Below are 57,671 nucleotides of genomic sequence, written 5' to 3'. Positions count from 1 at the left end.
ACAACAATTAACTTAAGAGATGCATGTGTAACTTTATCAATGGCTTTCTCTACATAAGAAGCCAGCCAGATCGCAATCAGAATCGGAATAACCGATGATGCATATGTCGCTGCTACAACTGGCAAACCGATGAATGATACATTTTCTCCTGGTGCAAGCAAAGCTGTAATGGTCGGGTGCATAACCGATGCACCAATTGCCGCACCGATGTACATGTTGCTGCCGAGTTTACGAGCGGTACTAATCCCGAGAATGATCGGCAGGAAGTAAAACGCACCGTCACCGATTGCCGACAGAATGATATACGTAGAACTTGTAGCATCAATCCAGCCAAAGGTCAGGAGCAATGCCACAATACCTTTGAGCATCCCCGCACCGGTGATCGCTGGTAGGATTGGTGTAAACACGCCTGAGATGAAGTCAAATACAGCACTCAGCGGATTTTTCTTTTTACTTGTTCCACTTGAAGCAGCTGGTTTGGCATCAGGGGATTTGGACATGTTGCCTACAAGTGCATTATACACAACAGGCACATCGTTCCCGATAATGACCTGGAACTGTCCGCCATTCTCCATAACGCCCATAACGCCAGGTGTATTTTTCAGCGTCGCTTTGTCCGCTTTTTTGTTGTCATTCAGGTTAAACCGGAGTCTTGTCATGCAGTGTGTGACTTGATCGATGTTCTCTTCGCCACCAACAAGCTTCAGAATATCCTTGGACAATTGTTGTTTATCCATTGTGTTTTGCTCCTTTTATGTGTAATGAAGGTTAAAAAAAAACCTAAACACTGAATAATGACAAAGCAGTTTCAGCTTATCATTATTCAACGTTTAGGTTTTGCCTTTTTTGCAGTAACAATCCCAATTATTCAATTGTTTGTTCAGTTCTGACAACTCGTTCAATATGAATGGTCAGATATAGGATTTCTTCCTTGGATAAGACCCGGCTATAGATCTTGCGAGTATAGTCGTTAATCTTACAAGCACATGCATGTGCCTCAGGATATTGTTTGCTCACCAGGTCATGAAGCGGATTATCTGCTTCCTTATCTTCAATCGCTGTACCGTGTAGTACGCGTTGAGCAAAGAACTTCAAATGGGTCAGGAATCGATAATAACTCAGCGAATCCTCATCTAGCTCAATGACAAAGCTGCGTCGTACAATGTTGAGTATATCTTTTACGATATTCGTAATGCTGATGGTTTCTCTCATCTCACCGTTCATCTGGGCATTGACTAGATGCATTGCGATGAATGCGCATTCGTCTTCAGGAAGCAGGACACCCAATGTTTCTTCAATAATCTGAAGTGCCTTGAGCCCAATGGCATATTCCTTGCGGTACATGCGCTTGATCTCCCAGAATAATGCATTACGAATCTGCAAGCCTTGACGATGCCGGTCAATGGCAAAATGAATATGATCCGTAAGTGAAATGTAGATGCTCTCATGAAGCTTCTCACCCAACACGGTCTCGGCGTAACGAATAATCTCATCCGAGCATTCAACATATTCAACTGGAATATCAGACAGAAGCGTTTTCAGTTTCTGCGATACTTCCTTGCTTTCCAATGAGAATATTTTTTCGACCAGACTGTCGTCTATCGTTTCACCAGTATGCTTTTTGAAGGCTATGCCCCGTCCCATGACGACCAGTTCGTTTCCTCCTGGATCAATCACAGTAACTACATTGTTGTTCAGCACCTTCTCAATTTTCATTTCTTCACATCACCTTGCACCGTCAAAGTAGTAAAAGGCAAAACCAAAGCTGGTCATGATACACATGCCCCGCTTCTGGTTTTGCCTGATTGAACAGTAACAATCCAGTATTCATTAGCCTTAGGCCCATCTTACCATATAATTATCCATCTGACAATGTTTTTGTGAAAGCGGTTAATGTGCTTGAATATGACACAAGAAGATACTGCCCACATATGTCTTTGGAACTAGAAATTAATGGTTTTCGGATTTTAGACTTGCGCCGTTTGTACCAATAACTTCTTTGTACCAATGGAATGATTTTTTCTTGTAACGATCAAGGGTACCTGATCCGTCATTGTTACGATCCACATAGATAAAGCCATAGCGTTTCTTCATCTCTGCTGTGGATGCACTCACCAGATCGATGCAGCCCCATGAGGTATAACCCATGACTTCGACTCCATCTTCAATCGCTTCGCCTACTTGTACCAAGTGATCATTCAGGTATTGAATCCGGTAATCATCATTCACCGTTTTATTGCCATTTGCGTCAGTGATCAGCTCATCGGCTGCACCCAAACCATTTTCGACAATAAACAATGGTTTTTGATAACGATCCCAGTATTTATTGAGCGTTACGCGCAGGCCTTGCGGGTCAATCTGCCAGCCCCATTCACTTGCTTTGAGGTAAGGGTTCTGTACACCTGCAAACAGATTCCCTTTGCCTTCAATACGTTTCTGTGGGTCACCTGTCTCACAAATACTTACATAGTAACTGAACGAGATGAAGTCCACCGTATGTTTCAGAATTTCAGCATCGCCATCTTCAAACTTGATGTTGATATTATTCGCTTTGAAGTAACGATTGATGTATTTCGGATAATAGCCACGTGCATGAATATCGGCAAAGATGTCATTCCGCTGTTCTGCATGCATTGCAGCTACCACATCATCCGGATTTGGTGTCAATGGATAGGTTGGCATACTGAGTACCATACAGCCAATTTTCGCTTCAGGCATAATCTCATGACCCAGTTTTACTGCCAGCGCACTTGCCACCAGCTCATGGTGGATTGCTTGGTACAGATCCTGTTTGGACAGTTCCGCTTTTGGTGTAAAGATGCCGCCACTCATGAATGGTTCTTCCAGAATGGAGTTAATTTCATTAAACGTCAGCCAGTATTTTACTTTGCCTTTGAAACGGTTAAACAAGACGGTTACATAACGCTCGTAGAAATCAATCATTTTCCGGTTAACCCAGCCGTCATACGTTTTGGACAAATGCAGCGGTGTCTCATAATGAGAAATCGTTACGAGGGGTTCAATCCCGTATTTGTGGCACTCGTCAAACAGGTCATCATAGAACTGCAGACCTTTTTCGTTTGGCTCCAATTCATCACCTTTAGGGAAAATACGGGACCAGGCAATGGATGTACGGAATACTTTGAAGCCCATTTCAGCAAACAACTTAACATCCTCTTTGTAACGATTGTAGAAATCGATACCGATCAATTTCAGGTTATCCTCTGTCGGTCCTTCCGTTCTTGGCGTCGTAATCCCATGGGGCATTACATCCTGAACAGACAGGCCTTTGCCATCTGTATTGTAGGCTCCTTCGAGCTGATTGGCTGCGACTGCGCCGCCCCATAGAAAATCCTTCGGAAATGGTGTTGTCATATCTGTCATTCCTCTCTGGTTACGTTGTACTCATTCTTTGTTAAAACTGTTGACCCTATGCCCGTGAACACATCAAAAAGCGGACATTGCGCAACTAAAAGGGCTTCAGATCAGCCTGCTTTCTGTTGGGTTTTGCCCGCTTTATGCGGTAACAATCCTCGAATAGCCTAATTACTTACAGCGATCCGGGTTTAAGATACAGGAATCAGATCAAATTATAGTTGCTCACCATTGCTGGCAATTACGTTTTTGTACCAGTCAAATGAATCTTTCTTCGAACGTTTGAGTGTTCCGTTACCTTCGTCGTCCAAATCCACGTAGATGAAACCATAACGTTTGGACATTTCAGACGTGGACATGCTCACGAGGTCAATCGGGCCCCATGCTGTAAATCCAATCAGATCCACACCGTCTTTGATCGCTTCTTTCATTTGTTCGATGTGTTTCTTCAGGTAATCCACACGATAGGAGTCATGAATTGAACCGTCTTCTTCAACACGGTCATATGCACCCAGGCCATTTTCTACGATGAACAATGGTTTCTGGTAGCGATCCCAGAAGTTATTCAACGTTACGCGCAGACCGATCGGATCGATCTCCCAGCCCCAGTCGGAAGCTTCCAGATAAGGGTTTTTCACACCGCCAGTCAGGTTACCTGTTGTTTCTTCTTTGTCTGCGGATGCAGATTTGGTTACGGACATGTAGTAACTGAAGGAAATGAAATCAACGGTATTATTGAGCAAGATCTCATCATCGCCTGCTTCTTTCTGAATCACAATGTTGTTTTCTTCAAAATAACGAGCCATGTAGTTCGGGTATTGACCACGAGCATGCATATCCGTAAAGAAGAGGTTAATCTGATTCTCATGTTGCGCCAGACGAACATCTACCGGATTACAAGTCGCCGGGTACGTTTCCATACGAGCAAGCATACAGCCCACTTGGGAACCAGGAATAATCTCATGTGCAAGCTTGGTTACCAGTGCACTTGCTACAAATTGGTGATGCAGCGCTTGATATGTCGTTTGCAGTTGGTTGTCTACTTTATCGATCAGGATACCGCCGCCTGTGTACGGGCTAAACAGCATCACGTTGATTTCGTTAAACGTCAACCAGTATTTCACTTTATTTTTATAACGGTTGAACACAGTCTCTGCATATCTCACATAGTGCCCAATCAGTTCACGACCTGCCCAACCATTGTATTTCTGTGTCAGACCCAGCGGAGTTTCATAGTGAGACAAGGTTACCAGCGGTTCAATGCCGTATTTCAACAGTTCGTCGAAGACATCGTCATAGAATTTCAAGCCAGCTTCGTTCGGCTCTTGGTCGTAACCATTCGGGAAAATACGTGCCCAGTGAATGGACAAACGGAACACTTTGAAGCCCATTTCAGCAAATAATGCGATATCTTCTTTATAGTGATGATAGAAATCAATACCAAAACGTTTAGGGAAACGTTCTTCAATTTTGCCGGAAAGAATCTCTTCAATTCGTGTAGAGGAGATTTCCATGGCATGTCCGCCTGTACGCTTCTCTTTGGGAACATGCGCAATCATATCCGCAGTAGAGAGACCTTTGCCGTCCTTATCGAATGCACCTTCTAATTGGTTGGCAGCTGTAGCGCCTCCCCACAGGAAGTTTTCGGGGAATCCTTTTTTTGCCGTGGTCATAACGAACAACCTCTTTTCGAATTTTATTTGGGTTTTTCCCGAATACAGCGGCTGTATTTCAGGCCAAAAAACAAGAAAAACCTAAACTCAAGGTAAAATAGCTCGCAAAAAAAGAGCCTTCATTTCACCATCAGTTTAGGTTTTGCCTGTCTGCACAGTTACAATCCATCAAAAGATGTTATTGCGTATTCGGTTGTTTTTCTCTTGTAATGTAAGCGTAACATATCTTTTTTGCAAAATCAACTTTCCGCTTAATGCACTCGCTGACCACCTTTGGACGTTATCGAGGCATTCGCATAATTGCTGCTCTTAGGGCATTTGTATCCCCGCTTTCGAGGTAGCTGGCAGGACTTTCGTCTCCCAATGCAGGAACTTTCATGTCTATCCATCTTAGCGCATATTCACCCATTTCACATAATATAACCTTGCTAATATCTGCCGGAATCCCCCGCTGCTCTGCACATTCAGCCCATTTTGGTTCCACATGTAAATATGATTTTTCAAAGAGTTGCACAAATGAGTCCCAACTGCCTTGATTGAACTCCGCCAGATATAAATCTTTCATACTCATGTAAATTTCCTCCCTGAAATAGACATCGTAACCCCCAAGTCCTACGAAAAGCAATTCATCCTTAAGCCGCTTGAAACCGATTTTGAAAAAGGTAGACTTAATTTTAAATGTTTTTCGGGAAGATGGATAGCCAAGGAGGAACACAACAATGACTGAAGAAGCAAACACATCCGGTTGGGATGCCATTGATACAGCAGTTGGCAAGTTATATGGAGATCAGGAACCACTTCACTATGGTACAGCCATTCCTTATATGCTCGGTGGGCCTGATCCACTGAATGGAATTAGCGTATACAAAGTGGATGCCCCCATTCCTCACTGGCATTTCATTACATATGGTTTTTCAGAACTGTATGAGAAGGAATCGGACGATCTCGAGCATAGCGGTTATGGATTTGAAATGACGTTTCGGCTTACCCGGAGTGAGGGTGAGTCCACACCCCCGTCTTGGGCTCTGAATCTATTACAGAACGTTGGACGATACGTTTTTACTAGTGGGAACGTATTTCATGCGGGAGATTACATGGATGCAAATGGCCCTATCTGTCTCGGCTCAGATACGTTACTTACCGCACTATCTTTTATAGAAGATCCTGATCTGACAGCGATATCCACACCCAATGGAATGGTAAAATTCATTCAGATGGTGGGAATCACCGGTCTGGAACTCGAAACGATGCAAACATGGAATACCCGCGGCTTGTTAGCAGCCTTGGTTGAATTCATGCCAAAATACGTTACGGATCTCACGAGAAATTCATATTTGGATATCCCCTCAGTGATTCAGGCTGTTGAGCGCGGAATTGAAGAGGAAGGTTCCAGTACAGCATTTTTATTCATACAACAACTGGCCTGGACATCTCCACGCAAGAGAATACTGCAAAAAAGTGTACCCGCTGAACTCCAGATCGGAGCAAAACAGGCTCAAATTATCGGAAAAATACTACACAGCCGCTTTTCAAAAGGTGCTCCACTATCCTTAATCGGATCAGGAGTGAACATTACGTTTGAAGCCGGAAGGACACCCTCATTTTCTGAGGATGGCAACCAGATTACGGTGATCGTGAATGAACAAGCCGTAATGGATTTGTTAACCAACCTTCGCCCTGTCGAGCAAACATTTGAAATTGCTTCACTGCCCGGCATTCTCTTTCGAATTGCCCGCACTGAAATTACCGATCAGGATGGTCATGTGATCGAAACCATCGGTTGATCACAAGGAGGTAACCATATGTCAAGCACATCTTCCTTACGGAGGAGCTGGTCCAAGAACGAAATTTACGCTCCCGGTATGGCACATATTCAATATTTAACGAAAACCAATCTGGACAGAATTCGCAAAATTAATCATTTCCTGATTAACGCCTTCCAGCAGAGTCTCTCGGATATCAAAGAAAACCTATCCAGCACGTATCTCTTCCTGCTCACCGACGCGCATGGAGTTCTGCTTGCCATGGATCACAGCCCTGATTTGGAAAAGGTGGTGAAACAGTCACCCATCCGTCCGGGTATGATCTTTACAGCAAGAAGCTGTGGCGTCAATGCCATATCCGAATCAATGGACAAACAAGGGGCTGTTCAGCTGTCCCCTGAGCAGCATGAAAACCCGCTTTTTCAGAGCTGGCATTGCTACGCTGCACCTTTGTCTGTAGGTCTTCAACATGTTGGCTACCTAGACGTCTCCACCATTAATGCAGACATCCAGAGTGAGCTGATTGCAATCGCCAAGCTGATCCCGGCCCATATGCAAAATCGGTATCAATCTAACCTTGCCTCGTCGGTAACAGAGCAGCCATCGATTGAATTCACCAAGCGACAGTTAACCATTCTGAAAATGATCTCTAGCGGACTGACGGTTAAAGCAATTGCTTTGAAATTAAAAATAAAGGAATGCACCGTAAATCATCATAAAAAAGTGATTTTTAACAAATTAGGTGTACAATCCAGCACGGAAGCTGTTTCAATTGCCAGCCGTCTGTCTTATTTATAAAGGTACCCCTATAGATTCCTATAGGTGGTCAACACGAACATCTGTGCTAAGATTTTTAGGTACACATGAATTAGAGAGAGAAAAGAACACACACACATTTTCAGGAGGGTAATATGTCTAATCCAAAAAAAGCTTCATTGTTTGCCATGTTAATTATGATTCTGTTGGTTGCTGCAGCCTGCGGCGACAAAGCGGATAACAACGCCAAATCGAAGGAATCCACTGCAACAGAAACCACTGCCAGCACAGATACAGACACAGCCAAGACAGAAGATACGGAGAACACGGAGAGCTCCGAAGCATCCACTTCCGAGTCCAAGGAAACAGATAACTCCAAAGACGTTGAATTGGGAACTACGGAAAAAGGCTCTTACAACAATGACTATTTCGGTGTTTCGTTGAAATTCCCCGAAGCTTGGGAGTTCCAGGATGCCGCAGGCATGAACGAGCTGACTAACGCTTCCTCCGAAGTTATTGCTGGAGACGATGAAACGAAGAAAAAACAAATTGAACTATCTCAGGCCAAAACACTGAACCTGTTGATGGCTTCACAATATCCATTGGACGGAAGTCAAGTTGGCCCTTCCGCAATGGCGATTGCTGAAAAAGTAAGCCTGCTGCAAGGAATTCGCACCGGTAAAGATTATCTGAAAGCAACGAAGAAATTCATGGAGGACAGCCAGTTCCCTTATGAATACAAGGAATTCACAACCGAAACCATCGGTGGCAAAGAGATGGATCTGATGCAAATTACGATGGATGCGGGCAATGGTTCAACCATTACACAAGATTACTACAGCACCATTATTGAAGGTTATGCATTCAACTTCATCTTCACCTATTTGGATGATACTACAAAGGCTGAGATCGACAACATCAAGAAATCGGTTCAGTTCAAATAATACACTCACTGTCACAGTACCTACTGTGCATGAATAGAACCCCGCGCGATGACCTTCTACAGATCATTGCCGGGGTTCTTTTTCGAATAAAAATGAATGTTTCACCTTATCCGGAAATGGCCACCCAATGTCCCTCTTTTACTTCCACCCACCGGGACTGTTCCAGATTATAGCGATCTTCCACTTCCACCGTCTCTCTTGGGGCTTCGTTTACAGCATGACGTTTTTTCTTCGCTTCCACAGCCGGGTCCGGAACCGGAATAGCCGATAACAAGGCCTTTGTGTACGCATGCTGAGGGTTCGAATATAGTTCTTCACTTTCTGCTAACTCCACAATCTTCCCATTATACATGACAGCTACACGATCACTGATATGTTTAACCATGGACAAATCATGTGCAATGAACAGGTATGTCAGACCGAGTCGCTGCTGCAATTCTTCAAGCAGCTGTACGATCTGAGCCTGAATGGACACATCCAACGCAGACAAAGGCTCGTCACATACAATAAATTCAGGTTCCACGGCCAGCGCACGAGCGATTCCGATCCGCTGCCGTTGACCACCCGAAAATTCATGAGGGTATCGCTGGGCATGAGCCGGATCGAGACCCACCATCTCCAGCAATTCCTCCACACGTTTTTCCCGCTCAGCGGGGCTGCCGGCAAGATGGTGAATATCCAAGGCTTCCCCAATAATGTCCATAATTCTAAATTTCGGATTAAGCGAGGCATACGGATCCTGGAAAATAATTTGCATATGTCTCCTCATCGTTTTCATCTCTGAGGCAGAGAGGCGGTTGAGCGGCACTCCCTTAAACAGCACATCCCCACCTGTAGGTTCATGCAGTCGTAGAATCGCTCGGCCTGTAGTCGATTTCCCACTGCCTGATTCGCCTACGACCCCCAGTGTCTCCCCCTGGCGAATCTCGAAACTGATATCGTTCACAGCTTTTAAAGTGTTGCCTTTACCCAAATTAAAATGCTGTCTGAGGGACTTCACTTCCAGTAAAGGCTGATCATCTTTCAGATCGCGTGGCACCAACGAGACGAGTTTTGGCTTTTTCTTCTCATCCAGTCGAGGTAATGCATTCAACAGCCTGGACGTGTACGGATGCTTCGGATTTGCAAAAATCTCTGTAGTTGTGCCGGATTCCACAATCTGCCCGTCTTTCATGACCACGACCCGATCACACATGCCTGCCACTACTCCGAGATCATGGGTAATCAGAATAATAGAAGTTCCCAGCTGGGCCTGCATATCTTTCATCAAATTAAGGATTTGGGCCTGAATAGTAACATCAAGCGCAGTTGTAGGTTCATCCGCAATCAACAATTCAGGACGGCAAGCAAGAGCAATAGCGATCATCACCCGCTGACGCATACCTCCGGAGAATTCATGTGGGTACTGGTTGAAACGTATTTCACTCCGGGTAATACCAACGAGCTCCAGCATGGCAATCGCCTGCTTCTTCGCTTCTCCTCTGGAAAGCTTCTGATGTTTAATCAGACTTTCGGTGATTTGTTTTCCGATTTTTACGGTCGGATTAAGAGAGCTCATAGGGTCCTGAAAGATCATGCCGATGTCACGGCCACGGATACTCTCCATCTCTTTTTGCGTTTTATGGACCAGATCTACCCCTTTAAACAGGATCTCACCCTTTTTCATCTGCGAAGGAGGAGAGGCAAGCAGCCGCATAATGGAACGTGCCGTTACACTCTTTCCACTGCCGGACTCCCCTACGATGCCAAGTGTTTCCCCTTTCCGCACTTCAAAACTGACTTCTTTCACCGCCTGAAATTCACTCTCTCCGGAATGAAAAGAAACGGACAACTCATTTACTTTCAACAAAGGTTGCATGTGATCACCAGCCCTCATCCATATTTTCACATGTGCTCATATGTATACTCTTCCATACCTTGACAATTAAATAGACTCTAAATAATATATACTATATCAATCGGAATAATGCAATTTAAAATGAGATGAAAGGAGGCTCGCATGGTTTGAATCTTGCAAAAGGCAGCAAAATGTCACAGCTTGTTTACACCCTGGGATTTAATTATGGCAAAATGCTGCTTCATCCCTCCTATCGATATGTTCTATTTATTCTCGGACTGCCCGTTAATTTGGTTGTACTTCTGATCTGGCAATCCAGACGAAAAAGGGATGACTGGGCCGTGGTTCAACAAGCTGTTGAGCGCGATATGCTCTCCACTTCTTACCGGGATAAACTTCGAATGGACGTTGAAGAACAGTTGAGGCGTAAACACCGTTTCTTTCGGCAGCAAGTTAGTGAGGCAGAGTTTAAGCGTCAGACCGAGAAGTGGCTGGAGGAATCCGTTCAGAAGGAGTTAAAGGAACGAACGTTCAGCAAGCTTCAGGAACAGGGAAAACAGCGACTGACGATGGCTGATACATTCCAATCGATGATTGATAAACCTTGGTTCCTTGCGATATCAGTTATTCCGGGCTGTCTGATGTACGCCATGATGTTTTTGTATGGCAATCCTTATCTAAAGTACATATTCGAAAGAATTCTGATGACGGTATTCGTCATTCTGGGCGTAGCTACACTTGTATTCACCATCTTGTACCTGTCCCCATTCAATCCGGCGGCCAACATTCTCGGAGAGACAGCGACACAAGAACAGATTGCAGCTTTTAACCATGTCTATGGCCTGGATCAGCCCTATCTTGTCCAGCTCTGGAACAATATCAAGGGCATAGCGCTATTTGATCTCGGCAAGTCTTTTTCAGGGAATGAAGATGTCACGGCTACAATCGCCAGAAAGTTTCCAATCACGTTAACACTGGCCGTTATCTCCTTGCTGCTTGCCCTTGTCATTGCATTGCCAATCGGCATCATCTCGGCGATCAAGCCCAATTCACTGTTTGATTACACATTCATGTTTATTGCATTGATTGGATTATCGATTCCGAATTTCTGGCAAGGACTGATTTTCATCCTGAATTTTTCGATCAAGCTGCAGTGGCTTCCCGCTACCTTCAATCCACAGAACTGGCTATCTATTATTATGCCAACGATTGTACTGGGAACCGGATTAACCGCTGCGGTGGCCCGTATGACTCGGTCTTCCACACTGGAAGTTATTCATGAGGATTACGTGATGACTGCTCGTGCCAAAGGATTAAGTGAACGACAGGTTCTGCTGAAACATGCTGTGCGCAATGCGCTAATTCCAATCGTAACCGTTGTAGGTCTTCAATTCGGAGGCATGCTTGGCGGGGCGGCTGTAACGGAGAAAGTATTTAATATCAGCGGACTTGGCAGCTACATTGTGGATAAACAGTTTATCCCTGATATTCCGAGCATTATGGGCGGGGTCATATACACAGCGATTACAATCTCCATCATCAATGTTGTGGTAGATCTGTTGTACGCTTTTGTCGATCCCAGGGTTCGTTCCAAGATGAAACAATATTAAAGCAGGTGCACTATGACAAAATCGGGTTCACTTACACAAGAAATGAGTTTTCGGCTTAAGTCTTCACAGGAGTACAGTCAGGCAAGCTTCGCCTGGGTCACTTCCCTTCTCTTGTCAGTGTTACTGTTGTTCAACAGTTATGACTGGGGCCTTCAGGAGTTCAGACCATTTCTGCTGACTGCGCTCGGAATCTACCTATTTTTCACGCTAGTCCAGACTGTGCTGACGCTCCGGATTCGGAGAGACCTGATTCAGAAGGGGACAATCTCTGTCCTGACTCGCCGACTCGCTTGGGTCCAACTGTTGGGTATCATTTCAGGCAATATCTTTATCGTGACGGCCGCCTTTCATCTGATCAAGAAAACAAAGAGCATTGAGTATACATTTGCGGTGTATATGCTGCTGACCCAGCTGTTCGTTATTGGGGTCTCGGCACTCAATATGTTTAAACCATATGTTGCGGATACGTTTTTGCCAGCCATGACTGTGCTCATACTTGTGCTTGTCATTGATCTAGTGGTGCTGTTTATCGTATCCCGGTATACCTCAGCCTCGATCATCCCACGCTGGATGCTGGGCGTGAGTGTGATCCTGATTCTGACTTCGGTCACAGGGAATGTGTTTGCACTGCTGCTGGGTATTTCCATCATTGGACGAATCCGCAGACAGGGTAAACAAAAATCCAACTTCTGGAATGATCTGTGGGAGCGTCTTGCTCCGAATGTCACGGCAATGTCCGGTTTGTTTTTTATCATTTTCCTGTTCTCGATATCGATTTGCAGCTTCTTTACTTTTGATTACAGCATGGCTGTAGAAAATAACTACTCGGCCTTACTTCAGTCTCCATCGCTCGCTTATCCCTTGGGAACAGATGACTTTGGACGATGTTTATTTTCCCGGATTGTATTCGGTGCCCGTATATCATTAATCGTTGGCTTCATGTCAACCCTGATTCCGGTACTGATAGGCGGTATTCTCGGAGCCTTCTCGGGATTCTATGGAAGACACACGGACAATATCATCATGCGACTGCTGGATATTCTCTATGCCATTCCGGGTATTCTGCTCGCCATCGCCATCATTGCGGCGTTCGGGGCTAATACGGTCAATCTTATTCTCGCACTCAGCTTGGGCTCAATCCCAACTTATGCACGAACCATGAGAGCTAGTGTACTCTATGTATCTACATTTGAATTTGTTGAAGCTGCACGTGCACTGGGTTACAACAATCGCTCCATTATTTTCAAACATATTATTCCGAACTCGCTCGCACCCATGATTATCAAGTCTACACTTACGATTGGCGGAGCGGTCATTGCCACCAGCAGTCTGAGTTATTTGGGGCTCGGCGTGGAGCCGCATATTCCCGAGTGGGGCAACATTCTCAAGCTGGGCAGCACGTATCTGGAAACCCATTCGTATCTGGCCATCTATCCAGGTCTCGCGATCATTCTGCTCGTGCTCTCGTTCAACTTTCTGGGTGACGGACTGCGCGATGCGCTTGATCCGAAGCTGGAAAAGGCTTAACGCTTCTACAATATTCAACTCAATTTGAATTCCATTGATTATGAACTTATCTGGAGGTATTTTCATGAAAAAACGTATGCTGATAGCACTACTATTAACTTTTGTCCTTGTGGTCTCCGGTTGCAGTGTGAAGACCAAGACGGAATCCCAGTCAGAAACCGCACCGTCAGATACAACAGAAAACACGCAAAACCAAAAACCGGTAGACATCGAATTACTGGCTCAGAGCTCTTCTGAAAATGACGTGAACATTATCCGGGACCAACTCACCAAGAATGGCTTCAATGTTAAGCTGAACCTGCAGCCGGATTACGGCAGCTACAAATCCCAACAGGATGCCGGCAATTATGACATTGCACTGTCCAGTTGGACAACGGTAACCGGGAATCCGGATTACGCAGTTCGTTCACTCTTCAAGACAGGCGGAGATTACAGCATTCTGGCTGATGAAGAAATAGATAAGCTTATTGACCAGGCTGCTACCCAGACACCGGACGAATACAAGGATACGTATAAACAATTGGAGGACCGCTTGGTAACCGATCAAGCCTATATCGCTCCGCTGTACATTTCCCTGAAAAGTCAGGCTGTGAACAAAGACATTCTCAATGTAGACACCGTTCGCTTGTCCAAATCCCGCGCCATGGCATGGGAACCGATTGAATTCAAAGACAGCTCCAAAAATACAAAAGAACCATTAATTCTGACACAAACCGCTTCTGTCCTGACTTCCCTTGACCCGATCAAAGGAAATGACGGTTCCATCAACCAACTGAACACCAACATGTATGTACGTCTCGTTAACCTGACTGATGACGATCAACTTACACCAGAGGGCTCCCTCTCCCACAATTTCAGCATTGCTGAGGGGAACTCGGAGTATTACTTCATTCTCAGAGACGATATCAACTTTGCCAAGATTGATAATAAAAAAGCGGTAGATACGGGAGAACGTGTCGGTGCAGATGACGTCATCTTCTCTCTCGATCGCGCCAAAAACAAAGATTCCGTACCGGATCACCGGACGTACAGCCTGCACGAACATATCAAGGAAGCCGAGTTGGTAACCGATCTGGGCGCCTTGGAATCCGTTCAGCAATCCAGTGGCAGTGGTACGGTTAAAGAAGCATTGGAACAAGGGCTTGGCACCAAAATTACGGAACTGGTCACGGACAAAAACAAAGCCGATAACGCTGCCGGGAAGTATCAGGTTGTGAAACTCACAACCACGGAACCTTTCCCGCAAGTATTGAACTATCTGGCCCACCAATCTGCTGGCATTGTGTCCAAAAAGCAGGTTGAGAGCATCAATACGTATGATGTAGCTTCGTTTGACGTGAATAAAGACATTCCTTACGGCGATCAGAATACCGTGACTGAAGGTGCTGCGTACAACAACACCCTGTATGCCAGCGGCCCATATATCTTGGCATATAAAAATGATTACGAAGGTGTATTCTATCAGAATCCCGGCTACCGTAAAGGCTCCGAATATGCACCCAAAATCTCTCAGGTGAATGTTCGTTTCATCGCCGATGCTGACAGTGCGTTGTCTGCTCTTCGCAGCAGTGAAATCCACCTGTACTACGGAGTATCCGAAACAAAGTATGACATCATCAAAAATGACAGCAAATTGCAATTGCAGAGCATTCCGAGCAATGCGGTTTCCTATCTGTTGTTCAACACAGCCAATCGGGAAGTTGCCAAGAGCAGTGACCTGAGAAAATCCGTGCTCTATTCCATTAATCAGGATGACATTTTGCAGTTCTACAAAAACAACAAACTTAAGGCATACTCTACAGTAAGTCCACTCGTGCAGACCGGGAATGAATTGAAGTCTGATCCGGCAAAAGTGAAAGAATTTTTGAGCGCCTACCAGGCTTCCAAGTAACAACAAAGATAAACGGCTGTCAACTGGATCACTCCAAGATCCGGATGACAGCCGTTTTATTTTATAGAAAGAATATATTATGATGAGCAGTCTGCCTGGTACCTTCGCTGTACACCAGGCAACAGAGTGACGATCTGGATCCCCACTCCCCAGGCAAAATAGGCCAGATGGATGACAGATACATGCTGGATCCAGTATACCTGTATCATAATCCAGATGATCAGAGCAAATCCCGTATATAAGGAGAACGTCCATCCCCAGTATTTATTCGAGTAGAGATTCAGTTTCTCACCTATTTCCGAGTGAGTGCGACGAAGGAGTGAAATGGCAATGATCATCGGCATAACACCAAGAACCAACAATAGTATAATTCCCGGAATCAGAAAACTGCCAAACGGGGAATGCTCCAATAATGAATCCGGCATATTGACGAGTTTTCCCGAAGGATCGATAATGAGTGCTCCCCCTCCAACCATCGCACCAATGCCCAGTAACCCCTGCATCATAATGAGCGCCCACGATCTTTCAGGTACACATTCACGCTTCATTCCATCATCACTAGTCCTCATCCCTCACCCTCCAGACATGATACAGAGATTTACTGATCGTTCTATTCCATTTTCACATATGGAGAGGGCTGAATCCTGTGCTCTTTCTCACTAAAATCGCCCCAAAAAATTCGATAATGGTAAAACTTGATAAAAGAACGTACGTTCGGTATAATAGAGATATACTTAATGAGCGAGAGGCAGATATGGACGACAAATTTATTAAGGAACTACGCGAGATTAGTCGGGACGACAGACGAAGATCCGAATTTATGATCCAAGGCATGAAGGAAACACTGCAGGGAAGAAAAGAAGAAAGTATCTTCAAGCGTTGGGTTCGGCGTAAGAAGACAGAGAAAAAAATTTCACAACGATTCAATCAAGATCCCTCTTCGGATCAAAAGTAACCACATAAAAAGGAGGCGGATTACGCCTCCTTTATTATTTATATGAATGCCTATTCGTCTAGACGTTGTATGGATCAGGATACTTCTTCTTGTCCACATTATCTACCCTGGAGCAAGAAAATTGAATTATGCAAAATAAAAACAATACTCTATTTCGCACCAGCCCGGACCAAAATCTCTTCGATTTCCTTGAAGCCTTTATTCTTAGTATGAATGAGCGGTGACACTCCATCACGATCCGAAAGGTTTACGTCTGCTCCATGATCAATGAGTAAGTGAATTGTCTGCTGCTGTCTTTTATTACCATCGTTCAGAATGATCGCTTCCAGCAGTGCTGTCCATCCCAATTGATTAATATGGTCCACATTCACTGAAGTTTCGGTCAGCAGTTCTCGTACCACATCCACGTATCCATGTTCCGAAGCTGGAATCAGTGCAGTTCCTCCATATCGATTCGTTATCGCTGGATCGGCTCCCGCCTCAATCGTCAGCTTCAAAATATCCAAGTACCCTTCAGCGCCAGCGTACAAAAACGGGTTATTCTTCATATCATCCTGTACATTAACATCTGCACCCGCTCCAATCAACATTGTGGCTGATGCCAGATCATTGTTGTATGTTGCAATCATAACAGGAGTTCTTCCGCTCTGATCCTGAGCATTGATATTGGCGCCCTCTTGAATCCATTTTTCAATACTTTCGGTGTCTCTCCCCTCTGCTGCCTTCAACAACAGCTCATCCGGTGAATCCGATAACTTCTCCTCCACCTTCGAGTCGTTTCTCACTTCAGGCACGCAGCCCTGAACGACGAACATACTGCTTATTAGGATTATTATCATCAGCGACTTATTCATACTGCCTCCCTTACTACAGTGTCACTGTTACCGAAGAAGCGACACTCCAATCCCCAACTGGACTTATTGTATAGGTCGTGCCTGGGATTAACTTGTTATCATTAACAAGGTCGAATATGCCCGTGGCGCCTTTCCGACTTGAATATTTATATGTCGCTGTCAGAACGTCACCGTTAGGTGATGTTAATGTTACACTTCGACCTGAGAACAGTTCATCTCCAGGATCTTGCGCCAGCGTAACTTCAACTGAAGTTTCACTCACAGCTTGGGCACTCGCAACCTCCAACGAATCAAACGACCTTGCGGTGAATGAAGCGTTATTGATGTTCGCCCAGTCAGAAGAAACCGTATATGTCACACCGGATTGCAATGTTTGTCCTTCAGGCAAACGGAACTTCGGTTCTTGTTTGCCATCTGTCGATTGCGTGAACGGAACATATTTGGCAACGATTGGCTCGCCACCTTCTGGCGTAATCACGACTTGTCTTGCCTGCATGGAGGAGATAATTTGATACGTTTTGCCTCCTGCTTGTTCTTGGTCATTCAACACAAACGCATTAGCCCCTCGACCACCGCTGTAAGCTGAAATGATATAGCCATAATCCACTACACCGTTCTCTTGCAGTGCTTCAATCTCGAACGTATCATTCGTTATTTGACTAGCCGTCGTCATGTTTAGTTTCGTGCCACTGCCTTCAAAGGAACCAGCATCGTGGCCTTTATAAGTGAGACTGTATACTTCACCTGCATGTTGAACGGACGTTGGAACGATGTAGGTTGCGATGGACCTTGTTTTCAGACGAGGCATGTTGGTCAATGTCAACCCACCACTGAGCGCAAAATCGGTTTGTGCCTTAGCAAATACTTCATCCGCTGCTGTCAGAGGCTTGTCGAACGTCACAATTAACGTAATGGCATTGAGCGATCTAACGCTCTGTATTTGAGCCTGCTCCGAAGGAATAGCCTGGTGGGCCGTGTGCAACAGTACCGCTGCTTCCCCGCGTGTGGTCGAACCGTTCTCGGAATAGAACGTGCTCATCCAATGGTGGACGGATTTCACGTCACGCTGCATCGCTTTGGATACGACCTGTTCGAGTTCTGCATCCGTCACTTGACTGTGTGGATTGAATTGTCCGTTATTCGCCTGCATGATACCAAGTTCAACGAGCTTTGATGCATACGGTGCATACCACGCGTCAGGATTAACGTCCGTTAATTCAACGCTTTCTCCTTTCTTCTCCTCCAGATTAAACGTTTTGAATACCAGTGATGCTAATTCTGCGCGGGTAATGGCTCTATGTTCACCCATGGATTGATCGGCATAACCGTTCATGATCCCCAAGCTGTTCAGTTCCTTGATGGCGACCTCAATCTGCTGGTTGGTAAGCTGTGTCGCTGTAGCTGCAACGTTAGTAACGTATGTAGCTGCATGTACGTAATTGGTAGTTAGCGGGAATACTGCTGTGCCTAATGCAGTTATCGTTAAAAATGTAGCCATTTTTCGGGTTATAGGATTCATATTTGAATTCCTCCTCTATAAGTTGAAGTTGCCTGTATCTATAGAATAGAGGACAAAAAGAAACTCCCAAGGACAAAAATATTAACAAACTATAAACTCAATCTAATTTTTCTCGAAACTTATACGGTGAACCGGTAACCCGCACCCCAGACAGTCTCAATATATTCGGGATTTTTGGGATCTGCCTCCAGCTTCCCACGCAGTTTACGAATATGGACGGTAACCGTCGCAATATCTCCGCTGGAATCCATGCTCCAGATCCGCTCGAACAGATCGGATTTGCTGAATACACGGTTCGGATGACTCGCAAGAAATACGAGTAGATCGAATTCCTTCGTTGTAATTGCTACCTCTTCGCCATTAGCAAAAACGCGGCGCGCTCCCTTATCGATATGAAGCCCACGAATGTGGATTTCATCTTGTTCGGCTGGTTTGCTTTTGCCAAGCAGTCTCTCATATCGGGTCAAATGAGCTTTCGCTCTTGCAACCAACTCACTTGGGCTGAACGGCTTCGTAATAAAATCATCAACACCCAAATTGAACGTTCTAATCTTATCGATCTCCTCCTTCTTCGCGGAGACGACAAGGATCGGCACCTCTTTCACCTCACGAATTCGCCTGCAACATTCAAAGCCATCCAGTCCCGGAAGCATCAGATCAACAATAATTAGATTGTAACTCCCCTCCAGAGCAAGCTTTAGCCCTTCATCTCCGTTATGGCAGAGCTCTACAGAAAACCCGTTGAGTTCGAAATAGTCCCGTTCCAATTCGGCAATCGTTGTTTCGTCCTCAATAATCAAAATGTTTGTCATTACCGGAAAGCTCCTCCTCTTCATTCAACCGTTTTAGTTTGATATAAATGACCGTGCCGTCATTGGGTTTACTTTTCGCCCAGATAAAGCCTCCGTGTCCATCAATGATTTGGCGGGCAATCGCCAGTCCCAATCCACTTCCGCCTGTTGAGGAATTGCGAGATTGCTCTGCCCGATAAAAGCGTTCAAATATATAAGGCAGCGCCTCTTCCGGTATTCCTCTGCCATTATCCTTAAAGGCTATCGTAGTCCATTCGTCATCTGCTTCAAGTGTAATCCCGAATCGTTTTTGTTCATTCTCCATATATTTGAGGGCATTATCCACTACATTGACAACGGTGCGTTTTAATTTATCCAGATCTACAGATGCCATGACCGGTCCAGATGCCCGATTATCCCAATCCAAAGCCACCCCTTTGTCCTCCAGATCGTATCTGAGCTCTTCAATGCTGTCTTCCAGGAAATCAACAAGGTCTACCACTTTAAACAGGAAAGGTTCCTGATTCAAGTCGAGCTTTGAATACAGAAACAGTTCATCCACCAGCTTATCCATGCTAACTGCTTTGGAGTGAATGATATTGACGTATGTCTCCATTTTTTCCGGAGTGTTGGCCACTCCGTCACGAATCCCCTCAATATAACCTTTAATATTGGTGATCGGTGTGCGAAGGTCATGCGAAATATTGGAGATGAGCTCTCTGCGATTCGCTTCGTCTTGCTGTCGCAACTCATTGGAGCGCTGCAATTGAGTCCGCATGCTCTCGAACGCTTCGCTGAGTTGTCCAACTTCATCATTGGAGCTAAGTTGAAGCTTGAAGGACAGATTCCCATCTTTAATATGTTCGGCTGAGCTCCGCAGTTGATTCAATGGCTTAATAAAGCTGCGAGTGATCCAGCGGAATAAGAGCAGGTTCGCGATAATGAGAACGCCGATGAGCAGAAGTGACATTACAGGTAGCAGCTTGCGAGTAAGCTCTGCAAATGGGCTTCTCTCACGAATAACGAAGATACTTCCTCTTTCTCCATCTGAATATTGAAAATCAAATTTCGCATATGCATAGAATCGCTCACTAATATTAAAGGTGCTGCGAATCTGATAATTGTTGAGATCATAGGCAGGCAGTGCTTGTCTCAGTTCCGGCTGATTGAAGGTCAACGATTCGAATATCTGGCTATTCTCTCGTCTGACGTATAGCCCAGACTTCTCGGCTCGAAGCTTCATGTCGTACTCGCGCAGCAAAACCTTGTTCTGCAGCTCGTCCGGATCATTTTTGGCCAGAAACTTCATCTCTTGAAAGATCGATTCTCCCTGTTCCGTGAGTGGATTCACCTGATAATGTACTTTGTAAATATCGCGAAAACCCTGCAGATCGCCTGTTGCAGCAATCGTATACAGACTAGCCGTAAGCAGGATGAACAGCAGACTTATGACGAGCATACCCGTGAAGGACAGCAACATTTTTATTCGAATGGACATGGTATCCCCTTCTTAATCATGCTATTGGGTTAGTTAGTGCACATGTTAACACAAGATTGATCCAAATGCCCATAGGAGTATTCCATATCAGCAGTTCTAGCTGAACAGAAGAAAAACCCACGGTCGTAGAAATGACCTGGGTTTCTCAACAATCAGAGGAGGAATACACCTCCCTAGTTATTTACTTATGCGAATCATTCGGAAAGAACTGTGTGTGAGTCCTTTGCATTATACCTATGTTCAACTTTGTTTTACGGTAAAATGGCAAACGAGCGTACTGGAAAGCCGGACGCCTTTTCGGCCTTAGGTACGATATTGAAGATCACCGCACCTTTGGCTGGTACCTGATCCAGATTCGTTAACAGCTCTACCTGATATGTATCCTGAGCAAGTACATAATACTCTGCCAGAAGTGCTCCGTTCTTTTGATAGTCTACAGCTGAATCGGTGTCGAAGGTCTCATGGCCGATCGCCTGTATTTTTCTTTCCTCGAATAAAAACATTAGCGCACTGACTGACCATCCGGGTGCATGACTGTGTCCCTCTGCATCCTTGTTGTCGAATGCTTCGTGACTGGGCCAGCGTTTGCTCCAATCAGTACGTAGTGCTACAAAGCTGCCAGCTTCAATAACGCCATGCTCTTTTTCAAACTCAAGAATATGCTCTACATCCAGCGTGAAATCCGGATTGCTCTCTACAGCCACAGATTGATCAATGACCACCAGCGGTAGCACAAGCTCCTTCAACCCCAGTTCATCGAGATACCGGGTATCCCGCACAAAGTGAATTGGCGCATCAAGATGCGTACCATATTGACCGGGAAACCTGAAACTCTGGGCAAAGAAACCTTGATCGTGATTAAACAACGTATCGAATGCTGCAGCATCAAAAGCTGAGAAATGCGGAGATTCCGGTCCAAACGTATGGGTCAGATCCACCCACTTCTTTTCTTTTAATAATTGAATCGCTTGAATGAGCTCATTGGACATCCGAATCACCTCATACATAGAATGGAATAAATTGTTACTATTATATCTTATTCCACTCCTTGCGAACATATCGAAATGTCAGCTATTTGATAGAATTCATTAACTCGAAGAAGTATTTCGCTTCATGAGTCTGATATAGATTGAACCACGAATCTAAAGTCTCCGGTGTAAATACATCTAGTACCTTCAATACATGCATCGCAAATTCCAACGGAGCTATACCCGATGCAGTAACTAAATTGCCATCCGTTACGGCCGGTACCATTTCATAGTATTTTTCTCCAATGTAATGAGGACAAATCATTTTCAAATATTCCAGATCGTTGCTTGTATGCCTTCTGGAGTCTAGCAATCCCACCCTCGCAAGTCCAACGGTTGCACCACATATTGCCGCAACAACATGACCTTTTTCCAAAGATGTCGAAGCTTTTTTCAATATAGGCTCGTGAATGGATTCCATCCAAGTATTCCCGCCTGGAAGAATCAATACATCCGTACTTTCTAACTTACACTCATCAACTGAAATGCGAGGTAATATTTCCAATCCCCCCATGGTAGTCACCGGACTTTTATCAACGCCAACAGCAACCACCTCTATCGCCGCCAGCCCTTTCTTAAAATACCTTCCCGAGTTTAGTTCAGCAATTAAATAACCTACCTCCCAGTCTGACATCGTATCAAATACATAAAGATATGCTTTTTTTGTATGCATAGTGCACTTCCCTTCTAGTGGATACCCCTATTATAAAAAAACTTCACTGACATCTTCCGTCAGTAAAGTTTTTTTGAATTTGAAATATTCAGCGGTAATTCTCATCTATTCTACTCGAATGACCAGTTTCCCGCGTGTGTGATGGGTTTCGCTTTTTTCGTGCGCTTCACGCAGCCCTTGTTCACTTAAGGCGTATGTCTCATCAATGATAGGTCTCAGCTTGCCCTCAGCAGCGAGCTCAGCCAACTGATCGAGTTGGTCCCCTTTGGGTTCCATCATGAACACGTTGGCCGTTACACCAGCTTCCTTAGCCAGCGTTTCATCCGGCTGTTCCACAAGCGATACCAGATGTCCACCGGCCTTCAATACCTTGAAGCTATCACGCTGAATGTCGCCACCCATCGTGTCCAGCACGACATCATACCCGGAGAGAATCTCCGAGAAGTCTTCTTTTAAATAATTGATAAAATGGTCCACTCCCAGCGAACGAAGCAATTCCTCATTCGATTCACTCGCCGTGGAAGCCACTTCAGCGCCAAGATATTTGGCAATCTGAATAGCAAAGGTTCCTACACCACCTGCTCCGGCGTGAATGAGAACCTTCTGCCCTTTGGCAAGCCGTCCATGGTCAACAAGTGCCTGCCAGGCCGTCATGGCGGCTAGAGGTATGGCAGCTGCTTCCTCAAAGCTCAGATTTTCCGGGATACGGGCAATGATGTCCGCATCCACGGCCACATATTCTGCATAGGTCCCGAAATGACGAGGACGGGCAAATACGCGATCTCCCGCTCTGAACCTTGCCACATTCGAACCCGCTTCAGTCACCGTACCGGCAACATCCCCGCCCAATATTAGTGGGAAAGAATCCGCTGCCTCTTTCATATGGCCTTGTCTGACTTTAAAATCCACCGGGTTCACAGAAGTAGCATGAATGCGGATTAGCACCTGATTCACTCCACATGCCGGCTTGGGCATTTCCTTTTCCTTCAATTGTTCTGCTCCGCCGAACTTTTCAATCACAATTGCTTTCATTAGAGATCCCAGCCTTTCCATAGCATTATCGTTATACTCTCCTTCTTCATTACCCTTCCCGGACGTTCATTTGACCTATATTCATGAATTCGCAGCAGGTTTGGGTTCACAAGCCCGATTAGGAATCGTGATATAATGTAGAACAGTTGAACCTAAATAACTGAACAAGCGAGGTAGAAATGTGGAAATTGAAGTAAGTACGTTACATGCATTTTCGGATAAGCCTTTAGGCGGAAATCCCGCAGGAGTTGTTTTACAAGCAGGACACTTGTCCGACTCCCAGATGCAGGAGATTGCCAGACAAGTTGGATTCTCAGAGACCGCGTTTGTTATGCCATCGGACCAGGCTGATTTCAAAGTTCGTTACTTCACCCCTAGTGATGAAGTTGATCTATGCGGACATGCAACGATTGCCTTATTTTATTTAATGAAAGCACAGCATATCGTTGATGTAGGTGTATACACGCTGGAGACGTTAGCCGGAATACTTGAAGTAGATGTCCAGAACAATGGTGAAGTCTATCTGTCTCAGACGCTTCCGGAGTTTGGAGAGATCGTTGACCGACAAGGCATTGCAGATTCTCTGGGTATTTCCACACATGATTTACATGCTGAGTTACCAGTACAGATCGTATCTACCGGATTGCGCGATATCTTGATTGCGGTTAACCATGTTGATGTTCTGTCAAAAATCATTCCTGATTTTAAGCTTATCGCTGAAATTAGCAAAGCTAACCATGTCGTAGGTTATCACGTATTTGCACTCGAACCAGATAAAGAGCTCACTCTGGCAGAATGCCGGAATTTTGCTCCCCTTTACGATATCCCGGAAGAGAGCGCAACTGGTACATCTAACGGTGCTTTACTCTGTTATTTGCATAAATACAACCAACTATCAGATTCCCACGATACAACCTATACGATTAGACAAGGATACACCATGAACCGCCCCTCGGAGATTCGTGCCAGATTAACGCTGGGCATTTCCAATGAAATCACAAAGATTCAAGTGGGTGGGGTCGCGGTTCATATAGAGAACATTCGAATCCAACTTTCATGAATCCCCGATAAAATAAACGCCACACTAAGGAGAGAATTTACTCCAAGCAGTGTGGCGTGTACGGTTTAGCAGTGGATTAGGATTCAATACGTGCTTGCATCTGTGTATTAACCTACGCTGTAAAGGCGTGGCAAACAGATGCACAATTCATCCCGTCTCTTTCCCCCTCATTCTTTTCCTCAAGCGAGCGTATTGACTGTAGATCCAAGGTGATTCTTTCGTCAGGATCGGACCAAGCACTGCCAGAATCAACACATATAACACGGCAAAAGACTGAATGGATGCCATCAGGCCTCCTGCCTTGCCGATGTTCGCCATAATGATAGAGAACTCTCCACGGGATACGAGCGTGAATCCCACATTGAGAGAAGCCTTGGGAGTCATCCCAGAGAGTCTGCCAGCGATCATGCCCGCACCATAGTTGCTGGCAATGGTCAGAATAACGGCAATCACGGTCATTCCAACGGCCCCGCCAAGGGTCGAGGGTTCAATAGTCAGGCCAAAGCTGAAAAAGAAGATGGCCCCAAAGAAATCTTTGAACGGCATAATCTGATGCTCAATTCGGCTGGCATGTCTGGATTCCCCCAGAACAAGCCCCATCATCAGAGCTCCAATCGCCTCGGCTACATGCAACGTTTCCGAGAAACCTGCCACCAAAAAGAGCAGCGTCATAACCGTAAGCAGAAATAACTCCGATGACTTGATGTTGAGTGCCTTATCAATATATTTGATGCATTTCCTGCCTATGATCAGAAATAGCACAATAAAGAGCAGCGCAGACAGGGATACGAGCAAGACGCTGAGGAATGAGGTAGCCCCACTAAGTACAAGCCCCGTCAGAATCGATATATGGATGGCGATGAATAGATCATCAAACATAATCATGCCCATAATAATCTCCGTCTCCGGGTTCGCCGTGCGCTTCAGATCCACGAGTACTTTAGCCACAATAGCTGTGGAAGAACTCGTCATAATACCACAGACAACTAATGTTTCTTTGAGTGGCAGTTCCATGAACCATCCCAGCAGCAGACCGGAAGCAAAGTTAAGGCCAACGTAGAACATACCTCCGGTTAAAATGGCTTTGCCTGACTTCATCAGGCGGGAGACCGAAAATTCCAATCCCAGATAAAAGAGCAAAAACAGGATACCCAGCCTGCCCATAAATTCAATAAATTCCGAGCTTTCGATAAAACGCAAATCCACAATGCCGATCTGTGGTGCATGCGGTCCAACAGCCATACCAATCAGAATATAGAAAGGAATGACCGAAAATCGTAATCTTGCAGATATTAGCCCCGTAAGTGTAATCAGCGCAACGGCAATTCCCACTTCGAATATGAGCATATCCATAGGCTAGAGCCGTCCATTGGATAACAACTGTTTTAACAGTTTGATCTGATCCCGTTCACCAGCGACAACAACCGTAGCCCCCGCGGTAAAGATATAGTCCGGACCTGGATTAAACTGCTTCGTCCTGTTCTTCTCCACCACAGCCAGAATAACTGCTCCTGTTGCCTGGCGAATATTCAGTTCTCCGATCGTTCTTCCTATGCTCTCTGAATGCGGCTCAATACGGAGCCACTCAATTAACAGTCCCTCCAGCATAACTTCACGCTCATCCTGAAAGGTTGGTTTGTACGTCATGCCACCGACAATAGCAGCAACCGCACGTGCCTCATCATCATCCAGTGTGACCAGTGACACCATATCTCCCAGTTCTTCAGGTGAATCGCCTGATTCCATGTGAAACAGGTCACGTCGCTCGTCATTATGGATGACAATGACCAGATGCTCACCGCTTCGTGTGTGCAGCCAATACTTGCGTCCAATTCCCGGCAAATCCGTCTCTTTAAAGTGCATGATCTGCACCCCCAGTGGACATCCGATTCAAGGACTCTTTGTTTAACGTAATATCCGTAATGCGTACTCGCATGGAGCCAGCCGGTATATTAATCGACCTCACTTCTCCCTTGAGCCCAAGCAATAATTGCCGCCCCACAGGGGAGAGGAATGAAATTTGTCCCGCATCCGGGTCCGCGTCATCTGGCATAACAATGGTGAATGAATCAGATGTATGGAAGTCAACGTACTCAAAACGGATCAAACTACCGATAAGTACCACCGATTCCAGAGCTTCATCCGAACCAAGGAGCAGCTTCTCCACACACGTCGTATAGTTCGCGAGCAACCGTTCCATCTGCGAACGTTCCGGGTCACGCACGTCAAAATAGGCGTCGAGAAATGTTCTTTTCTCTTCACCGAATATAATGAGCTGGTTCACCAGCATTTCTCTGCAATTTTGAAAGGAGGTCCTATGGTTCATAATAAATCTCACCTCCTATACAAGCCCTGTTCTCCATGTTGATTCGCATGTTTTTCTTCATCATGTTGTTCTCCTCCTTCATATAGATAAAAAAACCACGGATACCGCGGCCTTACTACCATCTTACCAAAACAAATTTTTTAATCCAGCTATTCTGTTAACTTTGCGTTGTATAATGATAAAAAGGGCGTCAATCCGGCTTCCAAACTTAACCTTTACATCATATGACAGATCCATAGAAGATTTTAATAACGTCATAAAAAACATTTTATGGGTTTTCATCTCGTATTTTTATTTTGTTTCCTGTATATTTAACTACAAACTTTTATGCAATTTATACAAATAGCCATCCCAAGACTTTAACACAATAAAGGAGTGCATTGAAAAAGTGTCGACTATAACTAAAGATTCAACTCAAGTAACTGCCGCAGAGTATGTTCATTCCGTTTACGAATCGGTTATCGCCAGAAATCCACAGGAAAGTGAATTCCATCAGGCTGTCAAAGAGATCCTGGACTCGCTTATTCCTGTCATTGCAGCTCACCCGAAATATCGGGAGAATGGCTTGCTTGAACAGCTTGTTGAGCCAGAACGTGTCATTACGTTCCGCGTGCCTTGGGTAGATGATCAAGGCAAGGTACAAGTAAACCGTGGATTCCGTGTTCAGTTCAACAGCGCTATTGGGCCTTACAAAGGTGGACTTCGTTTCCATCCTTCCGTTTATTCGGGAATCGTTAAATTCCTTGGGTTCGAACAAATTTTCAAAAATGCCCTGACTGGCCTGCCAATCGGCGGTGGTAAAGGTGGTTCCGACTTCGATCCAAAAGGAAAATCGGATCTGGAAGTCATGCGTTTCACTCAAAGCTTCATGACTGAGCTGTACAAATATATCGGTTCCGATGCGGACGTACCTGCCGGCGACATCGGTGTAGGTGCACGGGAAATCGGTTATATGTTCGGACAGTACAAACGCATCAGCGGTGGACATGAAGCTGGCGTACTCACAGGTAAAGGCTTGCTGTACGGAGGAAGTCTTGCACGTAAGGAAGCTACAGGATTCGGATGCGTGTACTTTGTGAAAGAGATGTTGGCATCCAAAGGACTGAGCTTCAAGGACAGCACGGTGGTTGTCTCCGGTTCGGGTAATGTATCCATCTATGCCATTCAGAAGGCTCAGGAGCTTGGAGCTCATGTTGTGGCGTGTAGTGACTCCGGTGGTTACATCTATGATGCTCAAGGAATCAATCTAGATACCGTAAAAAGATTAAAAGAGGTTGATCGCCTGCGGATCAGCGAATATGTCAAAGAGCATCCACATGCCGTGTATACCGAAGGCTGTGAAGGCATCTGGTCTATCCCTTGTGATATCGCGCTGCCTTGTGCAACGCAAAACGAAATCGACGAACAGGCTGCTGCATTGCTTGTTCAAGGCGGAGTTAAAGCGATCGGTGAAGGAGCGAACATGCCTTCCACTCTGGCTGCGATTGACGTTTTCCACAAAGAAGGCGTTCTGTTTGGACCAGCCAAAGCGGCTAATGCTGGCGGAGTTGCCGTGTCCGCACTTGAAATGTCGCAGAACAGCATGCGGTTGTCCTGGTCATTTGAAGAAGTGGACGCCAAGCTGCATGACATTATGTCTAACATCTACACTAGCTGTGTTCAGGCAGCGGATGAGTACGGCTGTGCAGGTAACCTGCTTGCCGGAGCGAACATCGCTGGCTTCCTGAAAGTGGCAGACGCCATGCTTGCGCAAGGTATAGTCTAATTGTGTTACTGTTGCTAACTAAATAAATAAACCGCCTTCCATCACGGGAGGCGGTTATTTTACATTCCTAATGTCATTTATGGAGTTAATCCGTTATCAGGATCGCCATATGATCCATATTCGAATTGATCGAAATCCAGTGTAATGGTAAAGTTGTACTGACCTTAAAATAGCATTCTTTTTAATAAAAGGAAGTGTACAAATGACTAACCAAGCATTCAGTAGCAATCAGGCTACTCTGCATTTAAGCGCAGACTGCGAGCAATGTTTTGGGCTATGCTGTGTCGCCTTGCCGTATGGCAAATCCTCAGACTTTGCTTTTGATAAATCCAGTGGCACCCCCTGTTCCAATCTCCGTACCGATAACCGTTGTGGCATCCATACACAGCTGCGACAGAAAGGGTTCAAGGGCTGCACAGTCTACGATTGTTTCGGGGCTGGTCAGAAACTATCACAGATTACATATGCGGGCAAGGATTGGCGTAATCATCCGGAATCAGCTGCTGAGATGTTCGATTGCTTGCCTGTCATGAAGCAGCTTCATGAAATGATGAGCTATATCAATGAAATGCTACAACCGCCGGAAACATCATCCATCCATGCCGCGTTGAAGGACGTATATCGGGAAACGGAACGACTGACCGAACTGAAGCCATCTGCCATATTACGTCTCGATATTCCCGCACATCGGGCGGTGGTGAACGAACTGCTTGTACAGGCCAGCGAGATGGTGCGGGCAAAGGTCCCAACTTCGGATAAGGGTCCTTCCAAATCGAAGACCAAAAAGCGCACCGGAAGAGACTTTCTGGGTGCCAATCTAAAAGGAGCTGACCTTCGGGGAGCGAGCTTCAGAGGTGCATTAATGATAGCGGCTGATTTACGAAACGCAGATATGAGAAAGACCGATCTAATTGGGGCTGACTTGCGGGATGCGAATCTGGGTGGAGCGGATCTGAGAGGCAGCATCTTTCTGACGCAATCCCAGCTCAACTCGGCAAAAGGCAGTGCAGATACCAAGTTGCCGGATCATTTAAACATTCCCTCACACTGGCTGTAGGGAAGACTGTCCCCACATGAGTTACGAGTATGAATGACTATGAACAGCTCATGGATAAGTACTAATTCGTTTGTGCAACAAATAGCTCGTCCCTCTTTTTAGAAGGACGAGCTATTTGTGTTGTATTACATTTTAGATATAAATAATCAGGACTTACAACTGCGGTAATGAATTAACGGACTACAGCAAGTCGCGGCGAAGGTCCTCAGCCGATTTAGGAGACAGGTGACCGAGTGGGATATCAAATACCGTCTTAGCCCCTTTGTGTCCTTCCAGACTCAAACGTTGTGCGGCTCTTGCATAAGCCACCAGTACACTTGCGGTAAATTCAGGATTGCTGTCGAGCTTCAGACCAAATTCAATAATTTGTTTCTGGCCTGCGCCTGTAACTCCACTACGAATGACAAACCCACCGTGCGGCATGCCTTCATGTTCAGCCTTCAATTGCTCTTCAGTAATGAACGTCACCGTTGTATCGTAATCCGAGAAATAGTTCGGCATGGATACAATCGTTTCACGAATTTCGTCCTGATTTGCACCAGCTTCTGCAACTACATAGCATTGACGCAGATGCTTCTCACGTGTGGTCAATTCTGGGGTCTCCCCAGCACGAATGCTGTTGATTACTTCTTCAACAGGTACAGTGTATTGCACACCAGCCTTAACGCCAGGAACACGACGGATGGCATCGGAGTGACCTTGGCTTACTCCTTTACCCCAGAACGTGTACTCTTTACCTTCTGGCAGGATCGATTGGGCAAGCAGACGGTTCATTGAGAACAAGCCTGGGTCCCAACCTGTGGAAATGACGCTCACGTGGCCACCTTGCTCTGCCGCGGCGTTAACTTCTTTATAGAATTCAGGGATTTTGGCATGTGTATCGAAGCTATCCACCGTATTGAACAATTTTGCAATTGCAGGTGTTTGCTCCGGAAGATCGGTTGCCGAACCTCCACACAGAATCATCACATCAATTTTGCCTATGTATTGCTCAGCAGCAGAGATGTGCTCGAAACGAACCTCCGTACCTTCTGCAACCATCTGCTCCGGGTTACGACGTGTAAATACAGCAACAAGCTCCATATCCGGGTTTTGAGTAATAGCTTTCTCTACACCTTTGCCCAGATTTCCGTAACCTACGATACCAACTTTGACCATGTTCAATCCTCTCCTGTCTTCATCTATAGTTGCCTACTTTATCTAGTATAATGATATAACATAACATGTAAATTGTCAGGTTTCCAGTTTGAAATAAAAATACCTTGCATGCAGAGCAGCAAGGACTGATATATTCCTTTTATTCTACTCACGTCCAACCGAATGGATAAAAGGTATGGCATCCACGGAAGAAGTAGCAAACAAGACGGAAACAGACAACACCGTTAGAGACAACAGACAACTTGCCAGGAGTAAGGAAAGGAATCTTGATGCGGTTCTGATCTTTTTCATCCATCCTACCTCCTCATCCTGTTTGCTATATTTTGGCTGGATTATGTTCTTCATAGTTCACCGGACCGCTTCACCAACTCCAAAATTTCACTAGCGACAATATCCGGCTGACTGTTATGAATATCGTGTTTGGCGTGTGCCACAGTGACCTGTGTTCCTTGACTGGACCATGAAGCAAAATCGGCTTGATCTGCCTGCCATGCCCGGCTGCCTTCGCTTGGTTTCTCTGAACCGGCCGTCAGAATGGTTAACGGGAAGGAGAATTCCTTTTTATGCTCCAGGATATGGGCTGCGTTCTTCTTGGAGTTACGCATCTCTCCAATCACGTTGTCATTGTAAGCATGCTTGAGTGTGGATATGGTTGCTGCCTTTCTCATTGACTCCGTAACGAGATCCGGGTTAACGACCAAAGATTCCGTTATCCGATCCGAATGCAGCAATGTACGCACAATTCCTGTTTTCACCAGAAGACGGGCTGAATCGAAATACCAATCCGATTGCTCCATAGCCACAGTGCTGTAATATTCGGGACTTCCTCCATCAATCATGACCATGCCAGCTACCTCATCGGGGTACATTTGTGCGAATCGCACGGTCTCCAGCGATCCGAGAGAATGACCTACCATGATATATGGCGGACGTTGGCCGGATACTCGCAGCAATTGATGGATCTCCTCCGTAATGGTATCGATATCACGTGGCCGATCCATATAATCGCTATACCCGTAACCGAACCGATCATACACCGCAATTTTCACCTGGGATTTCAACTTGTTATATAGCGGGCTGAAATCAACATATGGATTGGGCGTACCCCAGCCTGAAGCGAGAACAACTGTCGCATTTCCTCTTCCCGTTGTATAGAGATGCATGTTACGTCCGCTCACCTCATACATCTTGCCTGGTGCAGTATAAGATTTCATGTCCTGTGTCGACTGATACGCCTCGTACGCGGTTCCTGCCAGCAGCAGAAGTCCTGTTGCCAGCATCAGGCCACCCAGCCCCTTCAAACCTCTCCGTAACCCCTTCTTCATCGTTCTCTACCCCTTACCCGAATCATCTTCTATATGTATTCTTCAATCTTACCCAAGTACGGATGGAAACGGAACGATCCCGGGTCCAGTTCTTTCCCCAACCTAAGTCTAGTTCCACCCCCTACCCGCAGGATGAAAAATACCATTGAGACCTGTACCAAAGGGAAGATACTCATATAGACAACGTAAAATAACCGCAAATTCCCGATAACGGAAACCTGCGGTTTGGATGATATTCATTTTGTAAAAAGGCAAATACACCCTCTGCACTCTACATTTGCAACGTGAGGCCCACCGGGCAATGATCACTGCCCATGACATGGCAATCAATATGCGCCTCTGACACCTTCGGAGCCAGCTGATTGGACACCAGAAAATAATCGATCCGCCATCCAACATTACGCTCTCTTACCTTGGGCATGTACGACCACCAACTGTACACATCCGTTCGATCCGGGTACAAATGGCGGAAGCTATCCACATATCCGGCAGCCAGCAGGTCGGTCATCTTGCCTCGCTCTTCCAGCGTGAATCCCGAGTTGCCCAGATTCGGCTTCGGATTCTTCAGGTCGATCTCCTGATGGGCTACATTCAGGTCACCACATACGATAACCGGCTTGGTCTGCTCCAATTGCAGCACGTACCCTCTGAACCGATCCTCCCATTCCAAACGGTAAGGAAGTCTGGTCAGATCCCGCTTCGCATTGGGGGTATATACGTTGATTAGATAGAAATGATCAAACTCCAGCGTAATCATTCGGCCTTCCGGTTCGTTATCTTCCTCGATCCCATACCAGACAGATAGCGGCTTGATCCGGGTAAATACGGCTGTGCCGGAGTATCCTTTTTTGACAGCATAATTCCAGTATTGATATATGTCTTCTCCCAGATCCATTTCGATCTGTCCTGCCTGCAGCTTGGTCTCCTGCACACAGAAAATATCGGCCTGACTCTCGTTATAATAATCCATGAATCCTTTGGTAACACATGCCCGCAATCCATTTACATTCCAGGACACCAGCTTCATATCCTCATCTCCTCACATCTCCCCAATATAGCATGGGCGAATTCGGAAGGACAAGCTGAGGTGTGACGATATCCAAACAGAATGAGCGCTGCCTAAGCCCTATGCTCACTGAAACAACCAGGTTAATGCTTCGGGCAGATGCTTGGCAAAAAACAAAAGATCATGCGTCCCGCCCTCTTCCTCCACGTAATTCAGCCGCTCGGCAGGATAGCCCTGGGCCAAAATCATGCGACACGCAGAACGTGTATTTTCCAGCATTTGTGCTTGGGCATTAGCCTTGTACACACCTTCCAGACTCCCAACGTACATATACAACTTCAACCCGCGGCGTTCAGCCCAGGAATAGTCACTCATATAATCGAGGAATCCTTCATACCACATAGAGGCCGATAACGCCCCAACCTTTCCAAAGATATGAGGGAATTCCATCGCCGCAAACAGAGAGATCAGCCCACCGAGCGAACAGCCAAGTATACCTGTATTCTCTGAATCTGCAAGAGTACGGTAAGACGAGTCCACATACGGTTTTAGCTGCTCAGTTATCGCCTTCAGATATATGCTTCCCTGACCGCCAAAGGCCGAAAAGGATGCATGCAGCGCTGATACAGGCCATGGCGTGTAGTCATCGTTGCGATTATGAGGTTCAATACCGACCAAAATCAATTCAGGCAGTTTTCCGGAGCGAAAAGAATGATCCAGCAGATTGCTGCAGGCTTTGGCTACCGCACCTCCATCCTGAATATAAACGACCGGGTAATGACGATCTCCCTTTGTGTAAGATGGCGGAAGCAGCAGATGGAGCGTCCAGCCATTAACCGACTCCTGTACCCATTTACTCATGTATGGAACCCTTCCCTCCTGTTTCAAATCTGGCTTGTTACATCCGGTTTTTGAGCAGTAAAAAGATGAAATAAGGAACTCCAATAATGGAGATAACGATGCCCACAGGCAGTTCAGCCGGGGCAAATACCGTTTTGCCAATCAAATCACCTACAACAACCATTGCCATGCCAACCAACCCGGATATCGGAATGACCCGTTTATGGTGAAGCCCCACCAGCCGCCGTGCAATATGAGGAGCGATTAATCCAACAAATCCGATACTCCCGGATACCGCAACGCAGGCACTGACGAGTCCCACGCTGCCCAGCAACAATATCTTTCTCTCCCGATGAACATCCACACCGAGTCCCATGCTGCTTGCCTCCTGCAGCTGCATTACATCCAGCACACGGGATTTGGCCCAAAGCAAAGGAATCAGCAGAACCAGCCATGGAATCATCGCCGATATGTATCGCCAGTTGGCATTATAAATGCTGCCTGTCAGCCAGACGGTAGCCATCTCAAAATCGGACGGGTTCATCTTTAGGGAAAGATAAAGCGTAATTGCACTAAAACCTGAACCGATGGCAATCCCGACCAGAATAAGCCTTTGGGAATCCAACTGACCACGCTCCTGTGCAAACCACAAGATGAGAATAACTGCCGTTAATCCACCTACCAGGCCAAACAGCGGCATCGCCATAATGGACAACCATCCTGTACCCGTTATGGACCCGTGAAACAGAAGCATAAAGAGCACCATTGCTGTTCCGGCACCTGCGTTAATACCCAGCATGCCGGGGTCAGCCAGCGGATTGCGCGCGATGCCCTGAATAACAGCTCCGGCAATCCCGAGTCCCAGGCCAAGTAGTAATGCAATGACAATACGCGGCAGCCTGAAATCAAAAATAACGAGATCATGCTCATGGACAGGGTCCAGCCGCAATAACGTTTTGACGACATCCATCACCGATATGTCAAACGCACCGTTAGTCAAACTGATATAAACGGCTGTTGCAATGATTATTGAACTTATGAAAATGACGGCCCATAATCTTCCCCGCTGCGGTTCAGGCATGTTTTCCCCCTCCTTTGGTTTTGATCAGATAAAGGAAGAAGGGAACGCCAAATAATGCGGTGACGACTCCAATTGGTGTTTCAAACGGAGAGTTAATGAAACGACTCAAGATGTCACACCAGGCCAAAAAGAACCCGCCCAGCAGAGCGGAGCACGGAATAATCCAGCGGTAATCTACCCCGAAGAGAAATCGGGTAATATGCGGAACCAACAAACCGACAAAAGCGATTTTGCCCGCCAAAGCCACAGATATTCCAGTCAGGATAACTACACTCAGTATCGATAAAGCCTTAACCCATCCGGTACGCTGCCCCAGGCTTGTTGCCACATCATCGCCCATCGACAGAATGGTAATAGACTTGGAAAGAATGATGGCTAACGCCAGTCCCACCACAGCAAATGGAATAATCAGCTTGATCATGCCCGGGTCCATCTGATGCAATCTGGCGTTATACCAGAAACTGATCGTTTGAGACACCTGATAATAGGTAGCCACTGCCTGAGATACACCACCGAGGAATGTACCAATAATCGTGCCCAGAATGGCAAGCCGAACAGGCGACATGCCGCCTGGCAGTAACCAGGCTATGAAAAATACCAGTCCTGCTCCAAGTGCCGATCCCGCCAAAGAGTAAAATATCAGACCAAGAGATGACGTATTAGGCATAAATACCATACATAAGGTGATGACCACTACCGATCCATCGGATACCCCCATAATGGAAGGGGATGCAAGATAGTTTCTTGTCATCCCCTGCATGAGCGCACCTGACACCGCCAGAAAAGCCCCGATTAATAGAGCACCAATAACACGCGGGAGCCGGGATGACACAATGATCTGGTGATCGATGCTGTCTGTGTCAAAATGGAAAATGGCTGCCGTTATGGTCGAAACGTCAATGCTTTTGGCTCCGTACATGACGGACGCCAAAATGGTAACTGCAATGAACAGAGGTGCTGCTGCGAACAGCACCACCGGATTCAATCTTCTTTTTTGCATAGGAGTATACACGCCTTGCTCTAATTATTTGGATAACTGCTCAACTGCTGCTTTCAGGAATTCAATACGACTCCAGGCTGGACCACCTTCAGCCAATGGATCAATGACATTAACAAAAGCATGATTTTCCTTCAGCGCAGTTGTCTTCTGGATAATCGGGTTGTTCTGCAGATCTGTCAGGGCATTCGGGGTGTCAGAGTTCTCGGATGTCTCAAATTGTACAAACACATAATCCGGGTTCATCTCTGCAAACTTCTCCACCGAAAGTGCTTCCTGTGCTTTGGCTGCCTGAATCTCGGCCGGAACCTGGAATCCAAGGTCTCCATACAGAATCGGATTCACAAAGACAGACTCAGGATACACATACATTTGTCCGTTACGAATACGCACTGCCAGTACTTTTTTGTTTTCCAGTTTGTCTCCTAATTCAGCCTGGGCAGTAGTCAGAGCAGCCTTATACTGTTCAATTTCCTGTTTGGCCTGTTCCTGCTTGCCTGTCAGCTCAGCCAGCAGATTCAGGTTCGACTCCCAATCCGTAGCAATATGAGACACCTGAATAAATGGCGCAATTTTGCTTAACTGCTCAGCCACTTCAGGCTTAAACTTGGTAGAACCCAAGATAATATCCGGTTTCAGGGACAAAATGGTCTCAAAGTTAGGCTCAATCTTCTGCCCAATGGACTCAGCTTGATCCGTGATAGAAGCATACATCTCCGGGAATTCGCCGCCAAAAGTAATAGCCCCTACCGGATGTACATCAAGAACCAGCGCATCCTCCATCGCTTCCATGGAACCAGTAATAACAATACGGTTAACTTCTGTTGGGACTGTGTACTCTTTATCTAAGTATTTAATGGTTCGTGTGCCTTCAGCTGCCTCAGCTGTATCCGTTTCATTGGTCGACGCCTCGGTTCCGGTCGAAGCTGAATTCTCCGCATTCCCTGACGCGTCCTCTTTATTACCGCACGCTCCCAATACTGCGAGCATACATATCATTACCAACCATAACCCCAATTTCTTTTTCATCTCTGGTGATCCCCCTTCAATTTCGATTATTGTAATTGAGAATAATAATCATTATTGAATGATAAACAAGAATGACGGACAGAACCATGGACTCTGTCCTGAATCTCTATGGATTTTTCACCGATAGCGATCCATCAGATCGTCCAGGATGCGCTCATTGGCGAGGGGCGAGTTCTCAAGCCAGGGATCAGCCGGGATGATGAACAACCGGTTATTCTGAACGGATTTTATATTTTGCCATAAGGAGGTTTTCTGCACATCCTCCCAGAAGGATAACGTCTCACTCTCCTGACATACCATCAGAAATATCCAATCGGTCTGCATTTCATCCAGCTGTTCCAGCGTAATCGGCTCGTTATATATTTCCCCTTCTTCACTGATATGGGCTGGTTTGACTGCCAAATCTCCATATAACACTTCCAACATGGAAGGTGAACAATAACGTGTAAACTGATGTTTTAACAAACGGACAACGACTACCTTCTCGTTGCCAAGCTTTTGCTGCATCATCGTTTTGACCTGTTCCGCCTTATGATCATAAGTTTCCAGCCAACTCTTGGCATCCTGCTGTGTCCCCAGATGTTCAGCCAGAATCTGAAGCTGTGATCGCCAGTTGTGATCGGAAACCGTGAGGTAATGAACCGGCGCAATACCTTCAAGCTGTGCTTTCTCCTCAGGTCGCAAGTGGTCGTAACTGATAATCAGGTCGGGCTGATGCTCCTGCAGAGCCTGAATTTTGGATTGCCATTCCATGTCAATCCGATAGGCACTAAGATGTACAGGGATGTCCTTGCCATACATTCGATAATAATACGATGTCCATTTCGGGTGCAGCGGTGCCGCATAGGGAATCATGTTCAGGGCCAGCAAATGTCCTGTAATCGCAATGTGATAAGCGGCGATTTTACGGCGGCGGCTGTTCATATATACCGAAGGGGATATTCCCATCGCTTTTTTAAATTTGCGACTGAAGTAAAATTCGTCCTGATATCCAACCTGATGAGCAATATCCCGCAGACGCATTTCAGTACCGGCCATCAGTTGTTTTGCCCGGTTAATGCGGAGTGAAGAAATATAATCAGTTGTACTCATTCCATATCTTCGCTTGAACAGGTCCACATAATATTTCGGACTCAGCCCGGCCATGCCTGCCAGATATTCCACGGTTAGATTCTCATTGGAATGCTCATCGATATAATCTTTGGTACGCTGGATCATCATTTGGGAATCTTCCTTGAGCGGAGGTGATGCTTCTGTAAGGCTTGCGAGCAATTGGAGAAACTGCACATGTGCCTGAAATTGCCCCATGGCCCTGCCACTATGCCACAGGTTGTGTATTTCTTCACACATAAATGAGAGCTGAACAGTGGGTGACACTGCCAGCTCCTTGCCAGATCTGAACATCAGGGTATCTTTAACCACATGCAAGGTGTCAGGATCATCATGCAGCTCTTGATAAAGGTCAAACCGCATGATCGTTACTTCGGCTCCTTCATCTCCGAAAGAAGTCAGTCCAAAAGTGGATTCGGGTACACAGGAATATACTCCTTGTGCATGGATATGGATAGACCCCCGATCCAGTGTCAGTAAGGCTTCACCACCTGTGACCATGACAAGCACATAAGACGAGGTATGCTGCTGGGGAATGTTCCAGTCTGAAGTGGATTTCATTTTCTCCATGTCACGCAATTTTATAGTCAATCTGTCGAGTGCATACGTGGAATCCACCTCTTGATTAGGGTATAAGTTAGGGGAAATCATCTATTTATAGGCCTCCATTTGATAACCATTCTCAATAACTATCTTCAGTATATCAAATTTTCGGAGGCCCCCGCATCTACTAGTTCTTTCATGATGGTGCTCAACCCGTTCAATCTCTGGATGCAAATCGCAGTGCCCTGCTGATCAACACAGGCAATACAGAGATGTGACCTTCATCTTCGAAACAGATAAAATCAGCACGGACTCCAATTGCATCGGCATGGTTCAACCATTCGCTAAATGCTCGGGAACGTTCAATCACCCCGCTGGGATGACTCCCCTCCAGTTCTCCTGCTGCAAGTAAAACGTGAATTTCCATACGATTATCCAGCATACGGGAAGCAAACGTCTCTTGCTGCCGGGCGATCCAGGCCGAGTTCCAATGAAGAGACGGACTACCTGCAATGTAATTTCGGTATGTTCCCGGACGTTCCAGTAACAACTGCAAAACAAATAAGCCGCCCAGCGAGTGCCCCACAACGGATTGTCTGCTCCGATCAATGGCATAGCGTCGTTCAATGTCCGGCTTCAGTTGTTCCTCGATAAACAGGGTGAATCCTTCAGCGCCGCCATGCTCCGGCCAAGTTGCTCCATCCGGTCTCCGGGGTAATTCCCCTTCGGGAACCGGCATCATAAAATCATAGTGCCTGTCCGGTGGAAAGGCTTCCCGGGCTTTATACCCCACGCCAACAATAACTGCCGGAACAACCCCGGTCTTCTCCGGGCGTAAAGATTGTATACGCATGGCCTCAACCATCGTACCAAACACCGCATTGGCATCCAGCAGATAGATCACGGGATATCCGGATGCTGGCGGGGCGCTCTCCGGCACCCAAACTCTGATCTCGTACTCTCTTTCGGTCTGTTCTGCACGTATGTGGTAAAAAGCTGTTCCCGGCAAAGTTACCTCCGGTTCTGTTCCGTCATGTCTCATCACTTGTTTCAATGAAGTATTCCTCCTGGTTGCTACGGCTTTAATCTCCGATTATATCCAAGGTCGGTCCGGCCTTCCATGGACGAATCACCCATTTCCATATGGAAAATGCACCGCTTCATTGCATACAAGGCTTTTTCATTTTTATGTAATAGAACAAACCGGCCCCCTTGACGGGGTAACCGGCTTTGTTTGTATTGTAGTGTTCTGTTCTGTTTTTCTATAAAACATGTCCGACGCTTTAATGTTATTTGAGACCTGTTGTAGCAATGCCACGAATGATCTGCTTCTGAAAGCACAGAAAGAGAACGATCAATGGCAGAACCGAAAGTGTTGCTCCAGTCATAATCTGCACCCAGTTGCTGCTGTCCTTGGCCTCGCTGGAGAAGAAAGCCATCCCAACCGGAATCGTAAACATCTCTTCACTCTGCGTAATAATGAGCGGCCAGATGAATGAATTCCAACTGCCCAGGAATGTCAGAATACAGAGGGTGGCAAACGCTGGCCTAACCAGCGGAACAGCGATCCGAAGGAAAATGCCCCATTCTCCCATGCCATCAATTCGTGCTGCGTCCAATAATTCCGAAGGAAGGGATTCCATGAATTGCTTCATCAGAAAAATGCCAAACCCGGATATTAAACCCGGAAACAGAATCCCCCAGTAGGTATCCATGCCGTTAAAACTGCTGGATACAAGATACCATGGAATAATTAGCATTTCAGTCGGCACCATTAATGTACTCAGAATGAGTACAAAGATAACCTGTTTCCCCCAGAACGAAAATTTGGCGAGAATATATCCCGTAATGGAATCAAATACGCAGACGCTCACGGTGGCAATGACGGCCACATATAGGCTGTTCAACATCCAACGGGGAAATGGGGTTCCCTGAAAAATAGCCGCATAATTGTCCCATGTGAACATGGAAGGGATAAGGCTCAGAGAGTAGATTTCATCCAGCGTCTTGAACGACGTCGATATCATCCATAGAAACGGAAACACCATCAAACCAAGTCCGAGTGTAAGTAAAACATAACTGATCAGTGACCCGGAACGTTTCCAGCGGAGTGTCGTTCGGGTATCAGCCAATGCGGCAGATCTGCTCATGCTTGAAGAGCACCGTCCTTTCCTTTTACTCCTGTTGAAAACGGCTGCCCAGCACTTTAAGCTGAATCAGTGTCAGCATGAATATGATGGCAAACAGAATAACAGTCGCTGCCGAGGCCAAGCCCATATCAAAACTTTTGAAAGCCAGATTGTATATATGAAGCACGACAGATATGGTGGAGTCCAACGGTCCGCCGCCAGTCATATTCAGCACCTGAGTGAAGGATTGCAGAAACCCGATGCTTGCCATGACGACAGATAGAAGCATGACTGGGTTCAACAGAGGGATCGTAATATGCACAAAGCGCTGCCAACCCGTGGCTCCGTCTATCGCAGCCGCTTCATAATACAATTTGGGGATGTTTTGTAGACCCGCCAGGAAAATGAGCATCTGAAATCCGATATTCTGCCATACCATCACCGCAATAATCCAGAAGATGGCCTGTGAGGGCGAATACAGGAAAGATTGCGGACCAAGGCCCAACTCAATAAATAGAGCATTTACAATCCCGTTCTTCATCAGCAGCCACCGGAATATCCAGCTTACCGCCACTACACTGGTTACATACGGAATAAAGTAGGCTGTCCTGAATAATCCGCGCAGCTTCACCACTTGCTGGAGAAGAAGAGCCACGATTAATCCGGCAATCAACTGTGCAGGTACACCAACAACGACATAGATTCCTGTGTTCACCAGCGATTTGAGAAATAGAGAGTCACTTAGCAACGTCGCATAATTATCAAAGCCCACAAAGGGTTTATCCGGTGACAGCATGCCCCATTCGCGAAAGCTCACGTTAAAGGAATACAGAATTGGTAAGATGCGGATGACTACAAAATAGAGCAGCGGAATCAACAAACCGCCATAAATGAATACCCGCTGTTTATGTCTGTAATTGAGTCTTCCAATTCCCGATCTGAACCATAAACGCCGTTTCGGCCGCGAAGGGATCACCCCGGTAGTCCTCATAGCAGCGCAGCCTCCTTGAATGAGAACTTATTTTTTCTTATCCTGTTTCGTCCAGTAGTCGTCATAGAGCTTCTGGGTTTTGCTCACCAGATCATTGAAAGCCTGCTCTTCCGGCACATGATTAAGCAGTACCTCATCCACAGCATTAACAAACAATGTTCGCTCCTGCGTTTCATCAATGAAGAAATGGGCGTTGGCATCGTTTAGTTGGGAGATGAACGGACCAAGCAGCGGGTCATTCACATACTTATCCTGAAGAGCCACTTCTTTCTGTGCGGGAAGTTCACCGACCTTCTCCACCCATTGTTCCTGAACACCCTTGCTGATCAAAAACTGTAAAAAGGCCGTAGCTGCTTCCAACTTCTCTCCGGTAACATTGGCTGGAATCGCATTGGCCCAGAATGAAGCCTGTGTGGATTTTCCTTTATAACCGGGCAGCGGTGCGACAGCAAAATTCAAATCGGGAGCGTCTTTTTTGATAGATCCCAATCGATATGAACCATCCACGTTAATTGCGGCATGGCCCGTTTTGAATGCATTGGCATCATCAGTGTAAAAGCCGTTAATTCCTACCTTATGCACGGTTGCAAAATCAACCAGATACTTGAATGCTTCAAGCCCTGCAGGGGTATCATTCCACAGGATTTTCCGACGATCCTCGCTCGTATCTTTGCCTCCCGCTTGATATAACAATCCGTCTCGGAACCAGTGATGAAGCTGGGAACCCGGTTCCCACGCGAAACCCTCTGTCACCAACTGCCCATTTTTGTCCGTTTCCGTTAATGCCTTGGCATCCGAAACAAGCTCTTCCCAAGTCGTCGGCGGTTTATCGGGATCAAGTCCAGCCTTGGTGAACAAGTCCTTGTTATAAAATAACCCCAGCGTTCTCACGCCTGTAGGCAGAGCATAATAGCTTCCATTTAATTTCGCTGTATCCACAAAAGGGAAAAATGCCTCGGCGATGCCCGGAAAACTGCTTTCAGGCAACGGCTGTAAATAACCGGATTGCACATATTTGGGCAGCCAGCCGTAATACAGATTGATGACATCCGGTCCTTTTCCGGCAGGAACCAGTGTAGCTACCTTTTGATTGTACTGGTCGTACGGAAAATTGGTTTGTTTGACTTTGATGTTGGGATGTTCAGTCTCAAATTCCTGGATTAAGGTATTGATCAGTTCAACCTTGGCTGGAAATTCGTACTGCCAGTACTCAATCGTGATGGGCTCCGTCTGATCACCCGAAGCTGCAATAGCTGCCGAACCGGACTCTTCGGATGGCTTGGTTGAACAAGCTGTAATGCTCAATAAGAGTAAACCTGCAATCAAAAATCGCAGGGTCTTGCTTGGCCTGAATGAAAAATAACCGGATTCCGTCAAGTGAAGCCACTCTCCCCTCTTTTTCCAACAAAAGTGTTATAACTTCTTTAATTCATTGACTGACTTACGCGTTGGTGGAACCGACGGCTTTGCCAACAGGCAGTTTCAACAAACGTCTTGCGTTATTTCCGAAGATGAGTTCGATGTCCGCTTCAGGGAAGCGAAGTTCACGGCATACACGCACCTGATCCTGCAAATAACGATAAGGATAACCACGCGGAAAGCCGCTCGCATCCGTTCCAAAGATAATTCGCTCCGGACCCAACAGCTCGTAGGTTTTTCGAAACAATATCTCCAAATTCAGCTCGTATGGCATCCAACGTACCCACTGATTGGAACCCGATGTGTCGATGTACACATTAGGGCAGCTCCAACTTAGATGCAGAAGCTCCTGGAAATACCCTGCGCCAAAATGAGGGATGATGAATGGAATATCTGGATAGGCACGGGCCGTGTTAAAGATGGCAAGCGGATTGATGTTGGGATGATGAACGATGCCTCCGGCATGACCAAGCATGCCAAAATGAATCAGGACAGGCAGGCGGCGCTCTGCAAGAAATGCCCACACCGGATCAAGCGAAGGGGAGTCAAAGGGAATCTGGGTGAGGGGACCAAACAACTTATATCCTCGCAATCCGAGCTCATCGACCGCTCGACGCAGCTCGGTGGATGCATCTTCATTTTCAATGGGATGATAGGCGAATCCGGTAAACCGATCCGGGTATATGGATATTTGTTCAGCCAAGTTGTCATTATCCAGAGCCGTCAGAAAGTTAAGTCCGGCAATATTGTATTTGTCCAATTCATCTACCCACCGTTCGATTAACGGCCGCGCCGCTTCCTCTCCCCGCTCCTCCACCGCTGGGAAATCCCAGGTTAGTCGCATTCGTTCACTGCGTTCCTTGCCATATCGAGTCACCAATTCATGGTTTTTATATGAGGAAAGCAAAAGTTTATAAGGCAGATGGGCATGGATATCAAAAACTCGAAAGTCGGGATTGGCGAACATTGATTTTGCTCCTTCCGTTAAGATCTGTTAAGCCAGCCGTTTAGAATTAAATCCAGATTCGCATCTACGGAACGGAGTTTATTGGCGGTGTCGAAACTCCATTGTTCCTGTGCGTTAAGACGTAATGCTTGGGCCTCCAATGCTCTCGCAACTTCCTCCGAATTGGGTCCACCACGCACATGCCGAATGTGTACAAAATGCTCAGGGGATATTGCTTGCTCTAATTGCTCAAAGGTTAGGGCAAGCGGTTTGGCGGCAATTTCCTGCACCGCTGTATTCACAACATCCCAGTTCAATCCCGAAATGGAAGTACCGGATTCAGTCAGCTGTGTTACAATGCCGCTTACGATGGAATGAGCTTGTCGAAACGATAATCCTTCTGTGCGGACCAACGTATCTGCAAGTTCGGTAACCGTGGCAAAGCTATGTTCTGCCCGCTCCCGCAGCAATGACACATTGACCTTAAGGGTATCCATCACTTCGGACAGCAAGCGATATACGGATTCAAGCGTATTCAGACTTCTCCATACATAGGGCTGCATATCATCTTCGGTATCTACAATGTCACCAAAGGGCGTGTTATGCATCATGTTAAGCGCAGTTGCTGCATCCCCTTTGGCACTTAAAAGGAGTGAACGGGCGTGTTCAATCGATACCGGATTCCGTTTTTGCGGCATGATGGAACTAACCTGAACGTAAGGGGCAGCTACAATTAATGCACCATATTCCTGTGTGCACCATAACAGCAGATCCTGAACGAAACGCCCCAGATTGATAGCTGCCAGTTGGGCTACAGAGGCGGCTTCACCTGCATAATCTGCACCGCTGACGGCATCATAGGCATTCTCAATAACGCCATCAAAGCCAAGCAGTTCTGCGGTCCGGTCTCGACAGACTGGAAATCCAGAAGTGGTGAGAGCAGCCGCACCAAGACTGCAGCGATTGCAGCCTGTATAGGCCGATCTCAATCGATTAAGATCCCGTTCAAGGGAATCGCTAACGGCACAGATGTAGTGGGCAAGTGTTGTCGGCTGGGCTTGTTGGGTGTGCGTGTGAGCAATCATGAGGGTATCGATATGACGTAATGCAAATTCTCTTAGGCTTCGGTGTAATGACAACCCTGAGGAAATCGTTGAGTTCAGCTTCTCCCTCAGCACCATACGATAAATGGCGATTCCCATATCGTTTCTGCTTCTGGCTAAATGCAGATTCCCGACAGAGGGTCGCCAAGCTTCTCTAGTTCAACTTCGACTTGGTAGAACAAATCTTCAACGTGGAAGGAATATTCGCTACTTCGGAGCCCATTTACATCCAGACTCTGTATAGCGGAAGCGATGTGGCACGCCTCTTGCTCCGAAATGATGTGTTGTTCACGGAGCATAATCAGATGTGCTTTGTTTACGGCCATCATGGGATTCAGCAGATGCTGTGTGGCCTGGTTATAGGCGGGTTCAAGTACAATTTCGGCATAGGTTTGACTGGGAAAACCAGACGTTTGTGTTGGATTCGTTGACGTTGACTTCACCTTCCTTGTTCTTCATCTGAATACAGAGATCTGAAATACCGACTAATCAGGTCGGAATTTTTAGTTCAAAACTCTACCACTATTTTGGTATACATACAACTTTATCCTTAATCAAAATTTTCTATTGTCGTATCGGCTTTCTCTATAACCTGTTCTATTGACTGCCGTAGATTTGAAGATTAGATTATCCTGTATAAGATTGGTCTCTGAAAAATAAGCGGAAGGAGGGATGGTTATATCACATTCCTATGATGTCATTATCGTTGGAGCCGGATCGATGGGCATGAGTGCAGGTTATTATCTTGCACACAGTGGATTGAAAACATTGCTAATTGATGCCTTTGATCCTCCGCATACGGAAGGCAGCCACCACGGAGAACCACGGCTTATCCGCCACGTGTATAGCGGGGGACCTGACTATATAGCGATGGCACTTCTGGCTCAGGAACTGTGGGAAGAACTGGAGGATACTACCGGGGCCAAATTGCTTGTACCTTCGGGCGTCTTGAATATAGTTGACCCCGATATCCATTCTTTTCATAATCGTTTAACCCATGCTGACGATGCGGAGATTCGGTATGAAACCTTGCGCGCAGCCGAAATCATGAAACGCTGGCCAGGCATTGAAATCCCCGAACATTATGAGGGAATGTATGAGCCTGATGCAGGATATTTGTTCAGTGAACGCTGCGTGCTCGCCTTCCGTCAGGCAGCCGAAGCATCGGGTGCTACTCTCTTAACGCATACACGTGTTGAACATATCGAGTGCAGCGCAGATTCTGTTGGAGTCATCACATCTGCTGGTGAGACGTATTATGCGAACCAGGTCATTCTCAGTGCCGGAGCATGGTTTCAGACGCTGAAACCGTTCGTGAACCTCCCCATTCGAGCTGTACGCAAAACCGTGGGATGGTTCGATGCACCGGAGGCATTGTTCGCCGAGGATCACTTTCCCGGTTTTACGCTGGCTGGAAAAGAAGGAGGATATTATGGATTTCCGAGCATTGGCGGTTCGGGTCTGAAGATTGGGCGTCACGATACGGGGCAGGAGTGGACACCAGGCGGTACACTGGCTTCATTTGGCTCTGATGAAACGGATGAGGGTGATCTGCGGAGATTGCTTGAACTTCGGATGCCTCTGGCATCGGGAAAGCTGAAACGTGGTGCGGTATGCAAATACGAGTTCACACCGGATGAAGATTTTATTATCGACCGTCACCCTGCCCATAACCATGTATGGCTGGCAGGTGGATTTTCCGGTCATGGCTTCAAATTCGCAAGTGCAGTGGGCAAAATATTGTCTGACTTGGTGCAAACAGGGCATACAGATCAGGATATTGGACGATTTGCCCTTTCCCGATTTGGTAGCCATATATCAGGGTGAACTTCTTTCTTGAACCGTGCTGTGTGGTATAGCGCACCATGTTTCAAGAAAGGAGTACAACTAACCAAGTCTAATCCAGATAAACAGGCCGCACAGTCATTTCTAATTCACTTTAACCAAGCTCCATTGCTGATTGGCCCCACCATTGTCTGCCCATTGAATGGTCGAGGCACCTGCGGTTGTGGAACTCTGGTTGATATCAACGGTTAAGCCGCTATTGCGGTTTACGAGCACAAGATATCCTCCGACATCCACCGGTAACCATTGTTGATTGTTGCCCCCGTTATCCTGCCACTGAATCAAGGCTGCTCCTCCTTGAGTAGAGCTCTGATTCACATCCAGCAGCAGACCACTGCCTACGTTACGGATCTTATAATAACCGTTGCACCCCCGGCAGTAGAGGCTCCATTCACATCCAAAGCATGACCACTGTTCCGATTGATCAGCTTATAGATCGCCCCGGATTCATATCCTGTGCTGCCATTATACGTCGCGCCGGATATGACATAGGTCGTAACCGAACCCGCTTTGGCGGTCGCTGTAAACTTTTTATTCTGAATGTTGATGTTGGTCAACTGCTGCAACTTCTCCGTAGAGGAGGTCCGGTGTACTTGAGCAGACTATCCAACACTTGTAAACTGACTCAAATCATACGTCACCGCTGTATCACTCGAATCCGAATTGGTAGTCACCAGTATCACTTATCGATTGGGTGATCCACCAAAGTTGTAATTTTCATCGGATTCAGCCTGCTTTCCCTTCTATTTCGCACCTTTGTTCCATATATTAGATTGTAAGCGAATTCATAAGGTGATTAGAGGAGTGTGAACGACGTTATGATCATTCAGGTCAGTCCGCTGGCAGAATCAAGACTTAACGCGATGCTGGGAGATCGGCCGGGCTATTTCAAGCTGTTTTATGACACCGATGGATGCGGATGTGATGGTACTGCTGTGCTTCTGATCGTTAACGAGCCGGACAGTGATGACATTCGGATTGAATCCGATTCGCTTCCTTTCCTCATCAACAAACAGCAACAGATCTATTTCGAACCTTGCCTTCGCCTGCAATCAGAGAACAGTTTCCCTTCCTACCGATTGAGCAGTGATTCCATGATCTACGGTAATCATGTCAAGGCCCATGATCTTCGGGATTCTGCAGACACTTCGCCGCAGCCGCTCAGTTGGTTCGTACGATAAAAGTTGGAAAATATGGACCTACGAAAAAACCTCCCAACCCCTGAAACTTAACGGGCTGGGAGGTTTGTTTGTTTGTTTTTGTATGGCCTGCACCAGTTGTGCGACTGGAAAGTTATCTCTTGGACCAATCGCAGCATAGCGGATCTCGTCAAATGACCTCATGCGCTTATTTACTTTGTTTTGAACCGGGATGATGCTTCGGCAAGCTGTTTGGTCAATCCATCGATGGTCTGTACCATCTCTGACAGATGCTCGGTCATACCTGACTGTTCCTCCATCGTCGCGGTTACTTCCTCCACGGATGCGGACACTTCTTCACCCGAAGCAGATAAGTTCTGTGCAGCTCCAATGACGTCATCCTTATCGCGTTCAATGGATTCAATCTCAGAGGCAATGGCCTGAACCTGGTCCATCATTTCATTCATATTTTGGGTGACAAAATTGAACGTTTCCTTGGTCTGGCCTACACTGCTCTTATGCTGCTCTGCAATCGCCTCAATGGCGTGTACACTCCGGTTATTCTGCTCGACATGATCAATCGTCTGCATCACAATCCGGCTGATATCCTCCGATTGGGCTGTGGTCTGCTCCGCCAGTTTGCGGATCTCCGATGCAACTACGGCGAAGCCACGCCCATGCTCGCCTGCCCTAGCGGCTTCAATGGAGGCATTGAGTGCAAGCAGCTTCGTCTGATTCGCAATTTCGGTTATCGTACCTGTAATTTGGTGAATGCCGGAGGAACTTTCAGCGAGCTGCACTGTGATTTTGGAAATGTTGGCTACTTCGGCCTCGTTCTGTCCGTTCACCGCAATTAACGCATCAATGACCTTATGGTTGTTCTTGAATGCATCCGTAATCTCGTCTGCCTTGAGCTTCACTGACTGCGACATCTCATTAACGTTCGCAATTTTATTGCCCACGTTCATGAACTTATCCACGATCGCTTCCGTATCATTGGCCTGAGACTCCATGGCTCGTGAAATTTCAAACGCCGTTGTCGTGGTTTCGGCAATGGAGGTCGAGGTCTGCTGGGTGGACAGATCCAGTTCGGTTGTACTTGTTTTCAGTACGCTGATGGAATGATTCATGCTGGAAATCAGCTGTTGGTTGCCCGCTGCCATCGTGTTAAAGCTGTCCACCAGTTGTTTGAATTCTCCGCTATATTTGCCCTTAGCCTGCACCGTCAGATCCCCGTCTGCAAGTTGTCTGAACAATACTGTTAGCCTTGTAATGGGTTTGGTAACCAGTAAGGAGATCAGTATTCCTGCGATGACAGACACCGCAATTGCGCTGAACAGGACGATATACATCTGTTTCGCCATTTTCCCTAATGGCTTCTGCACATCACTTAGTTTATCTTCAACAATGATGGTCCAATCCGATCTTGGAATTTTGGAATAAAAGATTACTTTATCCTTTGTGCTAATATCGCCTTGTTGCAGCTGCTCGTTAGAAGGCAGATTAATCAGTGACTGATATTCACCAGACTCAAGCTTCTGCCCCGCCATCTTCTCATCCGCCGAATTGAACATCACTGTACCTACGCGGTCCAGAATAATGACTTTTCCCTCTTCATTAATGTTGATGTTCTGAAGCTGGTCAACGAAGAACGAGGTTGATGCGGTAGATACGATTACGCCCTCCACTTGTTTGTTTTCATTGTAGATCGGCATTGCAAAAGCGGTACCCAGCGTACCCAGTGACTTAGAGATAACCCCTTCACTAATTACATTCTGGCCTTGAACCGCCTGTTGAAAATACGCACGATCTGCACGTTCTCCCCCGAGGGCTTCAGGATCGTTCGCTGCAACGACGATGCCTTTCCGGTCCAGCAATATGATATTGCTGTTGCCTTCCATCCCTGCGAGGCTGTCCGCCAATATACCATTGGACTTATCCACGAGTTCACTATTTTCCGAGAAAAAGACATCATCATTCTGTCCTTCGCTATTTCGAATCTCCAGCAATTCCTGAAATGTGCCATGTGTTGTAATCAGGAACGTAGACTGTTCTTCCAACGTTAGTGAAGTGAGCAAGCCCGCACCAATCCGGTCAGAGGTTGCTTTAATCTCATCCTTGCTTTTGTCTAGGGTAATCACTGCTGCTACAGTGTAAGATAATACCGCAGTTACCGCCAATACGAGGGTTACCAGTAAACTGATCATTAGCGGCAATTTGACTCTGAACGACATGTTGATCATGCGTTCTCTCGCCTTCGCGAATACCAAATGAATCCACCTTCCATTTCATCCTTGATTGTGTCCAATATTGTATGGGTTAACTTTATATCGGTAGATATCAATCAATTGTTCAGCAGGAAAAACGTTTGCACTGAAAATGTTTTTTTTAAACTCATATTCATCTATATAAAAATAGAACTATATGTAACTAGTATTATATTTTTTTCATTTACTCCATTTGTAAAATAAAGGTATAATCCTCTTTGAATTCATCTATCGTTTCTTTTAGTGAAAAGGGTGCAAAGATAATGAAAAGAAAGGTTTTAGCCAACCAATTTATTGCAGTCGTAATAACTTTACTTCTCTTCATTGCGGGATGTAGCTCAGAAAAAGAAGCCCATGAATATCTTTCAATTACAAACACGGAATATGTTAATGGAACAGATACCGAAGATGGAATGATCATGAGAGTATACACATACGACATCCAAACGAAAGCTCTAACTAAACTAGCTGATTTACCTTATAGCTCACAATATCCCTTAACTGTAGCTTCCTTAGCAAATGACACCATCTATTATTCAGGAGTTGGAAAAGATAAGGGTGACGAGTTGTTTTCCTATGACATTCAGGCACAAAAGACTCAACAATTAAGCTCAGACTTATTTGCAATTAATTCAATTATTCCGGATACCGTTGATCATACTTTGGTTATGGCTGCTGTTAAAAAGGGAGAGCGTCCTGTCAAAGTCATTTTCTTTGATCAGAAAACGCAAGAGATGAACATCTTGAATGACGATGATTTGGATACAACTACATGGGATATTTCGTTTAACCCGGAAACGAGTAAAACCTATGCCATCCAATATTCCGAAGAAGAGCAGTATATTCATATGGAGCAGTCCAATAAAACGCAAACACCGATGGTTCCTCCAAACCATACGATCATTGAGATAGATCCAATCTCTAAACAGACACGCAAGGTTATTGAACTAGAGGAGGAACAAATTTTAACTTTATCAACAAGGGGAGACCAAATTCTTATTGCCACTGCAAAACATATCAACAAGAATCCAATTAAATATAGTATGGTTAATATTAAAACAGGAGAAAGAAACGAAATTGATCTTCCCATTAAAGCGAGGAGTGGATTGTTTTTGTCCAAAGACGGGCAGGGTTTCTATTTCCTCGGAGAAAATACAAAAGCAAACGTGAATCAGGAACGAGGAATTTATTTCTATGATTTGAAAACGCAACAAGTGGAAGCCATATTTCTTCAAAAAGAAGGATTCATCAATAATTTTATGCTTCTATCAAATCCATAATAGGGTTCCTGAAAACACAGGAACCCCCTTGTTGAGTGGCTCACCAAGGTGAATGTTCCATTTGTAATTACAGCGAAGCTTGGGAAGCTACTCCACTAATAGGCATGAAGGAGATAACAGATAAGTATGGAATCTATCACAGTGCAAGCATTAATAGAACAAACCATTAATCAGTATGTATCCTCGGATGCTCACATCCTAAGCATGGAAAGTAACCCTATCCAATTGGGACTTCAGGCCGTGGAATTGCTTCGACATCATATTGAATTCCTAGTCAATGGAGTGCAAAAGGACATTTCTCTCATTACGAAGAAGGCCACGTTCATAGAACGCTCTGCATTGACCAGATTATTTTCACAAGGCGCGAATGTGCCATTTAGTCTATCCAATGAACCTCATACTGAAGATCGCAGCTTGATCTGCATTCAGGATGTGGACTACCAAACCGATTATAGACATCTGGATATGGATCTGCTTCAGAATAAAGAATTACGAGCGCTGGCTTACATACATGGAACGAATATGGGGTTAAAAAAAGAAATGCCTTGGATACCCACTGTGGATCAGAATCATATCATCGATATGATGGAAAATCGTTGGAGACCTTCGTGGAACGCCGCCATAGAAAACCCAGCATTCATTGCGGAATTTGGATTACCGATCGTATCGGAAATTGAAGCTGTAGCCAGTAACATCGTAGATGATCTTGAAGTTCTGATCAGAGATGAACATATGCATACGATGATCCATAATGATCTGAATCCCGGAAACGTACTGGTACATAACAATGAGGATGTCTATTTTATTGATTGGGAGGAAGCAAGATACGGCTCCTTGTTCTTCGATATTCCTCTACGCTGTAGCCATATGAGACAAGTAGACATCTATCGGGAGGCCCTAAGTTCCCACGGATACGATATTCCACAAGATCAATTCGAAAAGTATTTCTCCCTGGCATCCCGATACCTTGGCATCCGCTATATGAGTTGGAACCTTAGGGTATGGGAACAACACTCATATGCAAAAGACGATTTAAAAAAGTATATGAAGATGGTAACTCAACCTTTGTTCTCCTAAACCCCTCCTCATTCCAGGTTAAGCATAAGAGGTATTCACTGTTTTGCCGGACAAAAAAGCTCCTGCCACCAGAAGTGACAGGAGCTTACATGATAGGGATTCAGCATGAACATCGTATGCTTCCACGACCTACATGGCTTACATTTTTCACAAAATTATGAACTGGTGCTTAACCTAGATCTGCAATTCGCTGTTTAATGCGTGGAAATAAACCAAAAGCATTCTCGTAGAATACCTTCTCATGATGCTGCTCCGGCACAAGTCGACGGACGAATTCTGCATACAGATCGATCGGCGCGAGCGGCCAGTCGGTTCCGAACAGCATTTTCTCGTAATGATCCGAATAGACCAGCGCCCGGCGGAAATGATCCATGAACAGGGGCTCGTTCATAAACCGTTCAAAATGGGGCCGATCACCGACAACAAGGCCTGACAAATCTGCGTAAACGTTCGGATTCTTCGCCACGACTTCAGCGGCATCCATCACCCAAGGATCACCCAAATGACAGATCATAAAATTCACGCCGCGCTGTTGAAAGGCTAATTCGTCCACGGTCAGCGGATGTGCATACTTGAGCAATCCATTCATGGAGTACGTATCGCCCGTATGAATGACCACAGGCACGTTATACTTGGCTGCCAGTTCATAGACCGGTGTGTAGATCTTGTCATACACGTAGTGATGATAGTACCCCGCATATAGTTTGATTCCGGCTACCTCAGGAGCTTGCAATCGTGCTTCAATCCGGTCCAGCTCGGCCTGAGCGTGATCACCACCAAGGTGGTTTGGATTAATGCCGACGCATTCCATGAGGAATGACGGAACCGTTTCTTCCAAATCAAGTCCCATCGGATTGGGAGAACTGGAATCCGGGAATGCTCCCTTCGTCTGCTCCGTAACCCCCATTCCGATGCCAAGAACCACGTCGTTCTTATCAAACTCCGCCTTGAGACCAGCGGCAGAGTAATCCACTTTCGATAAATCTATCGCCGTTCGATGAAAGCTGTCGATGTCCGACAGATGAATGTGAATATCAATAATCGGCATGTTAAGCCTCCTTTTCACCTTTTGAAGTTGCAAAATCTAGCTGCAGAAGGCCACGTACATCCTCTGAATTCAGAGGAGTTTGCCCCAAAATCAGATAGGTCGGCTCTGTCCAGATCGTTTCCCCGTTCAGCAGTGGCAGATTGTGATACACATTGTGACCAAGCACCACATTGTTCACAAACCCCGCAGCATTCTGATTAGGATAACGATTCACTGCATGCAGCATGTCTTTACGCGAAACTGCTCCCATTCGCAAGAAACCTTTGGACTGAAGATATCCGTCTACCTTTCCAAGTGGGTATCGCCCTTGCTCGGGGTGTTCCAGCCAACCATCAGCAAAGACAGGCGAAGGTTTGAAGAAATGTTCCTCGGCTAGCGAGTAATCCAGCGCCAATCCGCTTTCGTTCGTAACCGAGTGCAACTCGCAGAGAACAGGAACACCGGGCAGCATGAGGTAATGCTGCTGTACTGTGATTCCCCGATTCGCTTCATGCTTCTCGATGCGGGTTGTGATCTGAATTCCTTTCCAGACGTTACCGAATTCATCCTTCTGCTCCGTCCAAGCCGCGCTTCTTTGTTCCATCTGACGGCTGAAACCGTTCATACCAGGGATACCTACACCAAGTCCACCGTACCATGGATTCCACCAGGAACGCGGGGCTGCTTCCGGATACGTGCTGTCCAGCCATTCTTGACCCTGATACTTCAAGGAATGCACGACACTTCCGAAACCAGGGGCAGCTGCCATCGAAAGAACTCCGTTGCTCACCGTGTACACAGGACCTGCTGGACCTTCTTCAATCACGCAATCAACGGCTGTTCCTGTCTGCGGATACCAGAGGGCTGTACGTTCATGAATCCGATCCTCGCCTCGATATACGGCCCGAACCTTCCAGCCAAATTCGCTTTCTCCTGTCTCATCCTTTTCCGCAGGGGAGAACTGCAATTTAGCAGAGCGCAGATCCTGCTCTCGATTTAATTCCATATCAGCAGCTAAATGCTCTGGCGTGCCACCATTCTGCACGTACAGTTCCAGGTTTCCAGCGAGCGGGACCATCTTCCGTTCAATCAGTTCTGCTGTCAGCACATCCTGGGCAAACGGATTGCCACCACCCAATGCCAGCTCAAGATGGTTGTCCAGCTTCGGTACAACCGGGCTATGCCGTTTTTGAGCGAAAGACCGGAAATCCTGCCATTTGGCAAAGGTATTCAGAGCAAATACGGTCGCCTTTGTTTGCACAACGGCTCCTGCTGGAATCCGGCCAAGCTCATGCTGTAACCCCAGCGTATGTTCCGGACGAAGCAGCTTCAGGGAAGGGTCCCAATAGATACCGCAAGCACCGTACTCTTCCTTGCAGAACAGCCAGTTCTCTGTAATTTGGGCGCTGTCCCAGTGGCTCGGATCGCCAGAGTACGCATCGCCCATATCTACATAACGGCCTTGGTACGGGAGAATAAGTCGGTTGCCGAAGAAACCAAAGTTCGTCATCAAGAACATATCTTCTTCCAGCTCTGCGCTGCGAGTATTCCCAATCTCGTGGTGAAATTCAGCGATTCCATTAGCAGACAGCTTGGCGACGGACTTGATCTCCAAACCAGGAAAGTCTTCCGATTCATACAGTGCTTCGAGAACCTGATTTTCTCCCTCCGGATAGATGTTCACTTCCTTGGCTTGTTTCTTGGAAAACTCTTCTGCAAATGGCTTACCGAGCTTCGGATAGGTCCACCAGAACGTGTGGACGGAGCCAGGGTATTCAATCCACATGTTGTTTTCTTGCTTGCTCATATGGAGGGAGAATGCACCGTTCACGGCCACCCACTGATCTCCGTTTTCCCCACCGTAACGTCCTTGTGTACCTTTCATCAGAACAGACAGCTTGATTGTGAAAGAGACCGCCTGTCTATCCGTCGGAACGGCCGTTACCTCAACTTCTCTCGAATAGAGACCATACGAACGCAAAATGAAGGTTACCGGTACAGATGCTTTGCCTTTTGCAGGAACTGTGAAGCGCACCGAAGGTTCTGTCCATTCTAGAAATGCATCCTCCGGCAGGTCAAAAGTGAACTCCGCTTCGGAATCAAAATTATTCTCCACGTTCAGGTATAGCTCAGCAGGAATGCCTGTATAGAGCTCTTTCACGGGCAAAGCCGTGTTGATCTTGGCCGGGAATTTCGGGGCAACGCCCATACGAAACTCGGCTTTTCTGCCACTGATCAGCCATGTGCTTGTGACAACGGGATGGGTCTTATTCTGACTTTGCTCCTCTTGAACCGGATCAAGGTGGAATTCGCCCTGCACGATTACCGTTTCTCCCGGAGCAACCGCTCTTACAACGTCCAGCGCAAAACGAATATTTTTGTTGTCTTGGCCCTTGATCTCGAACTTCAGCTCGGATGCTGAGCGGTTCGTGATCCGGTAGCGAACCTTGTATGTAGAACCAAATACGAGATCATGATCGTCGATCTCTGTGGAAATTTCGTAATCTGGTGTTTCGAGAGCCGTCAGCCCGCGACCAGACTTCTCGAATTCGGCTCGCAAGGAGATATCTCCCTTTTTCCAGGAATAATCAAAGAAATCGAAACCACGCTCCCGTCGGCCATCCGGCTCAATGACGAGTTCACGCGTGCTGTCTGCGTACCAATCCAGCTCCTCAAAATAAGGAGCAAGTGCTTCCGTCTGCAAGATGGTCGGGATGAAGTTCATGAGATGCACGTTATCATCTTTTTTCTCCCAGAAGAATCCGCATTTCTTATACATCGGGACAGCCTTGGTGTTACCTGCCCATGTGAACAGATCCAGGCGAGGCCATCCCGCTTCCACAGTCTTGCGAACGGCGTTCAGGATCAGATTACGTCCGACCTTGTAGCCGTGATAATCGGGGCGCACATTCAACAGCGGTACATAAAGGGCGTTCTCGTCATAGCGGTAGTGGGCAAAACTGCAGAAGCCAACAACCTCTTTCTCATGAACGGCGAGAAATACATGAAGATTGGACGAAGTCTCCATCTCCCGGCGAACGGTATCCTCCGTTCTCTGGTTGGTGCCACCTCCCCAACTTTCGTTGCTGCGGTTCCACATATCAGCGACTGCGGCAGCGTAGGAGGGATCGTATTCGATAATACGGATTTGTTCGATAATCGAAGTTACGGTCATATTTGGATCTCCTTATCTTTATCTATAGGATGGTCTTCGTGATCATTCGATATGGCCTTTGCCCGATAGCCGCAGAGATAATACAGGCCATGTTTGAAGAAGCTAGCGATAGTCTTATCATACTATAAATGGAAACATTTTCAGAGGATTAAAAATCTTTCTTATCAACTTATAGGTGCCTTTCGACTCTTGTTCGAAGCGTCAGATAACACCACAAACAAAAAATGGCTCTTTCCGCCTTATTGGACGG

50 protein-coding genes and 1 pseudogene (1 of these 51 running past the window's edge) are annotated in these 57,671 nt (G+C 46.3%); 14 read left to right on the top strand and 37 right to left on the bottom strand.

Annotated elements, in window-relative coordinates; genetic code table 11:
• The 5 genes from G3352_RS28235 to G3352_RS28215 all read right to left on the bottom strand — a co-directional run.
• Positions 1–737: the 5' end (the start) of a beta-glucoside-specific PTS transporter subunit IIABC gene (locus tag G3352_RS28235; RefSeq protein WP_163761389.1), read on the bottom strand. The gene continues 1,153 nt to the left of window position 1, outside the view; the window shows 737 of its 1,890 coding nt (coding positions 1–737); the start codon lies at positions 735–737; the stop codon falls past the left edge of the window.
• 127 nt (positions 738–864) lie between these two features.
• Entirely contained in the window at positions 865–1,716 is an 852-nt protein-coding gene (licT, locus tag G3352_RS28230; RefSeq protein WP_053781440.1) for a BglG family transcription antiterminator LicT, read from the bottom strand.
• 234 nt (positions 1,717–1,950) lie between these two features.
• On the bottom strand, positions 1,951–3,375 hold the full coding sequence (locus G3352_RS28225) for a glycoside hydrolase family 1 protein (RefSeq protein WP_163761388.1): 1,425 nt from the start codon (positions 3,373–3,375) through the stop codon (positions 1,951–1,953).
• Positions 3,376–3,590: 215 nt separating this feature from the next.
• The gene (locus G3352_RS28220) at positions 3,591–5,048 is read right to left on the bottom strand and encodes a glycoside hydrolase family 1 protein (RefSeq protein WP_163761387.1); all 1,458 of its coding nucleotides are present in this window, start codon (positions 5,046–5,048) and stop codon (positions 3,591–3,593) included.
• A gap of 280 nt (positions 5,049–5,328) precedes the next feature.
• Positions 5,329–5,619 carry a hypothetical protein gene (locus G3352_RS28215; RefSeq protein WP_163761386.1) on the bottom strand — a complete coding sequence of 97 codons (291 nt, stop codon included), beginning with the start codon at positions 5,617–5,619 and terminating at the stop codon, positions 5,329–5,331.
• Between the two features lie 148 nt (positions 5,620–5,767).
• On the opposite strand from G3352_RS28215, the gene G3352_RS28210 reads away from it, so the two are divergent.
• From G3352_RS28210 to G3352_RS28200, 3 genes are all read left to right on the top strand, one after another.
• Positions 5,768–6,832 (top strand): suppressor of fused domain protein, encoded by a 1,065-nt coding sequence (locus G3352_RS28210; protein ID WP_163761385.1) that lies wholly within the window; start codon positions 5,768–5,770, stop codon positions 6,830–6,832.
• 18 nt (positions 6,833–6,850) lie between these two features.
• Entirely contained in the window at positions 6,851–7,609 is a 759-nt protein-coding gene (locus G3352_RS28205) for a LuxR C-terminal-related transcriptional regulator (RefSeq protein WP_163761384.1), read from the top strand.
• Between the two features lie 113 nt (positions 7,610–7,722).
• Complete coding sequence (locus G3352_RS28200) at positions 7,723–8,511, top strand: hypothetical protein (RefSeq protein ID WP_163761383.1); 789 nt, start codon at positions 7,723–7,725, stop codon at positions 8,509–8,511.
• A 106-nt stretch (positions 8,512–8,617) separates the two neighbouring features.
• Here the strand turns inward: G3352_RS28200 and G3352_RS31525 are convergent, their stop codons facing one another.
• The gene (locus G3352_RS31525) at positions 8,618–10,369 is read right to left on the bottom strand and encodes an ABC transporter ATP-binding protein (protein WP_163761441.1); all 1,752 of its coding nucleotides are present in this window, start codon (positions 10,367–10,369) and stop codon (positions 8,618–8,620) included.
• A gap of 146 nt (positions 10,370–10,515) precedes the next feature.
• Between G3352_RS31525 and G3352_RS28190 the strand changes: the two genes are divergently transcribed.
• The 3 genes from G3352_RS28190 to G3352_RS28180 all read left to right on the top strand — a co-directional run bounded on the left by G3352_RS28190 (position 10,516) and on the right by G3352_RS28180 (position 15,376).
• Complete coding sequence (locus tag G3352_RS28190) at positions 10,516–11,958, top strand: ABC transporter permease (RefSeq protein ID WP_163761382.1); 1,443 nt, start codon at positions 10,516–10,518, stop codon at positions 11,956–11,958.
• 12 nt (positions 11,959–11,970) lie between these two features.
• The gene (locus tag G3352_RS28185; protein WP_163761381.1) at positions 11,971–13,485 is read left to right on the top strand and encodes an ABC transporter permease; all 1,515 of its coding nucleotides are present in this window, start codon (positions 11,971–11,973) and stop codon (positions 13,483–13,485) included.
• A 64-nt stretch (positions 13,486–13,549) separates the two neighbouring features.
• Entirely contained in the window at positions 13,550–15,376 is a 1,827-nt protein-coding gene (locus tag G3352_RS28180; protein ID WP_163761380.1) for an ABC transporter substrate-binding protein, read from the top strand.
• Between the two features lie 77 nt (positions 15,377–15,453).
• On the opposite strand, the gene G3352_RS28175 is transcribed toward G3352_RS28180, so the two are convergent.
• Positions 15,454–15,945: a hypothetical protein gene (locus tag G3352_RS28175; RefSeq protein ID WP_240343267.1), complete on the bottom strand. Its 492-nt coding sequence runs from the start codon at positions 15,943–15,945 to the stop codon at positions 15,454–15,456.
• A gap of 185 nt (positions 15,946–16,130) precedes the next feature.
• Here G3352_RS28175 and G3352_RS28170 point away from each other — a divergent pair, with 185 nt between their 5' ends.
• Positions 16,131–16,331 (top strand): hypothetical protein, encoded by a 201-nt coding sequence (locus tag G3352_RS28170; protein WP_063565515.1) that lies wholly within the window; start codon positions 16,131–16,133, stop codon positions 16,329–16,331.
• A 149-nt stretch (positions 16,332–16,480) separates the two neighbouring features.
• On the opposite strand, the gene G3352_RS28165 is transcribed toward G3352_RS28170, so the two are convergent.
• From G3352_RS28165 to G3352_RS28135, 7 genes are all read right to left on the bottom strand, one after another.
• Positions 16,481–17,185 (bottom strand): ankyrin repeat domain-containing protein, encoded by a 705-nt coding sequence (locus G3352_RS28165; RefSeq protein WP_163761379.1) that lies wholly within the window; start codon positions 17,183–17,185, stop codon positions 16,481–16,483.
• Positions 17,186–17,198: 13 nt separating this feature from the next.
• Complete coding sequence (locus tag G3352_RS28160; protein WP_163761378.1) at positions 17,199–18,704, bottom strand: S-layer homology domain-containing protein; 1,506 nt, start codon at positions 18,702–18,704, stop codon at positions 17,199–17,201.
• A 119-nt stretch (positions 18,705–18,823) separates the two neighbouring features.
• On the bottom strand, positions 18,824–19,516 hold the full coding sequence (locus tag G3352_RS28155) for a response regulator transcription factor (protein WP_090903764.1): 693 nt from the start codon (positions 19,514–19,516) through the stop codon (positions 18,824–18,826).
• Complete coding sequence (locus G3352_RS28150) at positions 19,494–20,993, bottom strand: sensor histidine kinase (RefSeq protein ID WP_163761376.1); 1,500 nt, start codon at positions 20,991–20,993, stop codon at positions 19,494–19,496. Before G3352_RS28150 ends, G3352_RS28155 begins: the two co-directional genes overlap by 23 nt.
• Before the next feature lie 251 nt (positions 20,994–21,244).
• Positions 21,245–21,982, bottom strand: coding sequence for a cyclase family protein (locus tag G3352_RS28145; RefSeq protein WP_163761375.1), 738 nt, complete (start codon positions 21,980–21,982; stop codon positions 21,245–21,247).
• An 82-nt stretch (positions 21,983–22,064) separates the two neighbouring features.
• A complete protein-coding gene (locus G3352_RS28140) occupies positions 22,065–22,694 on the bottom strand; it encodes a type 1 glutamine amidotransferase family protein (protein WP_163761374.1) in 630 nt (209 codons plus the stop codon).
• Between the two features lie 105 nt (positions 22,695–22,799).
• On the bottom strand, positions 22,800–23,726 hold the full coding sequence (locus tag G3352_RS28135) for an NADP-dependent oxidoreductase (protein WP_163761373.1): 927 nt from the start codon (positions 23,724–23,726) through the stop codon (positions 22,800–22,802).
• A gap of 181 nt (positions 23,727–23,907) precedes the next feature.
• On the opposite strand from G3352_RS28135, the gene G3352_RS28130 reads away from it, so the two are divergent.
• Positions 23,908–24,786, top strand: a complete 879-nt coding sequence (locus G3352_RS28130) for a PhzF family phenazine biosynthesis isomerase (RefSeq protein WP_163761372.1) — start codon at positions 23,908–23,910, stop codon at positions 24,784–24,786.
• 147 nt (positions 24,787–24,933) lie between these two features.
• Here the strand turns inward: G3352_RS28130 and G3352_RS28125 are convergent, their stop codons facing one another.
• Genes G3352_RS28125 through G3352_RS28115 form a run of 3 tightly spaced genes read right to left on the bottom strand, consistent with a single transcriptional unit; the run spans position 24,934 to position 27,112 of the window.
• Positions 24,934–26,139, bottom strand: coding sequence for a cation:proton antiporter (locus G3352_RS28125; RefSeq protein ID WP_099857080.1), 1,206 nt, complete (start codon positions 26,137–26,139; stop codon positions 24,934–24,936).
• 3 nt (positions 26,140–26,142) lie between these two features.
• On the bottom strand, positions 26,143–26,649 hold the full coding sequence (locus tag G3352_RS28120; RefSeq protein WP_076287930.1) for a cation:proton antiporter regulatory subunit: 507 nt from the start codon (positions 26,647–26,649) through the stop codon (positions 26,143–26,145).
• Positions 26,639–27,112 (bottom strand): GreA/GreB family elongation factor, encoded by a 474-nt coding sequence (locus tag G3352_RS28115; protein ID WP_099857076.1) that lies wholly within the window; start codon positions 27,110–27,112, stop codon positions 26,639–26,641. The genes G3352_RS28120 and G3352_RS28115 overlap by 11 nt, the downstream gene beginning before the upstream one ends.
• A 388-nt stretch (positions 27,113–27,500) precedes the next feature.
• Between G3352_RS28115 and gdhA the strand changes: the two genes are divergently transcribed.
• The gene (gene gdhA, locus G3352_RS28110) at positions 27,501–28,877 is read left to right on the top strand and encodes an NADP-specific glutamate dehydrogenase (protein WP_113053599.1); all 1,377 of its coding nucleotides are present in this window, start codon (positions 27,501–27,503) and stop codon (positions 28,875–28,877) included.
• A gap of 202 nt (positions 28,878–29,079) precedes the next feature.
• Positions 29,080–29,934 carry a pentapeptide repeat-containing protein gene (locus G3352_RS28105; RefSeq protein ID WP_163761371.1) on the top strand — a complete coding sequence of 285 codons (855 nt, stop codon included), beginning with the start codon at positions 29,080–29,082 and terminating at the stop codon, positions 29,932–29,934.
• A 180-nt stretch (positions 29,935–30,114) separates the two neighbouring features.
• Here the strand turns inward: G3352_RS28105 and G3352_RS28100 are convergent, their stop codons facing one another.
• From G3352_RS28100 to argH, 15 genes and pseudogenes are all read right to left on the bottom strand, one after another.
• Positions 30,115–31,092 (bottom strand): diaminopimelate dehydrogenase, encoded by a 978-nt coding sequence (locus G3352_RS28100; RefSeq protein WP_371121655.1) that lies wholly within the window; start codon positions 31,090–31,092, stop codon positions 30,115–30,117.
• A 144-nt stretch (positions 31,093–31,236) separates the two neighbouring features.
• Positions 31,237–31,383, bottom strand: coding sequence for a hypothetical protein (locus G3352_RS28095; RefSeq protein ID WP_163761370.1), 147 nt, complete (start codon positions 31,381–31,383; stop codon positions 31,237–31,239).
• Positions 31,384–31,433: 50 nt separating this feature from the next.
• Positions 31,434–32,417, bottom strand: a complete 984-nt coding sequence (locus tag G3352_RS28090; RefSeq protein ID WP_163761369.1) for an alpha/beta fold hydrolase — start codon at positions 32,415–32,417, stop codon at positions 31,434–31,436.
• Positions 32,418–32,688: 271 nt separating this feature from the next.
• Entirely contained in the window at positions 32,689–33,444 is a 756-nt protein-coding gene (locus tag G3352_RS28085) for an exodeoxyribonuclease III (protein ID WP_163761368.1), read from the bottom strand.
• 105 nt (positions 33,445–33,549) lie between these two features.
• Positions 33,550–34,284, bottom strand: a complete 735-nt coding sequence (locus G3352_RS28080; RefSeq protein ID WP_163761367.1) for an alpha/beta hydrolase — start codon at positions 34,282–34,284, stop codon at positions 33,550–33,552.
• A gap of 37 nt (positions 34,285–34,321) precedes the next feature.
• Positions 34,322–35,344, bottom strand: coding sequence for a FecCD family ABC transporter permease (locus tag G3352_RS28075; protein ID WP_163761366.1), 1,023 nt, complete (start codon positions 35,342–35,344; stop codon positions 34,322–34,324).
• On the bottom strand, positions 35,337–36,344 hold the full coding sequence (locus G3352_RS28070) for a FecCD family ABC transporter permease (RefSeq protein WP_064636053.1): 1,008 nt from the start codon (positions 36,342–36,344) through the stop codon (positions 35,337–35,339). Before G3352_RS28070 ends, G3352_RS28075 begins: the two co-directional genes overlap by 8 nt.
• 24 nt (positions 36,345–36,368) lie before the next feature.
• Positions 36,369–37,370 (bottom strand): ABC transporter substrate-binding protein, encoded by a 1,002-nt coding sequence (locus tag G3352_RS28065; protein WP_076287920.1) that lies wholly within the window; start codon positions 37,368–37,370, stop codon positions 36,369–36,371.
• A gap of 117 nt (positions 37,371–37,487) precedes the next feature.
• The gene (locus G3352_RS28060; RefSeq protein ID WP_163761365.1) at positions 37,488–39,131 is read right to left on the bottom strand and encodes an AraC family transcriptional regulator; all 1,644 of its coding nucleotides are present in this window, start codon (positions 39,129–39,131) and stop codon (positions 37,488–37,490) included.
• 109 nt (positions 39,132–39,240) lie between these two features.
• Entirely contained in the window at positions 39,241–40,065 is an 825-nt protein-coding gene (locus tag G3352_RS28055) for an alpha/beta hydrolase-fold protein (protein WP_163761439.1), read from the bottom strand.
• 247 nt (positions 40,066–40,312) lie between these two features.
• The gene (locus tag G3352_RS28050) at positions 40,313–41,173 is read right to left on the bottom strand and encodes a carbohydrate ABC transporter permease (protein WP_163761364.1); all 861 of its coding nucleotides are present in this window, start codon (positions 41,171–41,173) and stop codon (positions 40,313–40,315) included.
• 25 nt (positions 41,174–41,198) lie between these two features.
• On the bottom strand, positions 41,199–42,143 hold the full coding sequence (locus G3352_RS28045) for a carbohydrate ABC transporter permease (RefSeq protein ID WP_163761363.1): 945 nt from the start codon (positions 42,141–42,143) through the stop codon (positions 41,199–41,201).
• A gap of 27 nt (positions 42,144–42,170) precedes the next feature.
• Positions 42,171–43,520, bottom strand: a complete 1,350-nt coding sequence (locus G3352_RS28040; RefSeq protein WP_163761362.1) for an extracellular solute-binding protein — start codon at positions 43,518–43,520, stop codon at positions 42,171–42,173.
• A 64-nt stretch (positions 43,521–43,584) separates the two neighbouring features.
• Positions 43,585–44,529: an amidohydrolase family protein gene (locus tag G3352_RS28035; protein WP_163761361.1), complete on the bottom strand. Its 945-nt coding sequence runs from the start codon at positions 44,527–44,529 to the stop codon at positions 43,585–43,587.
• A 17-nt stretch (positions 44,530–44,546) separates the two neighbouring features.
• Positions 44,547–46,054, bottom strand: a pseudogene (argH, locus tag G3352_RS28030) (argininosuccinate lyase).
• Between the two features lie 229 nt (positions 46,055–46,283).
• On the opposite strand from argH, the gene solA reads away from it, so the two are divergent.
• Positions 46,284–47,438, top strand: coding sequence for an N-methyl-L-tryptophan oxidase (gene solA / locus G3352_RS28025; protein WP_163761360.1), 1,155 nt, complete (start codon positions 46,284–46,286; stop codon positions 47,436–47,438).
• 102 nt (positions 47,439–47,540) lie between these two features.
• On the opposite strand, the gene G3352_RS28020 is transcribed toward solA, so the two are convergent.
• Both G3352_RS28020 and G3352_RS28015 read right to left on the bottom strand, forming a co-directional pair.
• Entirely contained in the window at positions 47,541–47,786 is a 246-nt protein-coding gene (locus G3352_RS28020; RefSeq protein WP_240343272.1) for an RICIN domain-containing protein, read from the bottom strand.
• A gap of 8 nt (positions 47,787–47,794) precedes the next feature.
• Complete coding sequence (locus G3352_RS28015) at positions 47,795–48,013, bottom strand: RICIN domain-containing protein (RefSeq protein WP_163761358.1); 219 nt, start codon at positions 48,011–48,013, stop codon at positions 47,795–47,797.
• 249 nt (positions 48,014–48,262) lie between these two features.
• Here G3352_RS28015 and G3352_RS28010 point away from each other — a divergent pair, with 249 nt between their 5' ends.
• Positions 48,263–48,637, top strand: a complete 375-nt coding sequence (locus G3352_RS28010; RefSeq protein ID WP_257219502.1) for an iron-sulfur cluster biosynthesis family protein — start codon at positions 48,263–48,265, stop codon at positions 48,635–48,637.
• 170 nt (positions 48,638–48,807) lie between these two features.
• On the opposite strand, the gene G3352_RS28005 is transcribed toward G3352_RS28010, so the two are convergent.
• Positions 48,808–50,865, bottom strand: coding sequence for a methyl-accepting chemotaxis protein (locus G3352_RS28005; RefSeq protein ID WP_163761357.1), 2,058 nt, complete (start codon positions 50,863–50,865; stop codon positions 48,808–48,810).
• 260 nt (positions 50,866–51,125) lie between these two features.
• Here G3352_RS28005 and G3352_RS31330 point away from each other — a divergent pair, with 260 nt between their 5' ends.
• Complete coding sequence (locus tag G3352_RS31330; RefSeq protein ID WP_240343266.1) at positions 51,126–52,142, top strand: hypothetical protein; 1,017 nt, start codon at positions 51,126–51,128, stop codon at positions 52,140–52,142.
• A 126-nt stretch (positions 52,143–52,268) separates the two neighbouring features.
• Positions 52,269–53,219 (top strand): phosphotransferase, encoded by a 951-nt coding sequence (locus G3352_RS27995; protein WP_163761356.1) that lies wholly within the window; start codon positions 52,269–52,271, stop codon positions 53,217–53,219.
• 169 nt (positions 53,220–53,388) lie between these two features.
• Here G3352_RS27995 and G3352_RS27990 read toward each other — a convergent pair whose 3' ends face one another.
• On the bottom strand, positions 53,389–54,267 hold the full coding sequence (locus G3352_RS27990; protein ID WP_163761355.1) for an amidohydrolase family protein: 879 nt from the start codon (positions 54,265–54,267) through the stop codon (positions 53,389–53,391).
• Between the two features lies 1 nt (position 54,268).
• Positions 54,269–57,421, bottom strand: coding sequence for a GNAT family N-acetyltransferase (locus tag G3352_RS27985; RefSeq protein ID WP_163761354.1), 3,153 nt, complete (start codon positions 57,419–57,421; stop codon positions 54,269–54,271).
• Positions 57,422–57,671: the final 250 nt, after the last annotated feature.

Source organism: Paenibacillus sp. ALJ109b, from assembly GCF_010747435.1.
GTDB lineage: Bacteria > Bacillota > Bacilli > Paenibacillales > Paenibacillaceae > Paenibacillus > Paenibacillus taichungensis.
The sequence above is the reverse complement of the archived record's forward strand: the minus strand, read 5'-3'. Positions and strand labels throughout refer to the sequence as shown.

Coding starts and splice junctions, on each gene's coding strand:
- G3352_RS28150 (WP_163761376.1), bottom strand. CDS start 20,993: ATGTCCATTCGAATAAAAATGTTGCTGTCCTTCACGGGTATGCTCGTC.
- G3352_RS28125 (WP_099857080.1), bottom strand. CDS start 26,139: ATGGATATGCTCATATTCGAAGTGGGAATTGCCGTTGCGCTGATTACA.
- solA (WP_163761360.1), top strand. CDS start 46,284: ATGGTTATATCACATTCCTATGATGTCATTATCGTTGGAGCCGGATCG.
- G3352_RS28050 (WP_163761364.1), bottom strand. CDS start 41,173: ATGAGCAGATCTGCCGCATTGGCTGATACCCGAACGACACTCCGCTGG.
- G3352_RS27985 (WP_163761354.1), bottom strand. CDS start 57,421: ATGACCGTAACTTCGATTATCGAACAAATCCGTATTATCGAATACGAT.
- G3352_RS27995 (WP_163761356.1), top strand. CDS start 52,269: ATGGAATCTATCACAGTGCAAGCATTAATAGAACAAACCATTAATCAG.
- G3352_RS28220 (WP_163761387.1), bottom strand. CDS start 5,048: ATGACCACGGCAAAAAAAGGATTCCCCGAAAACTTCCTGTGGGGAGGC.
- G3352_RS28105 (WP_163761371.1), top strand. CDS start 29,080: ATGACTAACCAAGCATTCAGTAGCAATCAGGCTACTCTGCATTTAAGC.
- licT (WP_053781440.1), bottom strand. CDS start 1,716: ATGAAAATTGAGAAGGTGCTGAACAACAATGTAGTTACTGTGATTGAT.
- G3352_RS28115 (WP_099857076.1), bottom strand. CDS start 27,112: ATGAACCATAGGACCTCCTTTCAAAATTGCAGAGAAATGCTGGTGAAC.
- G3352_RS31330 (WP_240343266.1), top strand. CDS start 51,126: ATGAAAAGAAAGGTTTTAGCCAACCAATTTATTGCAGTCGTAATAACT.
- G3352_RS31525 (WP_163761441.1), bottom strand. CDS start 10,369: ATGCAACCTTTGTTGAAAGTAAATGAGTTGTCCGTTTCTTTTCATTCC.
- G3352_RS28185 (WP_163761381.1), top strand. CDS start 11,971: ATGACAAAATCGGGTTCACTTACACAAGAAATGAGTTTTCGGCTTAAG.
- G3352_RS28175 (WP_240343267.1), bottom strand. CDS start 15,945: ATGAGGACTAGTGATGATGGAATGAAGCGTGAATGTGTACCTGAAAGA.
- G3352_RS28100 (WP_371121655.1), bottom strand. CDS start 31,092: ATGGTCAAAGTTGGTATCGTAGGTTACGGAAATCTGGGCAAAGGTGTA.
- G3352_RS28165 (WP_163761379.1), bottom strand. CDS start 17,185: ATGAATAAGTCGCTGATGATAATAATCCTAATAAGCAGTATGTTCGTC.
- G3352_RS28095 (WP_163761370.1), bottom strand. CDS start 31,383: ATGAAAAAGATCAGAACCGCATCAAGATTCCTTTCCTTACTCCTGGCA.
- G3352_RS28085 (WP_163761368.1), bottom strand. CDS start 33,444: ATGAAGCTGGTGTCCTGGAATGTAAATGGATTGCGGGCATGTGTTACC.
- G3352_RS28155 (WP_090903764.1), bottom strand. CDS start 19,516: ATGACAAACATTTTGATTATTGAGGACGAAACAACGATTGCCGAATTG.
- G3352_RS28090 (WP_163761369.1), bottom strand. CDS start 32,417: ATGAAGAAGGGGTTACGGAGAGGTTTGAAGGGGCTGGGTGGCCTGATG.
- G3352_RS27990 (WP_163761355.1), bottom strand. CDS start 54,267: ATGCCGATTATTGATATTCACATTCATCTGTCGGACATCGACAGCTTT.
- G3352_RS28200 (WP_163761383.1), top strand. CDS start 7,723: ATGTCTAATCCAAAAAAAGCTTCATTGTTTGCCATGTTAATTATGATT.
- G3352_RS28035 (WP_163761361.1), bottom strand. CDS start 44,529: ATGTTCGCCAATCCCGACTTTCGAGTTTTTGATATCCATGCCCATCTG.
- G3352_RS28215 (WP_163761386.1), bottom strand. CDS start 5,619: ATGAGTATGAAAGATTTATATCTGGCGGAGTTCAATCAAGGCAGTTGG.
- G3352_RS28065 (WP_076287920.1), bottom strand. CDS start 37,370: ATGAAAAAGAAATTGGGGTTATGGTTGGTAATGATATGTATGCTCGCA.
- G3352_RS28120 (WP_076287930.1), bottom strand. CDS start 26,649: ATGCACTTTAAAGAGACGGATTTGCCGGGAATTGGACGCAAGTATTGG.
- G3352_RS28170 (WP_063565515.1), top strand. CDS start 16,131: ATGGACGACAAATTTATTAAGGAACTACGCGAGATTAGTCGGGACGAC.
- G3352_RS28180 (WP_163761380.1), top strand. CDS start 13,550: ATGAAAAAACGTATGCTGATAGCACTACTATTAACTTTTGTCCTTGTG.
- G3352_RS28210 (WP_163761385.1), top strand. CDS start 5,768: ATGACTGAAGAAGCAAACACATCCGGTTGGGATGCCATTGATACAGCA.
- G3352_RS28055 (WP_163761439.1), bottom strand. CDS start 40,065: ATGAGACATGACGGAACAGAACCGGAGGTAACTTTGCCGGGAACAGCT.
- G3352_RS28225 (WP_163761388.1), bottom strand. CDS start 3,375: ATGACAACACCATTTCCGAAGGATTTTCTATGGGGCGGCGCAGTCGCA.
- G3352_RS28080 (WP_163761367.1), bottom strand. CDS start 34,284: ATGAGTAAATGGGTACAGGAGTCGGTTAATGGCTGGACGCTCCATCTG.
- G3352_RS28060 (WP_163761365.1), bottom strand. CDS start 39,131: ATGATTTCCCCTAACTTATACCCTAATCAAGAGGTGGATTCCACGTAT.
- G3352_RS28135 (WP_163761373.1), bottom strand. CDS start 23,726: ATGAAAGCAATTGTGATTGAAAAGTTCGGCGGAGCAGAACAATTGAAG.
- G3352_RS28140 (WP_163761374.1), bottom strand. CDS start 22,694: ATGCATACAAAAAAAGCATATCTTTATGTATTTGATACGATGTCAGAC.
- G3352_RS28075 (WP_163761366.1), bottom strand. CDS start 35,344: ATGCCTGAACCGCAGCGGGGAAGATTATGGGCCGTCATTTTCATAAGT.
- G3352_RS28205 (WP_163761384.1), top strand. CDS start 6,851: ATGTCAAGCACATCTTCCTTACGGAGGAGCTGGTCCAAGAACGAAATT.
- G3352_RS28145 (WP_163761375.1), bottom strand. CDS start 21,982: ATGTCCAATGAGCTCATTCAAGCGATTCAATTATTAAAAGAAAAGAAG.
- G3352_RS28160 (WP_163761378.1), bottom strand. CDS start 18,704: ATGAATCCTATAACCCGAAAAATGGCTACATTTTTAACGATAACTGCA.
- G3352_RS28045 (WP_163761363.1), bottom strand. CDS start 42,143: ATGAGGACTACCGGGGTGATCCCTTCGCGGCCGAAACGGCGTTTATGG.
- G3352_RS28070 (WP_064636053.1), bottom strand. CDS start 36,344: ATGCAAAAAAGAAGATTGAATCCGGTGGTGCTGTTCGCAGCAGCACCT.